This is a genomic window from Demequina sediminicola, assembly GCF_000975055.1.
GTDB lineage: Bacteria > Actinomycetota > Actinomycetes > Actinomycetales > Demequinaceae > Demequina > Demequina sediminicola.
On sequence record NZ_BBRB01000003.1, the window covers coordinates 225,791 to 282,743 of the forward strand.

The 56,953-nt window shown below is 61.8% G+C and carries 57 protein-coding genes (1 of these 57 only partly in view); 17 read left to right on the forward strand and 40 right to left on the reverse strand.

All coding sequences use genetic code 11. The annotated features are described in order from the left end of the window. Positions 1–122: 122 nt before the first annotated feature. The 4 genes from AOP79_RS08170 to rnhA are packed head-to-tail and all read right to left on the reverse strand — an operon-like array spanning position 123 to position 2,655. Positions 123–578, reverse strand: a complete 456-nt coding sequence (locus AOP79_RS08170; protein ID WP_062072430.1) for a hypothetical protein — start codon at positions 576–578, stop codon at positions 123–125. A gap of 47 nt (positions 579–625) precedes the next feature. Next, positions 626–1,570: an EamA family transporter gene (locus AOP79_RS08175; RefSeq protein WP_082093472.1), complete on the reverse strand. Its 945-nt coding sequence runs from the start codon at positions 1,568–1,570 to the stop codon at positions 626–628. Next, positions 1,567–2,220: an IMPACT family protein gene (locus tag AOP79_RS08180; protein ID WP_062072431.1), complete on the reverse strand. Its 654-nt coding sequence runs from the start codon at positions 2,218–2,220 to the stop codon at positions 1,567–1,569. Before AOP79_RS08180 ends, AOP79_RS08175 begins: the two co-directional genes overlap by 4 nt. Positions 2,221–2,229: 9 nt before the next feature. Then, a complete protein-coding gene (rnhA, locus tag AOP79_RS08185) occupies positions 2,230–2,655 on the reverse strand; it encodes a ribonuclease HI (RefSeq protein WP_062072601.1) in 426 nt (141 codons plus the stop codon). A gap of 57 nt (positions 2,656–2,712) precedes the next feature. Here rnhA and ybaK point away from each other — a divergent pair, with 57 nt between their 5' ends. The 6 genes from ybaK to AOP79_RS08215 all read left to right on the forward strand — a co-directional run bounded on the left by ybaK (position 2,713) and on the right by AOP79_RS08215 (position 9,464). Then, a complete protein-coding gene (ybaK, locus tag AOP79_RS08190) occupies positions 2,713–3,216 on the forward strand; it encodes a Cys-tRNA(Pro) deacylase (protein WP_062072432.1) in 504 nt (167 codons plus the stop codon). Further along, positions 3,213–3,941 carry a YggS family pyridoxal phosphate-dependent enzyme gene (locus tag AOP79_RS08195; RefSeq protein WP_062072433.1) on the forward strand — a complete coding sequence of 243 codons (729 nt, stop codon included), beginning with the start codon at positions 3,213–3,215 and terminating at the stop codon, positions 3,939–3,941. The genes ybaK and AOP79_RS08195 overlap by 4 nt, the downstream gene beginning before the upstream one ends. A 125-nt stretch (positions 3,942–4,066) precedes the next feature. After that, positions 4,067–6,805, forward strand: coding sequence for a DEAD/DEAH box helicase (locus AOP79_RS08200; RefSeq protein WP_439644681.1), 2,739 nt, complete (start codon positions 4,067–4,069; stop codon positions 6,803–6,805). Positions 6,806–6,946: 141 nt separating this feature from the next. Then, entirely contained in the window at positions 6,947–7,657 is a 711-nt protein-coding gene (locus tag AOP79_RS08205) for a VIT1/CCC1 transporter family protein (RefSeq protein ID WP_062072435.1), read from the forward strand. Positions 7,658–7,827: 170 nt separating this feature from the next. Next, positions 7,828–8,448: a hypothetical protein gene (locus AOP79_RS08210; RefSeq protein WP_152648069.1), complete on the forward strand. Its 621-nt coding sequence runs from the start codon at positions 7,828–7,830 to the stop codon at positions 8,446–8,448. Next, positions 8,445–9,464 (forward strand): hypothetical protein, encoded by a 1,020-nt coding sequence (locus tag AOP79_RS08215; RefSeq protein WP_062072439.1) that lies wholly within the window; start codon positions 8,445–8,447, stop codon positions 9,462–9,464. Before AOP79_RS08210 ends, AOP79_RS08215 begins: the two co-directional genes overlap by 4 nt. A 96-nt stretch (positions 9,465–9,560) precedes the next feature. Here the strand turns inward: AOP79_RS08215 and lplAB are convergent, their stop codons facing one another. The 7 genes from lplAB to AOP79_RS08250 form a co-directional block, all read right to left on the reverse strand. Then, positions 9,561–10,610, reverse strand: a complete 1,050-nt coding sequence (gene lplAB / locus AOP79_RS08220) for a lipoate-protein ligase LplAB (protein ID WP_062072603.1) — start codon at positions 10,608–10,610, stop codon at positions 9,561–9,563. Positions 10,611–10,667: 57 nt separating this feature from the next. Beyond that, on the reverse strand, positions 10,668–11,306 hold the full coding sequence (locus tag AOP79_RS08225; RefSeq protein ID WP_062072441.1) for a KpsF/GutQ family sugar-phosphate isomerase: 639 nt from the start codon (positions 11,304–11,306) through the stop codon (positions 10,668–10,670). Beyond that, on the reverse strand, positions 11,303–12,400 hold the full coding sequence (locus AOP79_RS08230) for an ABC transporter permease (RefSeq protein ID WP_062072443.1): 1,098 nt from the start codon (positions 12,398–12,400) through the stop codon (positions 11,303–11,305). The genes AOP79_RS08225 and AOP79_RS08230 overlap by 4 nt, the downstream gene beginning before the upstream one ends. Next, positions 12,397–13,326, reverse strand: coding sequence for an ABC transporter permease (locus AOP79_RS08235; protein WP_161794247.1), 930 nt, complete (start codon positions 13,324–13,326; stop codon positions 12,397–12,399). The genes AOP79_RS08230 and AOP79_RS08235 overlap by 4 nt, the downstream gene beginning before the upstream one ends. A 119-nt stretch (positions 13,327–13,445) precedes the next feature. Beyond that, positions 13,446–14,936, reverse strand: coding sequence for a sugar ABC transporter ATP-binding protein (locus AOP79_RS08240; protein ID WP_062072448.1), 1,491 nt, complete (start codon positions 14,934–14,936; stop codon positions 13,446–13,448). 66 nt (positions 14,937–15,002) lie between these two features. Continuing rightward, positions 15,003–16,034 (reverse strand): substrate-binding domain-containing protein, encoded by a 1,032-nt coding sequence (locus tag AOP79_RS08245; protein WP_062072451.1) that lies wholly within the window; start codon positions 16,032–16,034, stop codon positions 15,003–15,005. Between the two features lie 33 nt (positions 16,035–16,067). Then, complete coding sequence (locus AOP79_RS08250) at positions 16,068–17,720, reverse strand: ribulokinase (RefSeq protein ID WP_062072452.1); 1,653 nt, start codon at positions 17,718–17,720, stop codon at positions 16,068–16,070. A gap of 113 nt (positions 17,721–17,833) precedes the next feature. On the opposite strand from AOP79_RS08250, the gene AOP79_RS08255 reads away from it, so the two are divergent. Together AOP79_RS08255 and AOP79_RS08260 are read left to right on the forward strand one after the other, a co-directional pair. Then, positions 17,834–18,805, forward strand: a complete 972-nt coding sequence (locus AOP79_RS08255) for a sugar-binding transcriptional regulator (RefSeq protein WP_161794248.1) — start codon at positions 17,834–17,836, stop codon at positions 18,803–18,805. Positions 18,806–18,984: 179 nt separating this feature from the next. Further along, positions 18,985–19,656, forward strand: coding sequence for a transaldolase family protein (locus tag AOP79_RS08260; RefSeq protein ID WP_062072453.1), 672 nt, complete (start codon positions 18,985–18,987; stop codon positions 19,654–19,656). 79 nt (positions 19,657–19,735) lie between these two features. Here the strand turns inward: AOP79_RS08260 and cimA are convergent, their stop codons facing one another. The 5 genes from cimA to AOP79_RS08285 form a co-directional block, all read right to left on the reverse strand. Beyond that, entirely contained in the window at positions 19,736–21,331 is a 1,596-nt protein-coding gene (cimA, locus tag AOP79_RS08265; RefSeq protein WP_062072455.1) for a citramalate synthase, read from the reverse strand. A 226-nt stretch (positions 21,332–21,557) separates the two neighbouring features. After that, on the reverse strand, positions 21,558–22,187 hold the full coding sequence (locus AOP79_RS08270) for a hypothetical protein (RefSeq protein WP_062072457.1): 630 nt from the start codon (positions 22,185–22,187) through the stop codon (positions 21,558–21,560). A gap of 55 nt (positions 22,188–22,242) precedes the next feature. Next, complete coding sequence (locus tag AOP79_RS08275) at positions 22,243–22,791, reverse strand: M48 family metallopeptidase (protein ID WP_062072459.1); 549 nt, start codon at positions 22,789–22,791, stop codon at positions 22,243–22,245. Then, on the reverse strand, positions 22,788–24,590 hold the full coding sequence (locus AOP79_RS08280; RefSeq protein WP_236683338.1) for a glycoside hydrolase family 9 protein: 1,803 nt from the start codon (positions 24,588–24,590) through the stop codon (positions 22,788–22,790). Before AOP79_RS08280 ends, AOP79_RS08275 begins: the two co-directional genes overlap by 4 nt. Positions 24,591–24,641: 51 nt before the next feature. Further along, a complete protein-coding gene (locus AOP79_RS08285; RefSeq protein ID WP_062072463.1) occupies positions 24,642–25,748 on the reverse strand; it encodes a branched-chain amino acid aminotransferase in 1,107 nt (368 codons plus the stop codon). A 168-nt stretch (positions 25,749–25,916) separates the two neighbouring features. Between AOP79_RS08285 and ulaA the strand changes: the two genes are divergently transcribed. The 5 genes from ulaA to AOP79_RS08310 are packed head-to-tail and all read left to right on the forward strand — an operon-like array spanning position 25,917 to position 29,635. Then, complete coding sequence (gene ulaA, locus AOP79_RS08290; protein WP_062072466.1) at positions 25,917–27,338, forward strand: PTS ascorbate transporter subunit IIC; 1,422 nt, start codon at positions 25,917–25,919, stop codon at positions 27,336–27,338. A 19-nt stretch (positions 27,339–27,357) separates the two neighbouring features. Further along, the gene (locus AOP79_RS08295; protein ID WP_062072468.1) at positions 27,358–27,660 is read left to right on the forward strand and encodes a PTS sugar transporter subunit IIB; all 303 of its coding nucleotides are present in this window, start codon (positions 27,358–27,360) and stop codon (positions 27,658–27,660) included. Then, a complete protein-coding gene (locus AOP79_RS08300; protein ID WP_082093476.1) occupies positions 27,660–28,118 on the forward strand; it encodes a PTS sugar transporter subunit IIA in 459 nt (152 codons plus the stop codon). The genes AOP79_RS08295 and AOP79_RS08300 overlap by 1 nt, the downstream gene beginning before the upstream one ends. Then, a complete protein-coding gene (locus AOP79_RS08305) occupies positions 28,108–28,872 on the forward strand; it encodes a sugar isomerase domain-containing protein (protein ID WP_062072470.1) in 765 nt (254 codons plus the stop codon). Before AOP79_RS08300 ends, AOP79_RS08305 begins: the two co-directional genes overlap by 11 nt. 28 nt (positions 28,873–28,900) lie before the next feature. After that, the gene (locus tag AOP79_RS08310) at positions 28,901–29,635 is read left to right on the forward strand and encodes a GntR family transcriptional regulator (protein ID WP_062072472.1); all 735 of its coding nucleotides are present in this window, start codon (positions 28,901–28,903) and stop codon (positions 29,633–29,635) included. 96 nt (positions 29,636–29,731) lie between these two features. Here AOP79_RS08310 and AOP79_RS08315 read toward each other — a convergent pair whose 3' ends face one another. From AOP79_RS08315 to AOP79_RS08335, 5 genes are all read right to left on the reverse strand, one after another. Next, positions 29,732–31,552, reverse strand: a complete 1,821-nt coding sequence (locus AOP79_RS08315; protein ID WP_062072475.1) for an AMP-dependent synthetase/ligase — start codon at positions 31,550–31,552, stop codon at positions 29,732–29,734. Between the two features lie 73 nt (positions 31,553–31,625). Next, the gene (locus AOP79_RS08320) at positions 31,626–32,165 is read right to left on the reverse strand and encodes a hypothetical protein (protein WP_062072478.1); all 540 of its coding nucleotides are present in this window, start codon (positions 32,163–32,165) and stop codon (positions 31,626–31,628) included. Positions 32,166–32,248: 83 nt separating this feature from the next. Then, the gene (locus AOP79_RS08325) at positions 32,249–33,079 is read right to left on the reverse strand and encodes an ABC transporter permease (protein ID WP_062072480.1); all 831 of its coding nucleotides are present in this window, start codon (positions 33,077–33,079) and stop codon (positions 32,249–32,251) included. Continuing rightward, complete coding sequence (locus AOP79_RS08330; protein WP_062072481.1) at positions 33,076–34,047, reverse strand: ATP-binding cassette domain-containing protein; 972 nt, start codon at positions 34,045–34,047, stop codon at positions 33,076–33,078. The genes AOP79_RS08325 and AOP79_RS08330 overlap by 4 nt, the downstream gene beginning before the upstream one ends. 107 nt (positions 34,048–34,154) lie before the next feature. Next, positions 34,155–34,805: an NADPH-dependent F420 reductase gene (locus AOP79_RS08335; protein WP_062072483.1), complete on the reverse strand. Its 651-nt coding sequence runs from the start codon at positions 34,803–34,805 to the stop codon at positions 34,155–34,157. A gap of 74 nt (positions 34,806–34,879) precedes the next feature. Between AOP79_RS08335 and dcm the strand changes: the two genes are divergently transcribed. After that, complete coding sequence (gene dcm / locus AOP79_RS08340) at positions 34,880–36,376, forward strand: DNA (cytosine-5-)-methyltransferase (protein ID WP_236683333.1); 1,497 nt, start codon at positions 34,880–34,882, stop codon at positions 36,374–36,376. Here dcm and AOP79_RS08345 read toward each other — a convergent pair. From AOP79_RS08345 to AOP79_RS08385, 9 genes are all read right to left on the reverse strand, one after another. Then, positions 36,351–37,442 carry a PD-(D/E)XK motif protein gene (locus tag AOP79_RS08345; protein WP_062072485.1) on the reverse strand — a complete coding sequence of 364 codons (1,092 nt, stop codon included), beginning with the start codon at positions 37,440–37,442 and terminating at the stop codon, positions 36,351–36,353. The genes dcm and AOP79_RS08345 overlap by 26 nt on opposite strands. Beyond that, a complete protein-coding gene (locus AOP79_RS08350) occupies positions 37,435–39,960 on the reverse strand; it encodes a Z1 domain-containing protein (RefSeq protein WP_152648070.1) in 2,526 nt (841 codons plus the stop codon). The genes AOP79_RS08345 and AOP79_RS08350 overlap by 8 nt, the downstream gene beginning before the upstream one ends. 209 nt (positions 39,961–40,169) lie before the next feature. Next, positions 40,170–42,149: a DUF262 domain-containing protein gene (locus AOP79_RS08355; protein WP_161794249.1), complete on the reverse strand. Its 1,980-nt coding sequence runs from the start codon at positions 42,147–42,149 to the stop codon at positions 40,170–40,172. Between the two features lie 674 nt (positions 42,150–42,823). Further along, on the reverse strand, positions 42,824–43,381 hold the full coding sequence (locus AOP79_RS08360) for a PIN domain-containing protein (protein ID WP_062072492.1): 558 nt from the start codon (positions 43,379–43,381) through the stop codon (positions 42,824–42,826). Between the two features lie 8 nt (positions 43,382–43,389). Beyond that, complete coding sequence (locus AOP79_RS08365; protein WP_062072494.1) at positions 43,390–43,845, reverse strand: helix-turn-helix domain-containing protein; 456 nt, start codon at positions 43,843–43,845, stop codon at positions 43,390–43,392. A gap of 126 nt (positions 43,846–43,971) precedes the next feature. Continuing rightward, positions 43,972–44,196 (reverse strand): PLD nuclease N-terminal domain-containing protein, encoded by a 225-nt coding sequence (locus AOP79_RS08370; protein ID WP_062072497.1) that lies wholly within the window; start codon positions 44,194–44,196, stop codon positions 43,972–43,974. A 72-nt stretch (positions 44,197–44,268) separates the two neighbouring features. After that, positions 44,269–45,069: an amino acid ABC transporter ATP-binding protein gene (locus AOP79_RS08375; protein WP_062072499.1), complete on the reverse strand. Its 801-nt coding sequence runs from the start codon at positions 45,067–45,069 to the stop codon at positions 44,269–44,271. After that, the gene (locus tag AOP79_RS08380) at positions 45,053–45,721 is read right to left on the reverse strand and encodes an amino acid ABC transporter permease (protein WP_062072501.1); all 669 of its coding nucleotides are present in this window, start codon (positions 45,719–45,721) and stop codon (positions 45,053–45,055) included. The genes AOP79_RS08375 and AOP79_RS08380 overlap by 17 nt, the downstream gene beginning before the upstream one ends. Positions 45,722–45,726: 5 nt before the next feature. Beyond that, the gene (locus tag AOP79_RS08385) at positions 45,727–46,554 is read right to left on the reverse strand and encodes a transporter substrate-binding domain-containing protein (RefSeq protein WP_062072503.1); all 828 of its coding nucleotides are present in this window, start codon (positions 46,552–46,554) and stop codon (positions 45,727–45,729) included. A gap of 509 nt (positions 46,555–47,063) precedes the next feature. Here AOP79_RS08385 and AOP79_RS08390 point away from each other — a divergent pair. Next, positions 47,064–47,462 (forward strand): hypothetical protein, encoded by a 399-nt coding sequence (locus AOP79_RS08390; protein ID WP_152648072.1) that lies wholly within the window; start codon positions 47,064–47,066, stop codon positions 47,460–47,462. A gap of 94 nt (positions 47,463–47,556) precedes the next feature. On the opposite strand, the gene AOP79_RS08395 is transcribed toward AOP79_RS08390, so the two are convergent. From AOP79_RS08395 to AOP79_RS08405, 3 genes are read right to left on the reverse strand one after another with little or no spacing between them, the layout of a single operon-like run. Further along, the gene (locus AOP79_RS08395; protein WP_062072508.1) at positions 47,557–48,000 is read right to left on the reverse strand and encodes a VOC family protein; all 444 of its coding nucleotides are present in this window, start codon (positions 47,998–48,000) and stop codon (positions 47,557–47,559) included. Positions 48,001–48,010: 10 nt separating this feature from the next. After that, positions 48,011–48,490 (reverse strand): hypothetical protein, encoded by a 480-nt coding sequence (locus AOP79_RS08400; protein ID WP_062072510.1) that lies wholly within the window; start codon positions 48,488–48,490, stop codon positions 48,011–48,013. Between the two features lie 46 nt (positions 48,491–48,536). After that, positions 48,537–49,487, reverse strand: a complete 951-nt coding sequence (locus tag AOP79_RS08405; protein WP_062072513.1) for an alpha/beta fold hydrolase — start codon at positions 49,485–49,487, stop codon at positions 48,537–48,539. 24 nt (positions 49,488–49,511) lie between these two features. Between AOP79_RS08405 and AOP79_RS08410 the strand changes: the two genes are divergently transcribed. Next, positions 49,512–50,165 (forward strand): dihydrofolate reductase family protein, encoded by a 654-nt coding sequence (locus AOP79_RS08410; protein WP_062072515.1) that lies wholly within the window; start codon positions 49,512–49,514, stop codon positions 50,163–50,165. A gap of 52 nt (positions 50,166–50,217) precedes the next feature. On the opposite strand, the gene AOP79_RS08415 is transcribed toward AOP79_RS08410, so the two are convergent. The 3 genes from AOP79_RS08415 to AOP79_RS08425 all read right to left on the reverse strand — a co-directional run bounded on the left by AOP79_RS08415 (position 50,218) and on the right by AOP79_RS08425 (position 53,112). Continuing rightward, a complete protein-coding gene (locus AOP79_RS08415) occupies positions 50,218–50,706 on the reverse strand; it encodes a small multi-drug export protein (protein ID WP_062072517.1) in 489 nt (162 codons plus the stop codon). Positions 50,707–50,770: 64 nt separating this feature from the next. Then, positions 50,771–52,315, reverse strand: coding sequence for an MDR family MFS transporter (locus AOP79_RS08420; protein ID WP_062072519.1), 1,545 nt, complete (start codon positions 52,313–52,315; stop codon positions 50,771–50,773). A gap of 185 nt (positions 52,316–52,500) precedes the next feature. Further along, entirely contained in the window at positions 52,501–53,112 is a 612-nt protein-coding gene (locus AOP79_RS08425) for a TetR/AcrR family transcriptional regulator (protein WP_062072521.1), read from the reverse strand. A 96-nt stretch (positions 53,113–53,208) separates the two neighbouring features. Between AOP79_RS08425 and AOP79_RS08430 the strand changes: the two genes are divergently transcribed. Then, positions 53,209–53,835, forward strand: coding sequence for a vWA domain-containing protein (locus AOP79_RS08430; RefSeq protein ID WP_062072522.1), 627 nt, complete (start codon positions 53,209–53,211; stop codon positions 53,833–53,835). Positions 53,836–53,877: 42 nt separating this feature from the next. Here AOP79_RS08430 and AOP79_RS08435 read toward each other — a convergent pair whose 3' ends face one another. The 4 genes from AOP79_RS08435 to ilvC all read right to left on the reverse strand — a co-directional run. After that, positions 53,878–54,618 (reverse strand): M50 family metallopeptidase, encoded by a 741-nt coding sequence (locus tag AOP79_RS08435; RefSeq protein ID WP_062072523.1) that lies wholly within the window; start codon positions 54,616–54,618, stop codon positions 53,878–53,880. Beyond that, the gene (locus AOP79_RS08440) at positions 54,615–55,727 is read right to left on the reverse strand and encodes a branched-chain amino acid aminotransferase (RefSeq protein ID WP_062072524.1); all 1,113 of its coding nucleotides are present in this window, start codon (positions 55,725–55,727) and stop codon (positions 54,615–54,617) included. Before AOP79_RS08440 ends, AOP79_RS08435 begins: the two co-directional genes overlap by 4 nt. A 162-nt stretch (positions 55,728–55,889) precedes the next feature. Then, positions 55,890–56,927, reverse strand: coding sequence for a 3-isopropylmalate dehydrogenase (locus AOP79_RS08445; protein ID WP_062072525.1), 1,038 nt, complete (start codon positions 56,925–56,927; stop codon positions 55,890–55,892). Continuing rightward, a protein-coding gene (gene ilvC / locus AOP79_RS08450) for a ketol-acid reductoisomerase (protein WP_062072527.1) crosses the window boundary here: on the reverse strand, positions 56,924–56,953 show its 3' end. 999 nt of this gene lie beyond the right edge of the window; the window shows 30 of its 1,029 coding nt (coding positions 1,000–1,029); its start codon lies off the right edge, out of view; it ends in the stop codon at positions 56,924–56,926. The genes AOP79_RS08445 and ilvC overlap by 4 nt, the downstream gene beginning before the upstream one ends.

The following is a 56,953-nucleotide window of genomic DNA, read 5'->3' on the forward strand; positions in this document are numbered from 1 at the left end:
TCTAACGTCAGCGTCTCACGTCAACGTCTCACGTCAACGTTTCAGTCGTGAATGATCAGCCGCGCAGTGGCGGCGTCGCCGGTACGTGCCGGCGAAAGGACGGCGCGCTGGCGCGCCCTCTCTCACGTCCGACTGATTCCTAACGCGTCAAGGTTGGGAGCAGCGGTGGGCACCCATGTCCCGCCGAGTACCTTGCGGGTCCGGACGATCGGTTGCCACGACTGCCACGTGATGCGCTGGCGCGGCAGCAGGAACGTGAGGAGCACGGCGATGACTGTGACCAACATGCACGTGAGCATTTCACCGGGCGCGTGTGGGGCGCAGGTGGCGCAGTCCCCAGCTCCTGCGTCAGTGATGCCGGCGGTGTGGTGAAGCACCGTTGCACCCGTCTCCCCAGCATCGGCTGTGTGACCGGAGAGTGCGGCCTGAGCGGGCATCGTCTCGGTGTGTGAATACGAGGAGAGCGCAGCGTGTGCGATGCCCATCACCAGGATCGCGGCCGCCGCGAGCACGCCAAGCCACGCGAATGTACGCACCATGCGGTGCCGTCCATCCATGGCCTGCGCGGGGTCACTCATGCCACAGAGGGTACCTGGCGATCGCCAATGGCCCCAAGGGACGAATGTCACGGGTTCTCGGGTACGCCAGGGAGTTCCTCGACAGTCTCGATGGACGCTTCTTCCGTGGCCGGAACAGCTTTGCGACCGGCCGATGCCACGGCTCCCACTCCGGCGACTGTCACCAAAGCGATGCCTGCCGAGACGGCCCACGTCAGTTGCTGGTCAAGCAGGATGAGGCCCGCGAGCGCGGCGATGGCGGGCGCGAGGGCCAGCAAGATGGCGAACGTCTCTGCCTTCATACGGCGTAGGGCGGTGAGCTCGATGCCGTAGGGAATTGCGGAAGACAGCACCGCGACAGCGAAGCCAAGCGCGAGCACCTCAGGTTCTATCAGTGCGGCACCTGCGAGCACTCCGGCAACCGGCAGTGTCACCACGGAGCCGACGACCATCGCGAGCGCCAGCCCCACCACGCCCGGCATTGCAGCACCGGCGGCGCGGGCGGTGAGGATGTAGGCCACCCACATCACTGCCGCTCCGAGCGCGTAGAGCATGCCCAAGGGGTCCAAGCTCATGTCGGATCCTGGCAGCAGCCCCGATCCACCCAGCAATGCCACACCGGTGGCCGCCATGAGGGCCCACATCAAGCCGCGCCAACTGCGGCTCGCGACAACACTGAGCACGAGCGGCCCCATGACTTCAATGGTCACGGCAGGGCCTAGCGGGATGCGTTCGAGTGCCAGGTAGAAGAACACGTTCATCGCGGCCAGCGAGAGTCCAAACAGGATGGCGTGCTTCCACGAGATCGTTGCACCGCGCCGGATCGACACCAAGGCCAGCGGTAGCAACACCACGGCGGAGAACACCAGTCGCATCGCGACCACGCCCCACGGACCCACCGTGGGAATGAGGTTGACGGCGACGGCCGCCCCGACCTCCTGGCACACCAAACCGATGATCACCAGTAGCGGCATCACCACAGCACTCGACGATGCCGTGCGGGCGGTGCTCATGCGCGCTTCCGGTCCACGATTCGAGTCTCCCCCACGACGGCGTCAATGGCACCGGCAGTGATGGACGCAACCTCCGCCCCAACCGCTTCCACCCCGTCAGGAGCCACCCAGACGCCCAGTCGAGCTCGCGCCCCATAGACCGGCTCGTCCACCACTGCGCCGTGGGAGTCCGCCCATGTGTGCAGTGACGCGAGCACTCTGCCCGCATCCGAGTGCGGCACGTCGAGTGTCACGGAGGTCAGGGGCACTCGATCCAGCCAGGTGGCGTCATCAAGCGCACCTGAGACCGCCGCCCCGTAGGCACGCACCAGACCTCCCGCGCCCAGTTTCACTCCGCCAAACCATCGGCTCACCACGGCCACCACATCGGTGACATTGCGGTGCCGGAGCACCTCAAGCATCGGCACGCCAGCCGTTCCCGAGGGCTCGCCGTCGTCGCTTGAACGCTGCCGGTCGGCGTCGGTTCCCACGACCATTGCGGTGCAATGGTGACGCGCGTCCCAGTCACGTTTGCGGATTGCGGCCACCACGGCATCGGCCTGTTCTACGGAGTCAACGGGCGTGATCCGTGTCAGAAAAACGGACTTCTTGATGACCAGCCGATGCTCGATGGGCGCCGCGATGGTTGCCGGGAGCGTGGAGGTGGTCACGGGGCCAGATTAACCGCGCCGGACTTGGTCAACACCTTTATTGGCGAGCGCATCTGCGGCCTCATTACCGGGATCGCCCGCGTGACCCTTCACCCACACCCACTCGATCTGGTGGCGTGCCACCTGCTCGTCGAGCGCCATCCATAGGTCCTTGTTCTTGACGGGCTTCTTGTCGCCGGTCTTCCAACCGTTGCGCTTCCAGCCCTTGATCCACTTGGTCACGCCGTTCATGACGTACTGCGAGTCCACGTGCAAGGTGATGTCGCATTCACGTTTCAGTGCGGTGAGCCCCTCGATCACGGCCTGCAGTTCCATGCGGTTGTTGGTGGTGTCTTTCTCTCCGCCAAAGAGTTCCTTCTCACGTCCCTCGGAACGCATGAGGGTCCCCCAGCCACCCACGCCAGGGTTGCCTTTGCAGGCGCCGTCGGTCCACATGTCTACGTGCGTCAAGTCTTCGGAGGTCACGCGGCCACGATAGGGCACACTGGGGCTATGTCCCGTAAGCCTGGCTCGGCGACCTCTGGCACGCCGGCGATTCAGATCCTTGAACGCGAGGGTGTGCCGCACGGTGTTCACCCGTATGAGCATGATCCCGCCACCACCAAGTCCTTTGGACAAGAGGCTGCCGACGCCTTGGGCGTGGAGCCCGAAGAGGTGTTCAAAACCTTGTGCGTCGAGGCGGACGGCGTTCTGACTTTAGCCATTGTGCCGGTCAACGGATCGCTGGACCTCAAGGGGTTGGCTCGGGCAGTGCGCGCCAAAAAGGCACACATGGCCACACCGGCCGATGCTGAACGTGCCACGGGCTACGTCGTGGGCGGCATTTCACCACTGGGTGGGCGCCGACACATGCCGGCCGTGATTGACTCGTCCCTGTTTGACCACGATCTGATTTATGTTTCCGGTGGCCGCCGGGGACTCGATGTTTCTGTTTCACCGGCTGACTTAGTGCGCCTCACAGGTGCAAAGACAGCCCCGATTGCGAAGGTGTCATGACCCTCCACCACACTCCCGACAACCACGACTATGCCGCCGAGTTGGCTGATGTGAAGGCTCGTGTCCACGTTGCAGAAGCATCCTGTGGTCGCGCTGGCGCTGGCGTCCAGATTCTGGTGGCCACCAAGGCGTGGACGGCCGATGCCGCGGTCAGTTCTGTGCGGGCTGGCGCCCGGCTCGTGGGCGAGTCGCGCATGCAGGAGCTCGCGGAGAAGGGCGAGGCACTACGTGACGCCGGTGCCGTGATTCATGTGATCGGCCAGTTGCAACGCAACAAGGCCGCCATCGCTGTTGAGTATGCGGCGTGTGTGCAGACTGTTGACACACTTAAACTCGCGGAGCGCCTGTCACGGCTGTGCGTGGAGGCCCAGCGCGATCTGCAAGTGATGATTCAGGTCAATGTCTCTGGCGAGGAATCCAAGGCCGGTTGCGCTCCTGATGAGGCGCTGGTATTTGCCGCTGCCGTCCAGGCTCTCCCCGCACTCGAGGTCGTGGGGTTCATGACGATTGGACTCAACTCGCCTGAGGAAGCTGACGTGCGTGCCGGCTATGCGCGCCTGCGAGCCATCCGCGATGAGGCACTCATCTCATCGGAGCGCGGCAGCATTGACCTCTCGAGCGCGTGGCACCTGTCCATGGGCATGTCGAACGACCTTGAATGGGCCATCGCCGAAGGGGCCACGATGGTCCGCGTCGGTACCGCCGTGATGGGGATGCGCGACTAACTCCCACCCAGCGTCTGCAGAACTGGACCCAAGCATCGGCTTGAGGCAGCAGCGGCAGGTTCGACGGCATCGTCCTGTCTCACTGCGCGGGCCAGTTGAACTCAGCGGGCGCCACGCACGGCAGAATGGCAGTGATGACTGACGCCGAGCTCTCCCTCCTGGACCGACTTCCCGCCACCGAGACGGGCGTTGCACCCGACCCCGATACGCTCTACGAAGCGTTCGCGGGGTGGGCGGATGATCAGCACTTGCCGCTGTATCCGCACCAAGACGAGGCCCTCATCGAGATTGTCTCGGGCTCCCACGTGATCCTGGCGACACCCACAGGCTCAGGAAAGTCCCTGGTAGCTGCGGGTGCACACTTCGCGGCGCTGGCAGCCAAGCGTGCCGGCACCGGGGGTCGCACGTTTTACACGGCACCGCTCAAAGCGCTGGTGAGCGAGAAGTTCTTTGACCTCATCGCCCTGTTTGGCACGGAGAACGTGGGGCTGATGACGGGAGATTCAGCAGTTAATCCTGATGCCCCCATCATGTGCTGCACCGCGGAAATCCTCGCCAACATTGCCTTGCGCGACGGCTCGCGCACCGATGCGTCGCTCGTGGTCATGGACGAGTTCCACTTCTATGCGGACCCACAACGCGGCTGGGCATGGCAGGTGCCGCTCCTTGAATTGCCCGACACGCAGTTTGTCCTCATGAGTGCGACTCTGGGTGACACCGACTGGCTGGTGGAGGACCTGGAGCGCCGCACCGGCAAGGCCGTGGCCGAAGTCACCACTGCCGAGCGTCCCGTGCCGCTGAGCTTTGACTACTGCGTTGAGCCGCTACCTGAGGTGGTGGAGCGCCTGATGCAGACGGGGCATGCGCCGGTGTACATCGTGCACTTCACACAGAAGGACGCTGTCGCGCGCGCCCAAGCTCTGCTGAGTATGAAGGTAGCAAGCAAAGAGGAACGCGCCACCATCGCCGATGCCCTCTCCGGCGTAAGGTTCGGCACCGGGTTTGGCAAGACACTCAGCAAGTTCCTCCGCGCAGGAATCGGTGTCCACCATGCCGGAATGCTGCCCAAGTATCGGCGCGTCGTGGAGCGGCTGACTCAGAAGGGACTCCTCAAGGTTGTGTGCGGCACCGACACTTTGGGTGTGGGTATCAACGTCCCGATCCGCACCGTGCTGTTCACGTCACTGGTGAAGTACGACGGCGAGCGCATGCGGCACCTCTCCGCGCGCGAGTTCCATCAGATCGCAGGGCGCGCCGGACGGGCCGGATTCGACACCGAGGGCGACGTCCTGGTGATGGCTCCCGAACACGTCATCGAGAACCGCAAGGCCCTCGCCAAGGCTGGCGACGACCCCAAGAAGCGCAAAAAGTTGGTGCGCAAGAGCGCTCCTGCAGGCTCGGTGAACTGGACCGATGCCACCTTCGAGCGCCTCCGCGACGCAGACCCTGAGCCGCTCACCAGCCGCTTCTCCGTCAACCATGCGATGGTGCTCAACGTGCTTGCGCGCGCCACCGAAACCGACGCAGAGACGGCGAACGACCGTGACCGCGACCCCGTGCTCGCGATGAAGTCGCTCCTGGAATCAGTGCATGAGACGGACGCACAAAAATCTGCGCACATGCGCCAGGCGCTGCGCATCTATCGGTCGCTACGTGTTGCGGGCGTGGTCGAACGCATTCGGGTGCCCGACGACACGCACCCGCGCGGCGAGCGACCATCGGTGCGGCTCACCGTCGACGTGCCGCGCAACTTCGCACTCAACCAGCCGCTCTCGCCCTTTGCGCTCGCAGCGATGGACCTGGTCAACGTGGAATCCCCCAACCACGCGGTTGACGTCGTGTCCGTCATCGAGTCAACGCTCTCAGACCCTCGCCAGATCCTCATCGCGCAGCAGCATGCCGCCCGCGGCGAGGCTGTCGCGGCCATGAAAGCCGACGGCATCGAATACGACGAGCGCATGGAGCTGCTCGAAGAAATCACGTGGCCCAAGCCGCTCGCAGACCTCCTCGAGCCCGCCTTCATCGCCTACCGGGGCACCAATCCCTGGATCCTTGATGCCGAACTGTCCCCCAAATCCGTGGTGCGCGACATGCTGGAAAAGGCGATGTCCTTTGGCGATCTCATCTCCGTGTACGGATTGGAGCGCACCGAAGGCGTCGTGCTGCGCTACCTTGCCGAGGCCTACCGTGCGATGCGTCAGACCGTGCCCGACGAGCATCGGACCGATGACGTCGTTGCCATCACCGAATGGCTCGGAGAACTCGTGCGGTCCACCGACTCGTCACTGTTGGACGAGTGGGAGCACTTGAGCAATCCCGATGCCCTCGTGGGCGACGACGCGGCCCTCGGCCACGGCGGCGGCGCGTTGGACGAAGACCCGCTCGCACCTCCAGCGGTGGGCCCCTCACGACCGATGACGGGCAACCCTCGCATGTTCCGTCGCTTGGTGCGCAACGCCATGTTCCGCCGGGTGGAGCTCGCGGCGCGCGAGGACTACGCGGCGTTGGGCACCCTGGATGGGGCATCGGGGTGGACAGCGGATGCTTGGCGCGATGCGCTGGATCCGCTCTTCGAGGCACAGGGCGATGACGCGATTCAGATTGGGGCCGATGCTCGCTCGGCAGGGTTGCTGACTTTCGTTGAAGGCGACGGGGACTCGGGAGATGGCGCCGATGCGGGGGCGCAGGCCGCCTTGGCCGCGACGGCCGACGCTTCGGTGCCCGAGGGTGCTTGGCTGGTGCGCCAGGTGATCGACGACCTGGACCGCGACCATGACTGGGCGATCGTTGCGGCTGTGGACCTGGAGGCCTCGGACGAGGCTGGCTCCCCCGTGGTGACGGTGCTCGCTGTGGGGCCGCAGTAGGTTCCCGCGGGGCGTAGTCAGACTGCACCATTTCGCTGCACCGAAACTTCACTTTCGGCCCGACTACCAGGCATTTCGGGTGCGCTTAAGAGAGGCTTACCTTCCTAGCGCGCGAGCCAGCAGCGGCGTAATCTGCGCATTATGACCTCGATTGATCCGCACCACATTGATGAAGAATCCGTCTCTCGGCGCCTCAACGCGCTCCGCGCCGGCGTGCTGGGAGCCAACGACGGCATCGTCTCTGTGGCAGGTCTGGTGATCGGTGTCGCTGCAGCGACGCCCGAAAATCACGGCGCCATTCTGACCGCTGGAGTCGCGGGGCTTGTCGCAGGCGCGCTCTCCATGGGCGTGGGTGAATATGTGTCGGTGTCGTCCCAGTCGGATGCCGAGAAGTCGCAGCTCCGTCGCGAACGCCGGTGGCACCAGGTGCGCCCGGACTATGAACTCGAGCAACTCGTGGAACTCAACATGGAGACCGGAATGAGCGAGGCGACCGCGCGGGTCGCTGCCGAGGAACAAACCAACCACGATCCGGTCGCAATTCACGCCCGCATGCACCTCGGGATCGACCCGGATGAGGTCGTCAGCCCGTGGCATGCGGCATACGCGTCGCTCGGGGCCTTCACGCTGGGCGGGCTGCTGCCGTTGCTCACCATCCTGCTGGTGCCAGCCAGCGCTCAGGTGCCAGCAACCTACTCGGCAGTGATCATTGCGCTGGCCCTCACCGGCTACGTGTCGGCCAAGTGGGCACACTCACCGCGACGTCGTGCCGTGCTGCGCAATGTGGTCGGTGGCTCGCTGGCGATGGCCATCACCTACGCCATCGGCGCGCTGGTAGGAACGGCCCTCTAACCCCGCTCCTCTCCTCCCCACTCCCCTCCTCGCCACTCCCCTCCCCGCCAAATGGCTCCATTTCGCTGTTTTGAGCCGCCAAAACAGTCAGAATCAGCCACTTCGCATTTCTCCACAGATGCAGTTGGACCCTCGCGGCGCGAACGCCGGCAACGCTATTGTCAACTGTAATGGGGCTAGACAATCTTGCGGGGCGGGCGGCCGCTGTGACCACAGCAATCTTCATTCTCGCGGGGTGCACCGGCGACATCGAAAACCCGGCCGATGCTTCACCAACGGCTAGCGCGACGACCTCGCCCACCACGGTGGCACCAGGAGACGCGTCACCTTCTCCCAGCGCTACCGCGCTGACCGCCGACGAGGTAGCTGCGCTGCTTCCTGACAGCACGTCGCCACAAGATTTTCCATCTGCAGACGCATTCGCGTCCTATTTTCTCGACAACTACCAAGCACTTGCGCGCGAGCAGCCTGAACTCTTCGCTGCCCTATCCTCGCCAAACTGCAAGTTCTGCGCCTCCGTCATGGCCGGCTACGAACAAGCACGCGCAGATCAGGTGACGATTGCGGGCGGCGACCTGGTGATCCTGAGCGCGCACGGGTACGGCGGAATCCAAGAGGATGGCACCTTTGGTATCGAGTACGACTTTGAGACGACTCCCCTGATCGAGACCGACGCCGATGGAACTGTCACAAGAGAAGTTGCAGAAAGCTCCGGAGTCGCGAGCATCATTGTGCGCTATGAGGATCACTGGGTGGTCGAAGAGGTTGGTTCGGAACAATCCGGTTCATGAAGGCAATCCTTGCGGCCCTAGTCCCCACGGCACTCGCAATCTCAGCCGTGCACTCAGGTACTGGTGAAGCAGGTGACATGGAGTTCATCGGCGCCACATCGGACACCTCCGTTGACGTCCGTGTAGACGAACCCAGCGTTGCGGAACAACTTTCTAGGCAAGAGTCCGGCAAAGCGGTGGTGAATCCGCCACGTTGGCAGCGCGCCCCCATGTGTACAGGCTGGGGAATGACAGGCGAGGACCCTCACGGCGCGAGCATCGAGTTCTTTGGCGCGGTGCCAACGTGTAGTGACGCCGGAGCCATCGAACCAGGTGTGGAGTGCGGCGACGGCGAAGCACTTCAAGAGCCGCTGTGGCGCTCTGACCCTGACGAAAACGGCACCTACGGTTCCTGGATACGCGTCTCCGGGTATACATGTACTGCGGATCCACTGCACGCCGCCGCAATCAACGCGTGGGATGCCATGGTGATCACGCCAAGTAGCTACCAGCTCCAACCTGACACCGGATGGGCCACCACACAGGACGGCTTCTACGCGGTTCCCGACACCACTCCCCAGGTATCGACGGTCAACCTCGCTGGCACCGACGTCACATTGCGCGCCACTCCCGTCACGTGGACGTGGTCCGATAGCGACGGCGATACCCACGTCGAGCACCGACCCAACAGGGGCTACGAGTCAGGCGCGGAACCGTTCACCTTCACTGCAGGCGAGCGTCGCCTCCAGTGGAACCTGACCACCACGTGGAGCGGCACCTACAGTCTCGACGGCGGCGTTACCTGGGTTGACGCTCCGGGTACCGCGACCACCACGAGTGAACCTCGCTCGATCCACCTCTATAGTCCGCGCGCCAGGCTCGTCGACTGTGACACGTACGGCCGGTGCACGTCAGGAAATGCAGCCCCTCGCGGCCCGGTACCAACTGTGACCGACCCAGACGCCGATGGGATCGATAACTTCACAGTCCCCGACGATCAAATCTCCGCATACCTTGCCCGCCACAACGCGGACTGAATCAGCAACCCCAAGTGGCACTTTTTGGCCGTTATGACCCCTCAAAACAGCGAAATGGAGCCATTTGGCGAGGAAGGTGCGTCGGTTGGGGGTGGGTTAGGGGACGAGGCCGATCCAGTCCTCCGTCGAGAACTTGGAGTCCACCAATGCATGCGCGGCGTTGAGTTCATCGGGGCTCACAGAGCCTGCGGTGGTGCTGTAGCGTCCAGCGAAGTGCGCGAGGAACGCGTTGATCACCTCAGCGCGAGCCATTCCCGTCTGACTACGCAAGGGGTCCACACGCTTGTTGGCGCTCTTAGTGCCCTTATCCGACATCTTCTCCCGGCCGATGCGCAGTGTCTCAAGCATCGCGTTGGCATCGATGTCGTAAGCCATCGTGACGTGGTGCAGCACTGCGCCGGATGAGTACCGCTTCTGCGCCGCACCCGCGATCTTGCCAGCGTCTGAAGCAATATCGTTCAACGGAATGTAGCGAGCGTTGATCCCCACATCAGCGAGCGCACCGAGGACCCAGTCGTCCAGGAACGCGTAGGACTGTTCAAAAGACAGGCCCTCAACGAGCGACGATGGCACTGACAGGGAATACGTGATGGTGTTGCCTGGCTGGATGAACATTGCACCGCCGCCCGATACCCGCCGAGTCACGGTGATGTCGTGTTTCGCGGCACCTTCGGGGTCTACTTCGTTGCGCAACGACTGGAACGACCCGATCACCACTGCGGACGACGCCCACTCCCAAATGCGAAGCGTGGGACCGCGCCTGCCCTCGGCCACCTCGCGTGTGATGACGTCGTCGAGAGCCATTTGCAGGTGCGGTTCACGGGGCTCGTCATGCAACATCTCAAAGGTGTGGTCGTGCCACCCGGTGGCGTGGCCCAGTGCGCGCCGCACAGCGATAGCGACAGCCTCTGGGCTGAATCCCACAAACTGGGCGTCTGGCCCAGCGGCTCGTTCAATGGCAGCGGTTAGTGTCGCGACCGGTGCTGCCGCGGGCATCCCGGTCAGGCCAAGGCGGATATCGAGCAGCGCCTCCGCGGGTTCGAGGAAGAAGTCTCCAGAGATCACCACCTGTGACAGTGATTCGCCGGATACTTCAACATCGGCGACGACGAGCTTGCCCCCAGGGACTTTGTATTCTCCGTGCATGCTCACCATTGTCCCCTCGTTTCACGCCCAATGACGCACCCACCTCACGACGGCGCCCTATTGTGGGCGGTCCTCGCGGCCGGTCACAACCTCCAATAGCTCCTTTGCGCCCTTACCGACTGCACCACCAGGGTGACTGTGCAACACGCGATCCCATGTGTAGCCGCGACGAGACATCAGGACAACGGCGAGTGCATCACCCCAGGCGGCGGTCGCCAAGGTGCTGCCCATCGCAATGATGCCGCCCAAATCTGCAGTATCGCTGCTGACTCGGACCACGAGGTCGCAACTACTTGCCAACGGACTGGCCGGTTGTCCTGTCAGCGCGACAGCGAATGTCCCACGGTCCTTAACCCTCGAGACGAACTCGACGAGTTCAGTTGAGTCACCACCTTTAGAGAGCGCAATGAGGAGATCGTTCTCGTTCGCAACTGCGAGGCTGCCGTGCAACGCATCTGAAGGGTTTTGATAGAACGCGGGCGTGCCCGAAACGTTGAGGAGGTGCGCGAGCCGCCTTGCGATCGTTCCAGAGGTGCCCGCACCGGACACAATGACTTTTCCAGGGGTCGCCATGATCTGATCTACCAGGGCGAAGAAATCGTCGCCTACCTGATCCGCAACATATGCGACCGCTTCCGCTTCCGACCGAATGAACCGTTGCGCCTCATCGCGCTCACTTGTGCTGTCGACCTTCACTTCTGGTGCTCCTTCTGCTGGTTCATCTGAGTTGCCTGGACATTGGGTTGACGGCGCCTCCTGCTCATCGCTTCAGAGACTCGCTTTCTTTCAAATGCCACGACGAACACGCCCACCAGGATCAGACCTTGAACGATCTGATAGATGTAGGTGCTCACGCCCATCATGTTGAGACCCGAGGCGATAAGTTGGAGAACGATCGCAGCAAGCGCAGCGCCAACTACCGCGACTCGCCCGCCAAACGGGTTCGCGCCACCGAGTACGGCAATAGTGATCGCGAGCATCAAGTAGGACGATCCATAACCTGCTGAAGCGGAAGCCGTACGCGAGACGAGAACCAAGCCCGCGACAGCCGAGATCAGCCCGGCTAACACATAGGTCCTAGTCACGACCCACGTGTAGGCGATACCGCTGTACTCAGCCGCAGTTCTTGAGGCGCCCATCATCGTCGAGCTCACGCCGTACTTGGTCTTGGTCATGAGAAGCCACACAGCAACCACTACGGCGCCGAACAGCCAGAAGACGATCGGCACACCCAGCAACGAGTTGTAACCGAACGATGAGAGTGGATCTGTCACCCCGTACGCGGCCTCACCACGAGTGATTGCCACGGCGACACCCGTGAATATCTGCATCGTCGCAAGAGTTGTCAAAATTGGCGCTACCTTAAGCTTCGCGATAACCAGGCCGTTGAGAAGTCCGCACAGCACACCGATCAGCAACCCACCTGCTACTGCGATCAATGTTGTGGTGAGTTGCCCTTGGCCTTGCTCAACCCCAACACGGGAATACCAAGCAATAAATATCGCAGTGAGATTCGCCACGGCGACGGTAGAAAGGTCAATCCCGGCTATCGTCATTGCTACCGAAATTGCCAGCGCCATCAGTCCAACCTCGGGGATGGAGAATGCGATGGACTCGACGTTCAGTAGGGTTGCATATGAGCCAGGATTGATAGCAGAGAAAACCACTGCAATAACTAATGCGAGAGCAAGTAGTCCCAGCGTGTTCCCATTGCGCTTGACCGCCAGCGTCCAACGCGGAGTTACTTGTTCCGGAGCCGGTGGAGCCTGTTGTCCCGTATCAATACTCATGCCGACGCCTCCATTGATTCAAGAATCCTTGTCGTTCTCGCCTCACGTGACGAGGCCTGCGCCTGAATTGCGACACCCACAAGAACCACCACACCGACAACAAGTACGTGCCAATAGCTCGAGACCCCGAGTCGCACTAGGGAGTTTTGAACAAGCGAAATGAGCAGTACGCCATACACGGTGCCCTTCACCGAGCCACGGCCGCCGGAATCCAACGCTCCACCAATGACCACCGCTGCAATAACATTGAGCTCGGTGCCGACCAGCTCAAAGGGCGAGGCGTGGCGGGACAGGACGACATGCACCATGCCCGCAAACCCTGCGAGCGCACCGGCGATCAGGTAGATCCGGACCTGAACGCTCGGCACGCGGATACCTACCCGCCGTGCTGATTCCCGATCGCCGCCAATTGCGTAGATCGAGCGACCAAACATTGTCTTCCGAAGCATCCACGAGACCAGAAAGGCGAGCGCGATCACAGGAAGGACAAGGATGTTTACGGGACTGTTGCCGAGCCTCATGATCGATGAGGCGCCAATCGTGTCGAGCTGCGCCGGAAGCGTCGATATATAGACACTTCCGATGAACGCAAGCAGTACACCTCGGATGATGACTTGTGTCCCAAGCGATGCAATGAGCGTTTCCATACGATAGCGCGCCACGAACAGGGCGTTCAGCGAGCCGAGGGCGAGTCCCATTATCGAAGCCAACAGGAAAGGCCAGAGCACTCCGTCGACCCCAAAGAAATTCATCACGGTTATAGTGGCGTAACCGCTAAAAATAGCGATAGCAGGAAATGACACGTCCATGCCGCCGGAAATAATTACCAAGAGCAACCCGAGCGCAAGAGCAAGGGTCACGATCCCGGAGCGGATAATGTCTCCTACAAATGTCATAGTGAGCGCTGAAGGCTCGACGATAGCCATGACCCCGAGGAGAGCAAGGATGAGCAGCAACAGCGCAGTCTCGTGATTTTCGCCCTTATAGCGATCCCAGAGCTCGTGCACTCTCATTCGTCTGCCGCGGGCTCTGCGCACATACGCCTTCATCGGTCCAACCTTTCGCGAATACGTTCGGGCGACACTGCGTCCATCTCTAGTTCGCCATCCATTCGGCCGCGTCTCACAAACAAGACTCGATGGCATACGCTCACTAGTTCCGGAACGTCATCGGAGATCATGAGGATGCCTGTGCCTTGTTCCGCGGTGCGTCGCAGGATGTCGAGAATCACGGCCTTGGATCCGGCGTCAACCCCAACTGTGGGTCCGTTGAGGATGAGAACGCTAGGCTCCGTCTCCATCCATTTGCCGAGTACAACTCGCTGCTGGTTTCCCCCTGAAAGCGAACTCACGGGGTTTGCGGGATTATCTGTCTTAATACCAAGCGTCTCGACCGCGTGTTGCGAGGCGTGAGCCATGCGTGCACTATCGAGGAAGCCTGCACGGCGACTCACTTTGTCGAGTGACGCAGCAACAAGATTTGACTCAATGCTCTGCTCAAGAATCACGCCTTGAGTGAGCCTGTCTTCCGGCACGTAGCCGATACCCGCTTCAATTCCCGCTTGCACCGAGCCGATGGGTTTGGCCTGGCCTGCTACGCGAATCTCGCCGGTATCGATCGGCAAGATGCCAAAGATCGCTTCTGCGATTTCTGAACGACCTGATCCGAGAAGTCCCGTCAATCCAACGATCTCACCGGCGCCGACTTCGAAGGAGACTCCTTCAAAGAGTTCGTGTCGGCCGATATCGTGCACTTCCAGCGCTGGCGTCGTCGCGTCGGCGGGAAGTGCCGAAAGCTGACGTTCTTCTGACGGCAGGTAGCCAAGAAGCGACTCAATCAACGAGTCGGGGGTGAACTCGGAGGCAGCCCCGCTCTTGGCGACCACACCATTGCGTAGAACCGTGATCCTGTCCGACATCATGAACACCTCTTCGGTCTTGTGCGACACGAAGACGATGGCAACGCCGTCTGCTTTGAGTTGTTCGACGACACGACTGAGGGAATCGATCTCCCTCCAGGTGAGAGCGGTGGTCGGCTCGTCCATAAACAAGACCTTGACGTCGAGGGCGAGGGCTCGGCAGATCGCGACGAGTTGCCGGTCCGCGACTGAAATGTTCTCGACCTTTTCATCAAGGCTCAGTTGAAGGTCTAGCCGCTCGACGACCCTTTCCGCGGTAGCCCGAGCGTCCTGGACGCGAACGACCTTCCTTCCAGCCTTCACTCGTGCAGACATCGCGATGTTTTCCGCTACCGTGAGGTTCGGGAACAACGACATGTCCTGGTAGATGACCTGGATACCCAGATCGATCGAGTCCGTCACGGAGGGCCGACCTACATCCACGCCGTCCATTTCGATGTGACCAGCATCCGCGGTTTCTACACCGGAGATGATCTTGATCAAAGTCGATTTGCCTGATCCGTTAGCGCCGGCAAGGCACAGCACCTCGCCGGCGCGTACGTCTATGTCCACCTCGGTCAACGCCTTGACGCCACCGTAGGTTTTGGTTACTCCCTTTGCCTGCAATGCAAGCGGCATGATGTCTCTCCTCAAAGGGGCGCGGGGGCCGGCCGAGGGGGATGACCGACCCCCGCTGAAAATCACTTAGAACGGGTAGTCTTCGAGGTTGTCCAAGCGGATCTCGATCCACGCGTCACCGTAGAAATTGTTAGCAATCTCCGGGTCCTGAGTGATCGACTCGTACCCAGGCACGCCGAGGTCGATGCCATCAACGATCTCTTCACCGTCCATCACTAGCTGTGCGGCCTGCAGCATTGCCTGACCCGCCAGCGCGGGGTCCCAACCAGTGATCACATCGACTGAGCCATCGTCAAGAAGGCTGCCTGCCGTGGAAGGCGTGGACGTTCCGACCACACAAGTGTCGTCCTGCAGACCTGCTTCTTGGACAGCACGCCCAATACCTGCGATGTCAGTTGATGCGGCGCCGATAAAGCCCTTGATGTCTGGGTAGGTGGCGAGGATTTCCTTGGTTCGCTGGTACGCGGTCTCTTGATCCTCTTCCGAAGAAATGGGATCGGCGACACGCGAAATGTCCGGATAGTCAGCGGCGGCCTTTTCTAGTGCACCTTCTGCCCACACATTGTGGCTTGCGACAGTGAGCGACCCAACCATGTGGACGTACTCGCCGGAATCTCCCATGCACGCAGCGAGCGTGTCCATCTGGAAGCCTCCGTACGCGTTGTTGTCGAACGCCTCAATGTTTGCAACGGCATTCTCAATGCCCGGTGCTTCGTGAGTGATCACTACGATCCCAGATTCCTCAGCGCGCTTGAGCACGGACTCGAGCGATTCCGGCGAGTTAGGCACAACCGTCAACGCGGCTGGCTGCTGCGGGATCAGATCATTAATCACGGCGATCTGCTTCTCTTCGGAAGCATCGTCTCCGGCGGTTTGGGTGACGACGGTACCGGGGTGTTCAGCTGCCCACTCCTGGTTGCCGACCTCCATCCGGTTAAACCAATCTCCGCCAGCCAGCTTGACAACGTTCACCATCGTCACTTCGCCTTGATCGCCGCCTTCGGCTTCTGTGGAGTCCGCACTAGCGCTGCAGGCTGCGAGCGCAACACCTGCCACCGCCGTGAACGCGAGGACTTTGACACGACTTTGTGTAACCATCTTTTCTTCCTTTTGTGTGTTGTGTGTTGAGTCTTAGGAGGAGTGAGCTCGCAGGGAGTGCATCACTTCCCGATCAGCGTTGCCAAAGTGCTCGTACAACCGGCGATAGAGGTCGTAGAGCTCATCGAATTTCTTGGCCCTGCGGGCGTTGGGGAAGTATCTGGTCGCAATCGGACTGGCGAACTGGGCCGCCTCGTCGAATGAACTGAAGCCTCCAAGGTCCGGCCCGGCTGCGATAGCTGCGTGAAGTGCAGCACCTACGGCTGGTGTGTGAGCAGAATTGCTCACTTCGATCTCGATGTTGAGGACATCGGCGAGCGTTTGCATCAGTAGCGGAGCCTTTTGGGGCAGACCCCCGCACGCAACAATGCGCCGGACCGGAAGGTTCGCGTCTTGGAAGGCCTCAATGATTCGTCGCTGTCCGAACGCCGAGCTCTCGATCAATGCTCTATACACGTGCTCAGGCTTCGACTGTAGGGTCAGGCCGACGAGGAGCCCGCTGAGGTGTGAGTCCATCAATGTGGATCGGTTTCCGTTGAACCAGTCGAGCGCAACAATGCCACTCTCGCCTGGCTCCATCGCAGCGGACTTTTCTTCAAGCAGTTCAAACACCGTGCGAGAGTGTGTTGCGGCTTCCTTTTCGTACTCCGTGGGGACAAAATTGCGTACGAACCAGCCGAACGTGTCGCCTACACCGGCTTGACCCGCCTCATATGCCCAGTAGCCAGGAATCAAGCCGTTGAACACCACACCCGCGACACCCGGCACAAACTGCTTCTCTTCTGAGAGCATGAGGTTGCAGACTGAAGTGCCCATAACAAGGAGCATTTCTCCCGGTTCCGAGACACCAGCCCCAAGCACAGCGACGTGTGCATCGAGGTTGCTTGTGCTCACGACGGTTTCGGGCGACAGTCCGAGAGACTCCGCCCACGTTGGCGTCAGGGTGCCGGCGCGTTCACCAGGCTCCATGAACTCGTGGCCGTACTTTCCCAGCATGCTCGAGAATCCTGGAGCGAGCGCCTCGAGAAACTCTATGGAGGGATAGCCGATGTCACGCTGGTATGCGGCCTTGTATCCGGCGACCGCCACTCCGCGGGATTCCGTTCCCACTAGCGTTGAGACGAGCCAGTCACCGCACTCGTAGATCCGCTGCGCGGCATCGAAAACTGTGGGGGCTTCCTCGTACCATTTGAGTGTCTTGGCGAGCACCCATTCGGCAGAAACCTTGCCTCCGTAGTAGTTGAGGAAGGCCTCTTGTCTGCGCTCGGCAAGGTCGTTAACGCGGTCTGCCTGTGGCTGCGCGGAGTGGTCCTTCCACAGCTTCGCATAAGCGTGGGGCTCTGACTTAAACGCATCGAGGTCCGCTAGGGGAACGTCATTGGCGTCCACCGGGATGAGAGTGCAGGCAGTGGTGTCGATGCCCAGTCCCACCACCGCGTCGGGGTCAATCTCGTCGTGAGCGAGGACTCCCTTGACAGACGCGCGAAGTGCTTCGAGGTAGTCCGCAGGGTATTGAAGCGCCCAGTCGTTCGGCAGCTTCTTGCCGCTTTCGGGAAAGATCTCATCAACCACGCCATGGCGGTACGCGGACGATGCGATCGCGACTTCCCGGCCGTCGGACAAATCGATTGCCACTGCGCGACAGGTTTCAGTGCCAAAGTCGACACCGATTGCGTACGTGGTCACGCGTGTTCCTCTCCGTTGAGCGCCAGACACGTGGTCCGGCCTTCGTTCTTTTGGGGCTTCGGTGTTGCACTCTATGTTGGGCGATCCAACGATCTCAACGTTATTGTGCTCATATGAGCAAAGAATCTGATGAGCTGCAGGCAACTGATGGCTCGATGGCACACGACGACCTCCTCATGGAGGTCGCGAGAAGCCACTACTTTCACGGCCTCTCGAAGGTTGAGATTGCGACGGAGCTCGGATTGTCCCGGTTCAAAGTCGCACGACTCCTTGACGAAGCGCTCGAACGCGGGGCCGTCAGAGTGACATTGCACCGACCACGTGAGCGTTGGACCGGATTAGCTATGCGCCTCAAGGAACGCTTCTCACTTCAACATGCCGTGGTCGTGAATGCCGGCAACGGGAACCCGCTTCACATCAGGCAAGCGCTCGGACGCGAAGGTGCACTGCTTTTGCAGCAACACCTCTCGCACGAAGACGTGCTTGGGGTGGGATGGGGCCGTACAGTGAAAGCTACCGCGGACTACGTGACATCTCTCCCCAAATGCACTGTAGTCCAGTTGGGAGGAATCGCAGGCAATCCCGGCGAGAACCTCATGGACCTCGTTCGAATCTTCTCCGGCATCACGGGGAGCGAGGCATACCCGCTCTACACGCCGCTCGTGGTGCCCAGTATTGAGACTGCGGAGAGCCTCAAACAGGCGCCGGAGATCAGTGCCACAATCGACCGCTTCCGAGACGTATCGGTCGCTATCGCCTCGGTCGGCAGCTGGAACCCACCCAACTCACAGTTGCGAATGTTCTGCTCCCCTGAGGTGCGAGAGGACCTCGACAACAGAGGCGTCCGCGCGGAGATCTGCGGGGTGCTTCTCGACAGCGAGGGCAATGAGATCGAAACGGCACTCAACGGCAGAATCATCTCGGCGACCTCGAGTGATCTGCGCCGAATACCAACTGTCATCGCTATCGCTGGCCACCCCTCAAAAGCCGGCGCGATTCGCGCGGTTCTGAAAGGCGGATACGCCAACATGTTGGTCACCGACACACAAGTTGCACGCCTTTTACTTGCTGACGACGCGGACTGACGGATCACTCTCCAACGGAGCCGACGACCCATCAGCCGAACCGCACGGGATTCGGACGTGGGCGGCCCGCGCAAACAGTAACGCCAAGCTTGCGCTCAAACGAGCGCAAGCATCAGTGGCAGGGACGTCTGCAGATGTTACGTTTCGTAACCATCCCCGCCAAGACTTCGAGAGGTCTCATGACACACCCACACCCTCGCTTCTTCCTTGACTCCGCCGATCGAGCACGCAGCACCGATCTGTTTAGCTCAGGGTTGTTCTACGGCCTCACGACGAATCCGACGATCCTTGACAGGGACGGTTGCAGCGTTCGAGACATCGGCGCCATCTACGAGTGGGCGCACGACGCGGGCGCACAAGAAATCTGTTTCCAGGCATGGGGCCCAGATGCGCCCACGCTGCTGTCCAATGCCCAGCAGATCCTAAACATTGACCCGAATGTCATCATCAAGTTGCCCGCAACTCGTGCAGGCTTCATTGCGGCACGGCGCCTCGAAGACCAAGGAACGACGATACTCATCACTGCGGTCTACCGCGCTTCTCAAATGGCCCTCGCGCAGGCAGTCGGCGCTCACTATGTCGCGCCTTACTTCGGCCGGATCAACGACAGCGGCAGGGATGCCCTCAAGGAAATCGCGACCATGCAGGAGATATCGGAACGTGGCCACGGTCACACTCAGGTTCTTGCAGCAAGCCTGAGGACAATCGACGACGTCGCCGCGCTGTGCTCACGAGGCGTTCCTGCGATGACACTCAACGTCAACTTGGCGGAAGAGATGCTGTCTGACTCCGATACCGTCGCCGCAGCCCTAGAGTTCGAGCGGGTCATCGCCGCTTCGCGTGAGTCGTAACGTGTGTACAACAGGTCGACACGGCCATGCCGTACAGAGCTGAGGGAGAAACCGCAAGAACCGCAAAGACGGGAGCGCCTTAGCGGCGTGCGACACCTTCCTTGATCAGACCATAGACGAGCGAGTCCACGAGGGCCTCCCAGGACGCTTCGATGATGTTGGGGCCGACCCCCACGGTGCGCCAGGTTTCCCCAGTCTCGCTATGCACAGTGGTGATGAGGACCCGTGTGACGGCATCGGTGCCGTGGGACGCTTCCATGATGCGGACTTTGAAGTCGGAGAGTTCAAAGTGCGCGATCTCGGGGTATGCCCCACGCAATGCGATCCGTAGTGCGTGGTCGATGGCGTTGACGGGGCCGTTGCCCTCGCCGACGGACACCTCTCGCTGTCCCCCGGCTGTCAGTTTCACGATTGCTTCGGCATCCGCATCCGTGGGGTCGCCGGGCTTGGATGAGACGCGCACGCGCCACGTTTCGACGTCCCAGAACGCGTTGTCTTCACCCAGTTCGTCGCGCAAGAGCAACTCGAATGAGGCATCGGCCGCGTCGAAGGTGTAGCCGGCAGCCTCGGCGTGCTTCACGCGGTCGGTGACGCGGCCCAGGAGTTCGCCCTGGCCTTCGAGGTCGAAGCCGAGCTCTTTGCCCTTGAGTTCGATCGATGCGCGCCCGGCCATATCGGACACCAGCATGCGTAGTCCGTTACCGACTTTCTCCGGCTGAGTGTGCTGGTAGAGGTCGGGGTCGACGCGGATGGCCGATGCGTGGAGGCCCGCTTTGTGGGCAAAAGCTGAGGCACCCACGTATGGCTGGCGTGCGAAGGGTGCGATGTTGGTGATCTCTGAGATGGCGTGCGCGATGCGTGTGGCTTCGGTGAGCCCATCGCCCTTGAGGACGCTGAGGCCCTTCTTGATCTCGAGGTTCGCCACTACGGAGACGATGTCCGCGTTGCCGGTGCGTTCCCCGTAGCCGTTGATGCATCCCTGAACGTGGGTGGCGCCTGCACCGACGGCGGCCATGGAGTTCGCGACGGCACAGCCGGAGTCGTTATGCGCGTGCATTCCCAACTGAGTGTCCACTTGTCCTGACACGCCGCGAACGATCTCGCTCACATCGTCGGGAAGCATGCCGCCGTTGGTGTCGCACAGGCACAGCGTGTCGGCACCGCCATTGACTGCGGCCTGAAGGGTGCGTACCGAGTATTCGGGGTCAAAGCGGTAGCCGTCGAAGAAGTGCTCGGCGTCCATGATGACTCGGCGGCCTTCGCCGGTGAGGAACGCGAAGGTTTCCTCGATCATGGCGAGGTTCTCGTCGGGACTGACGCGCAGGGCACGCTCGGCGTGGCGGATGTCTGCCTTGCATACCAGCGTGATGATGGGTGCTTCAGAGTCGAGCAGTGCTCGGACCTGGGGGTCGGAAGCGGCGGTGGTGCCGGCCTTGCGCGTCATGCCAAACGCCGCGAACTGGGCGTTCTTGAACGACATCTCTTTGGCGACCAGACCAAAGAACTCGGTGTCCTTGGGAACCGCACCAGGCCAACCGCCCTCAATAATGCCCACACCAAGCTCGTCCAGCAGCGGCGCAATCGCCATCTTGTCCGCAACGGACAAGTTCATGCCTTCTTGCTGTGCGCCGTCGCGCAGCGTGGTGTCATAGACCTCGACTGTGAGATCTGTCATGGTGCAGGCTCCTTGAGTGAGTCATCATTCCGAGCGGTCGGTCGACGGCGGTGCTTGTGGCGGTGCCGGAGCCCTTTCCCAACAAAAAAGCCTCCCATGGGTGCGGGAGGCTGCGCGTCGGGAGGTTTCTCGCCGACGCGCTACGGAATGATGAGTGCGGTGAACATCGGGTTCAGTATGGCACAGGGCCGATGCTCGCGGTAGTCCCGGCGTGCCGCCGCCGGCGTCACGAATCGGCAGTGAACGTTGTGGTCCAGATGTCGCTGCCGTCAGCATTGAGGTAGATGTATGTGACCTGTGGGTCCATGACCCCCGCGGCCTCAAGTTCCGGGATGGCAATGTCTTGGGCATCGGCCTTCAACTGCGCTTCCTGCTCTTCAGCCCCATGGTCGAAGATGGTCTCTGGTACTTGCTCATAAAACTGGAAAGTGAATACCAGGGCGTTGTGTCCCTCGGATGACACGGCCATGGCACCGTTGGGGTCGGGACTCTCTGCCTCGAGCGCCTGAAAATCCGTGTTCAGTTGGATTGCGTACAAGCTGAGCGCGATGCTCGACAGGCTTTCGAGGTGCTCTTGGTCGGTGATCTCATCCTGCGTCTGCGACGGTGTGGGATCCGGTTCGGGGCGAAGAGTTTCTTCAACGGGATCCGGCTCCGTGGTCTCTTCGACTGGTTCGGGCTCTGGCTCGGCGAGGTGCGGGATGTGGGCCGCGAAGGAGACCGATGAGCCCGCTGCTGCCGTAGTGGAGCCGTCAACGATGGCGGCCGTGCACCCTGTGAGAGCGATACCGAACGCCGCTACGGCAATGGCACAGGCAGCGGCATTGGCAAGAGTTTTTGAACTGGCGCGAATCATTCTTCCCCCTGTAGGACGCTGCGTATTCCACTGCGTCCGCCCACAGGCTAGCAGGTCATCTACCAGCGGGAGGAATCTGCTTCAACGCTGCCCTGCGGGCTCGCCAGTCAGGTAAGTGGGCGTCCATGATCGCGTAGAACGCGGGGCCGTGGGAGCTTTCGAACAGGTGCGCCAATTCGTGGACGAGGACGTACTCCAATGCGGCGCGCCCGTAACGCGCCAGCTCAACGTTGAGCGAGATACGGACGAGTTGCGGGTTGCAACTCCCCCATCGCGTTCGCATGATCCTCAACGTCACGCGGGGCGCCGCAGTGACGCCCATGCGTGCACACCACGCGGGCATAAGGTCGTCGAGTTGTTCACGTATCCATGCTTTGTGCTGCTCAGCCTCGGGTCCCGGTTCAAGGCGCTGCGGCTTGAGGGCGTTCTGTGCTCGTCGTTTCGCGATCCATTCCGTTTGCGATTCAACGAAGCGAGTGAGCTGTGCGCGCCGAGTCCCACGAGGCCCTGTGACCAGCAAGGTGTTGTCGTCGCGGACGTGCAGGATGATCCGGCGTTGTCCACGTCGAAGCTGCACGGAGTAGTCGAGGGTGGTGTCCGTCATCGGGTTTCTGGGCAGGCCAGGAAGAATGCCGCCGCCGCGAGTGCAGAGTTCCAGTTGATGGTGATCTCGTTGGTGGCCCATGAGTTGATGTCGTCGATGTACGCGACTTGTGGCGCGCAGTCCGCGGCGGGGTAGATGCCCCGGATGGTCTCGTCCCACGTGGGTGTGTCGGCGTTCGGCCCGCCCGCCACGGATCCGCGTGGCGGATGCGGAAGTGAAGCATCGGCTTGGTGACCAAACCAGCGTGAGTGCTGGTTCTTGACGTCTGCCGTGCCGTACCCGGTGATGTACGACAGCCCGAGCGCGTTGCGTCCCAGCAGGTAATCCATACTTTCGCGTGCCGCAGCCAGGAGCGCGGGTTCGCCGGAGAGGTCGTAGCCTGCACCCAGAACCACGATGTTGTTGAGGATCTGGCTGTTGGATCCCCACACGAAGCCGTCATGGGGCAGTGCCATGCCGAAGGGTTGCGCGGCTTGGACCTCTGCAATGGCGCGGGCTCCGGCCATCACCTGCTGGGCGATTGCGTGGCGGTGCGCGAAGGTGCTGTCGACGGTGGCGAGATTGATTTTGGCAATGGCGTCGAGTTTGTCCCAGCTGAACCCTGTGGTGGGGAAGGAATCTGCGGCGTGGACTGGGGACGCGAGGAGGAAGTCTGCGTATTCGTCTTCACCTGTGGTGAGGAACAGTTCTGCCGCAGCCCAGTAGAACTCGTCGGCCACGTCATCATCGTCATAGGGGCCGCCACCAAAGGCGCCGTCTGCTTGGGGTGCGTAGATCTCCGGGTGCGCCAAGGCCGCTCGCCATGAGGTCATGGCTGCACTCAAGAGTGTCTGGGCGTAGTCGGAATCGTAGGGCGCCCACAGGCGCGATCCCTGGGCCGCCGCCGCAGCGACATTCAGTGTCGCGGCGGTAGAGGGCCTGTGGAGGTAGCGCGTGTGGCTGCCGTCAACGGGAAGGAGTGGCAGCCCGGTCCACCCATAGTCGTGAACCTTGTGGTGCGCCATTCCGGCGAGTTCGTGGCCTTCGGGAACCATCATCGACATCAGAAAGTCGAGCTCCCAGCGCGCCTCACTGAGGACGTCAGGAACTCCGTCGCCGTGCTCGGGAACTGCCAGTGAGCCATCACCAAGCAGTCGTGCCGCACTCCCACCCAGCCGTTGCGCGCGTTCCCAGATTCCGAGGAGTTGAGCCACCGCAATACCGCCGTTGACCACATACTTGCCGTGGTCACCCGCGTCGTACCAGCCACCGACCACGTCGAGCCGGTAGTCGCCAGTCCAGGGCGTGCCGTAGACCTTCTCCGAGTCCTCCGCTGGCTGGCAGGGCACGTTGTAGTCGCCTTGATTCACGTCGTCGCCGCCAGCGCGTGAGACATGGCCTGCTGCACGCGCGTATTCAACGCCCGCAATCTGCGCGTCAATGTCGATGCCTGAGCGCGCAAGGTAGAAGAAGTTGAGAGCGTCAATGGCAAGTGGCGCGTAGATGCCCTCGCCAATCGCGAAGGGATCGCTCTCCTCGCCCCCGACCTCAAGAACATAGGTGCCGCGCTCGGCGACAGTGGAGAAATCAAGCACATGGACGTCCATGCCCGCGGTCGGATCATGGCCTGCAACGGTGGTGTGCCCCGTGGTGACCACAGCGCCGCCCGAGGTACGCAGAGTCCACGCCAGAGCATCGGCGCTGTCGCTGATCAGAGTCGCTCGCTTGGGCCCTTCCGGGGTGAACCCGTATTGATTGGCGCGTATGCGCGGCCCACCTTCTCCAACGAACTCGCTCGCGGCGTGACCAGCGGATTTCATGTTCACAGGAGGATCCTTTCTCTGTCCTTCACAGTGAGCGGGCGTGCTCCGCTAGTTAACGCGACGCATCCATCCGTGAACGTCGTCGGCGCGGCCGTACTGGATGTCAGTGAGCCGGCCACGCAGGTGCATGGTGAGCGCTCCGGGGCCGCCGTCCGCCACCAGTTCATCGAAGTCCGGCGATACCAATCGGGCAATCGGTGTAATCACTGCCGCAGTGCCGCAGGCAAACAGTTCCACGACGGAACCATCAGCGATGCCGGCACGGAGTTCTTCGAGTGAGATGTCGCGCTCAATCACCTCGCGGCCCTCGGTGCGTAGCAGTTCAATGACCGATGCGCGAGTCACGCCTTCGAGGATGGTTCCGGTCACGCGCGGGGTCCAGATGGTTCCGTCTCGGCGCACAGCAAACACATTCATGCCACCGAGCTCTTCGATGTACTTGTCCTTGCGCGCGTCGAGGAACAGCACTTGGTCGCAGCCGTTGTCCTGCGCCTGCTGCTGGGGCATTAGTGATCCGGCATAGTTGCCGCCGGTCTTGGCCTGACCTGTGCCGCCTTCGCCTGCGCGGTGGAAACCCTGGGCCACCCAGATGGAGACCGGCCTCACTCCCCCGCTGAAATAGGCACCGACGGGGCAGGCCATCAGCAGGTATTCGACCTCTTGTGACGGGCGGACACCCAGGCAAGCTTCCGTTCCCATGATGACCGGACGCAGGTACAGGCTCGATTCACCCTCAGACGGCACCCAATCGCCGTCAACACTCAGGAGCGCTTCGACGGAGGCAAGGAAGTCCTCCTCCGTGATGGCGGGTAGGCCGAGGCGGGCGGCCGATGCTGCCATGCGTCGCGCGTTTCCCTCAGGTCGGAACAGGCGTGTGGAGCCGTCGGCCCAGCGGTATGCCTTGAGGCCTTCAAAGACTTGCTGCGAGTAGTGCAGCACGGTGGCACCTGGGTGCAGGGACAGGTTCTCGAAAGGTACGATGCGGCGGTCAGCCCAGCCGCCGTCGAGAGTCCACGTGGCGCGTGCCATGTGGTCGGTAAAGACCATGCCGAACGCGGGAGCTTCCATGGCAGCGGTGCGTTGAGTCGGCGATGCTGCGTCTGGGTTGCGTATCAGCGCATAATCGGCCGCGGTCACAGTCGGCGAAACGTCCATGTCGCCAGCCTATCCGCGGACCTTCGGCCATCGCCGTACATACACGGCACAGCACGTAGTGAAGCCGGAAGCCACTGCATCCTCATCGAATCCTTGACAAGACCCATGCACGCGATCCATCATGGTTCACACCGACATAGAGTGGCCTATACCGCAAGGAGAACGAGGATGTTCCAAGAAGTAATGACGTGGATCGCGGAGAACTTGCTGAGCCAGGTTCCGATCCTCATTGCACTGATCGCTCTCATCGGCCTTCTGCTGCAACGCAAGCCGTTTGGCGACGTGGTTGGCGGCACCCTCCGTGCCGCGATCGGGATCGTGATCATGACGCTCGGTATCAACGTATTCGTTGGAGGACTATCAAGCTTTCAGACCATTGTGGCGAGCGCCGTGGGGCTCGATGCTCCCAGTTCGACTTCCACCTTGGACGACTTCTTGGCAGGCGCTGGATCCGTGGCCCCGTTGATCATCGCGGGAGGCTTTGCGATCCACCTTCTCCTGGTCGCGGTGTTCAAGGCCGCCCGATACGTCTACCTCACTGGACACCTGATGCTGTGGATGAGCATCGTGATTGCCGCCACATTTGTCGAGGTCTTTGCGGACGTAGACCGTCTGGCACTCATCACCGTGGGTTCGCTGGTTCTCGCTTGCTACATGACACTCCAGCCGCTGTGGATTGACCCACTCATGCGCCGCGCAATGGGCCACTCGAAGTTTGGCCTCGCTCACACCACTTCGACCCTTGCTGTACTCACAGGCTACGGTGCCAAAGCATTGAAGTTGGGCGACCCGAAGAAGCACGACACCGAACGACTCAACTTGCCTAAGTCGATCTCGTTCCTCAAAGACATGAACGTCGCCACTGCGGTCATTGTTGGAGCCATCTTGCTGACGGCGCTGGGCTTTGCCGACCCGGAGACTGTTGCATCCGTGACCGATGGCGACCCTGCAGTCGTATGGGGCGTCATGCAGGCCCTGGCATTCGCAGGTGGTATTGCGATCCTGCTCTTCGGTGTGCGCATGTTCCTGGCCGAGATCGTTCCGTCATTCAAGGGCATCTCCGACAAGCTCCTCAAGGGGTCCAAGCCAGCGCTCGACATTCCCGTTGTCTTTCCTGTAGCGCCAACCGCCGTTATCGTCGGCTTCATCACATCAGTGTTGATGTTCCTACTTCTCATGGGTGTCTTTGCATGGACTGGCTGGTTCGTGCTCGTCCCTCCCATGATCATGCTCTTCTTTGGCGGCGGCGCAGCAGGTGTGTTCGGAAACGCGGTCGCGGGATGGCGTGGAGCAGTGTTCGGCGGCGTGATCAACGGGCTGATCCTGGCGTTTGGCCAGTGGATCTTCTGGGGCCTGTGGTCAGACACCGCCCCCGAGCTAGCGACGCTCGCCGATCCAGATTGGTACTTCGTCGGCGGAGCCCTGACCGGCCTCAGCGAACTCCTGTCCCCCCTGGGCACCGGAGCGATCTGGGCCGTGGGCGGCATCGTGGCCGTCATCAGCGTCGCGATTCTCCTTGCACTTGGTCGACGCACGGCGCACAACTCAGACACTCAGGACCACGAAGCAACAACACAAACCCCGGCATAGCCGGATGCGAGAGGAAAACATGTCAACCAGACCAGAAGAGCTCAACGTACTAGCCGTTTGTGGTCTAGGAATGGGCACCAGCCTCATTCTCCGCATGACTTGCGAGACCGCCCTCGACCGACTCGGGCTCAAGGCGACTGTAAGCCACACAGATCTCTCATCTGCAGTAAGCCAGAACCCAGACGTCCTGGTGGGTCAAGGAATGCACGTGGCAGACCTCGCAGGGATCGGTACGATCCAAATCGTCGTCGAGGACTTCGTCGACGACGTAGCACTTGAGAGTCAATTGCGCCAGGCGCTCTCTGACGAAGGGTGGCTGTAATGGAGCGCCAGGTAGCGGCCATCGCGACCACTGCTCAGGTGGCTCACCGCGTCGACAACTGGGAGGACGCAGTCCGGGGCGCCAGCCGACTCCTGGAGGACCTGCGGGTGGCGAGCGCAGATTACACCGACGCATGTGTGCAATCCGTGAAGGACAACGGGCCATACATTGTTCTCTCGCCTGGGATCGCGATTGCGCACGCACGCCCGGAACAAGGGGCTCAGGGCTTGGGCATCACAGTACTCTTGCTGCGCGAGGCGGTACGGTTCGGCCACGAGACAAACGACCCAGTCGACGTGGTCTTTGCACTGGCTACACCGGACAGCGACGCGCACGTCGGCGCACTAGGTGTCCTAGCCAAAGCACTGCGAGATGGACTGGCGAACCAGTTGCGTGACTCGCTCACCGCGGCCGAAGTTGCCACGGTTTTGTCAAGGGCGGTTGAGAATGACATCTGAGACCCGCTCGGACACATACCTGCAGACCGTGCACCATCTCATCGACCGCATTGCTGAGCGAAATGGCGTGGCACTCTCCACCGCGGCCGGAATACTCGCGAAGATCGCGGACGACGGCAGAATCGTCCATACGTATGGAGCGGGGCACTCGCTCGCGGCTGTCCTCGAGACGTTCTACCGCGCCGGGGGCCCAGCGTTCGTGAGGCCGTTGTGGCACGAACACCTACTGCCATTGGTTGACGCGCGAGGCTCCACCGTCGCTGAGCGTGAACCAGGGTTCGGCACAAGCCTCTTTGATCGAGTTCCTTGGCAGAGCGGCGATGCTGTCCTCATCTTTTCCACCAGTGGAGTAAATCCAGCGGTCGTCGAAGTCGCCCAACGGGCACAGGAGGCAGGCCTTCCAGTCATCGCTGTCACGTCGAAGAGCGCCTCGATGGAAGCGCCGAGGCGGGCAAACAGAAAGTTGTACGAGATCGCCGACGTGGTCCTCGACACCTGTGTGCCGCCCGGTGACGCGATGTGGCCCCTTGACAGCGCGCGTACAGCGCCGGGATCATCCATGGCAAACGTGTTGTGCTGGAACCTCCTCGAGGTTGAACTGCTTGCGAGAAATCCCAATGTGCCCCTATGGCGCAGCGCGAACACATCAGAGACCTCCGACACCAACGACGATTACATGGAACGGTACGGACATCTCGTCGAGACACTAGACTCTGGGCACTCAACGCAGCAGCGCCCCGGGAATGATTCTTGAACAGAATGCGAGGCTGAACACTAGCGCCATGGAAGATCTCAACGTGCCGTCGCCAGGATCGCCACCACCGCGAGTGGCAAAGTACCGATGGCTCGCCTCCGTGCTAACAGACGCGATCCCCTCCCAATACAAACCCGGTGATCAGATCCCATCTGAGCGTGAGCTCGCAGAGCAGTTTGGCGTGTCGCGCATGACTGCCCGACACGCGATTACCTACCTTGCCGAGACCGGCCAGATTGACCGTGTCGCCGGACTGGGTTCATTCGTCAGCAGCCCTGCATTAGAAATGCCGCTACAACTGTCCTCATTCACAAAGGACATGGAGCAGAGGGCGATGTCCGCTGGCGCCCGCACGTTGAGTCAAGGCGTTGTTTCCGCAGACGATGAGATCGCCGCGCGCTTGGATGTGCCTTGGGGTTCCCCTGTGACTCACTTTGAGCGGCTCAGAAGTGCGAACGGTGTTCCTATCGCAATCGAGAACGTGCACCTTCCCGCCGATCTAGCGAGCGGACTAGTGGAGATCGATGTTTCTGAACGATCGCTCTATGAGATCTTGCGATCGCAGTTCGGAATCGTATTTAGCGCAGGGCGGCAGGTGATCTCCGCAAGAACCGCCTCAGCGGAAGACGCAGAACTGCTCGGGATTCGCGCAGGTGCCCCGGTACTCCACAATGTGCGGACGTCTCATTGGCAAGGACGCACTGCCGAATACACACGGTCCGTGTACCGAGGTGATCGCTACCAGTTCGTCATGGACTTCTAGCTCCGCGTCTCGCGGGCGCGGGTGTCCGTGGCACCCACCAAGCCGTGCATGGGTCTTTGGAGTGCCCGGTTCGCGCTGGTGGGCGAGTGCGTCTCATTATGCCTTGCTCGCGGGCGGGGTGCTCTTGCCCGGCTTCTTCGCGTAGATCGAGTCCACCACATCGGCAAAGTGCTCCATCACCACGTTGCGGCGCACCTTGAGCGATGCAGTGATCTCCTCACGAGCCTCGGTGAACTCGCGGGGAAGAATTCGGTACTCCTTGATCGCTTCGGCCTTCGACACCTGCTCGTTGGCGGCCGCAACCGCGCGACCCACGGCCTCGCGCACCTTCTCGTTCATTGAGGCGGTCTCGAGGTCCATCTCGGGAAGGTCGTGAGCGGCAAGCCAATCCGGCAGGAGGACGGGGTCGAGCGTGACGATGGCAGAGACGAAGTGACGACCGTCACCCACGACTACTGAGTCTTGAATGGCGGGGTGCGAGCGAATGAAATCCTCAAGCATTGCGGGCTGAATGTTCTTGCCCGAGGACAGAACGAGCAGCTCCTTCTTGCGGCCGGTGATCACCAGGCTGCCATCGACGATCTCGCCAAGGTCACCTGTGGCGAACCATCCGTCGCGCATGACCTGGGAGGTAGCCTCTGGGGCGTTCCAGTAGCCGGGGAATGTGCCGACGCCCCTTACCAGGACTTCTCCGTCGTCATCGACCTTGATCGAGCATCCAGCGATCGGGATCCCCACGGTGCCCATGACTCCACCCTCCAGAGGCGTGCCACCGACGGCCGCGGAAGTCTCTGTGAGGCCATAGCCCTGCAGCATCTTGATGCCGAGTCCGCGGAAGAAGTGCCCAAATTCGGGAGTCAACTTGGCACCGCCAGCGAGGACATAACCCAGCTGCCCACCAAGCAAGCTGCGGATCTTGTCGAGCACCAACACATCGGCGATCTTGTAACGCGCCTTGAGAGCAGCGGACGGGCCGCCGTGTTCTTCCGCGATCGACATTTCGCGCGAGACCTTGGCGGACCAACGGAACAGCGTCTTCTTGATGCCAGTCATCGAGGTATCGGCACGGTTGTAGACCGTCTCGAGGACACGCGGGACCAACGGCATCCACGTGGGCTGGAACGCGGCAAGGTCTGCGACAAGCGTCTTGTGGTTGGGAGTGAATCCAATGACCGAACCTGTGTAGAGGCCCAGGATCACCGCGAAGCGCGCAAAGACGTGTGCCAGCGGAAGGAACACCAGCACGCGGTTCTGCCCGCTGACCAACGAACCAAAGTTCGGGTCGGCGTAGACATTGGCGGAGTGCTCCACGAGGTTGCGGTGTGTCAGCATCGCGCCCTTGGGCCGGCCTGTGGTGCCGGACGTGTAAATGATGGTCGCGATGTCGTCGATGGTGACATCTGCGGTGCGAGCGTCAAGGTCGGCGTCAGAAATATCCACGCCGAGTTCGGCGAGTGCATCAAGGCCCTCCCCTGTGAGCTCGACTACTGCCGGCGGGTTCTCTAGCCCCGTGAGCATCGTCTGGTTTTCGAGGTCTTCAGCGCCCACAACGGAGATGCCGCCGTCCTCGATGATCCATGCGCACTGGGAGGCGGAGGACGAGGGATAGATCGGCACTGTGATGGCACCGGCAGCAAGAATCGCGAAGTCGAGCTCCGACCATTCGATGCGCGTGTTGCCCATGACGCCCACACGGTCGCCGGGGGCGACGCCTGAGGCCATCAAGCCTTTGGCGATTGCACGGACTCGGTCCCGGAACTGCACGAGGGATACCGACGACCATTCGCCCTCAGCATCCTTGATCTCAGCGAACACTGCTGCGGAATCCTCGGCGGCGCGCTCATTGAGCAGCGCAGTGAGGTGCAGCGACGGGTCTACATCGACCAGCCCGGGCGAGGTGAGCACAGTTTCAGCCATGCACTCAGCCTAACCTACGGGCGCGTAGGTTACGGAGACGTAGGTCCCTAGTGTGGGATGTCCCTCACTGGGCTTAGCCGCAGTAGTCGCACACTCCGGTTGCCGGGAGGTTGGTGAAGCAGCTCGCGCAGGTCGCGACGACGGGCTCCTCGGTCTTCTTGCGCTTCTTCCCGCTCACCGTCGTGGCACCCACCGCACGTGCGGCCGATGCCGGGGCCGGGTTGGGTTCGGCAGCGAGAGTCTCGGCGAGGTCGAACACGTCGGTACCCTCGCCCATCGGGAGGTCGAGTGCCCAGTCGCCCGAGGCATCGGCGCCATCGCCTTCGCCCTGGCCCTCTTTGTCGACTGCACGGATCTCAATCCACTCGCTTTGACCGTTCTGGGGGTGCAGGGCGATGTACTGATCGGTGATGTACGCAACGGGCTTGTCAGCGCCGAGGGCTTCGAGCGCGATGTGGTCGCGGCCCTGTGAAATGTAGACATGCTCGAACGCCAGGTCACGGGTTACATGGCGAACCTTGTCGACGGCGCCAAGCGGCAAGGCGAGGTCACCCATCGCGGCGTCAAGGGTGCGGAAGTAGGTGCGGTTGTCCAGATCTGCTGCGGAAGTCACCGGAGAATCTTGCCGCACTTTTGGACCCGCGAATGACACCTACCACGACAATTTTTTGTTCCTGGCAACGACGTTCGGCGCGTCTACTGCGGGTCGCGGTACTTCCACATCGTGAGGGAGCCAAACACTGCGACCAGGGCAACCGACCACACGAGTGTCAAAGTCAGATCGGCGCCGGGCGACATACCGTCCATGAGTGCGCGCACGGCGGTCACCAGGTGCGAAACCGGGTTGACGTTGACCCACGCTTGGAGCCATCCGGGCATGGTCGAGGGGTCCACAAAGATGTTGGACGCAAACACCAGCGGCATCATCACCATCATCGCGACGCCCATGACGGCGTTGGGGCTCCTCAGCAGCATGGACAAGAACGTCCACACCCATCCCAAGGAGAACGCGAACACGAGCAGGAGCAGCACTCCCAAGACCACACCGGCAAAGCCGCCCGCGGGACGCCAGCCAATCAAGAGACAGACTACTGACGTCACGATGGCGGCAACGGTGAACCGGACTGCATCGCCGAGTAGCATGCCCACGAGCGCGCTAGGACGCCAGATCGGAAGGGATCGGAAGCGGTCAAACACGCCTTTGTCGAGGTCGGTGCGCAGGGTCGTGCCGGTGTACATCGTGATCATCAGCACCGACTGAACGAGGATGCCGGGCGCCAAATAGGCGATGTAGTTGTCAACCGACCCAGCGATGGCACCGCCAAAGAGATAGGTAAACAGCAGCGTCATCACAACGGGGAACACGGTGACGTCAAAGAGCTGCTCGGGGACGTGTTTGATCTTCAGGAGGGCGCGCCATCCGAAGGTGATCGACGTCGACAGTGCGCTCGGACGTTCGGGGCGCTCGGTGTTCGCGAGCGCCGAGGTGATCCGCTGCGCCTGAGCCTCGGAGGTTTCGGTACTCATGCTGCTTCATCCTGCTCGCTCGCAGAGTCCTCAGCCGGCGAGCCCGTGAGGGCAAGGAACACTTCATCGAGCGTGGGCTGTCCAAGAGAGAATTGCGCGAGCCCCACCCCTTCCGCGTCGAGCGCGCTCAGCGCACGGGTGACGCGTCCACGGTCATCAATGGCGGCTGTCAGCGCTTGTGGGTCGCTAGTGGTCTCGACGTTGACGCCCAAATCACGCATGAGGATGCTTTGCGCCCGGTCACGCTCATCGCGGTCCATCACGCGGACGTGCAGCGTGCCGGATCCCACGGACGCTTTGAGCTCGGTCGCACTGCCCTCGGCAATGATCTTGCCCGCGTCAATCACCGAGATGCGGTCCGCCAAAGCATCGGCCTCATCGAGGTACTGCGTGGTCAACATCACGGTGGTGCCGAAGTCCACCATGGCCCGGACAATGTCCCAGACTTCATTGCGGCTGCGCGGGTCGAGCCCGGTGGTCGGTTCATCCAGAAAGAGCAGTTCTGGCGTGACGACAATCGATGCGGCGATGTCGATGCGGCGCCTCATTCCACCGGAGTACTTCTTCACCTGCCGGTCCCCCGCGTCGGACAGGCTGAAGGCTTCTAGAAGCTCATCCACTCGGCGAGTCGCAGCCTTGCTCGAGTAGCCATAGAGGCGCGCGATCAAACGGAGGTTTTCACGGCCCGAGAGGTCCTCGTCAACAGACGCGAACTGGCCCGTCAGCGATACCCGCGACCGGACCTCGTCTGCCTGCGACGCAATGTCGTACCCCAATACGGTGCCCGTCCCGGCATCGGCCCGCACCAATGTCGACAACATACGAATAACGGTAGTTTTACCCGCGCCGTTGGGTCCAAGAAACCCGTGCACGCCCCCGCGCGCGATCGCGAGGTCGACGCCGTCAACAGCGCGCGTCTCCCCATACGTTTTAACGAGACCGTGCGTCTCGATGGCCAACTCCGCCATGGCACCTCCCAGTAGCCAGCACCACTAACCCCGGTGCATGCCTCCAGGGTAGGACTACGGTGCGACATTCGGTAGGTGCGGCTCTGCATTCCGGTGCTTAGCGACCGCTACACCTGGTGGACGCGCTCCGTCCCAGCGAGTGTCTCACTCAACTCGTCGGCGTTGAGCCTTGCCCCATAACCAGGGGTATCGCGCTCGATGCGCCAACTCTCGGAGAGGTCACCCATATCAACAGCGTCGTAACCCAGGGTGTCAAGGAATGCCGTGGCAACCGCCTTAGCACCGGGATCGGCACCAGCAATGGCCAGAGCCCTGCGGTCCTCCGTACCTGCCGGCTGTCCGTCTCGCGGAATGTCCTTCGCGTTGATGTGATTGAACGCCTTCACCACATGCGAATGCGGCAAGTGCTTTTGCAAGAGTTCCGAAGTGGTTGCCAAGTTTGCGTCGAGCACCGCGATACGCCCGTCGCGCTGCGGGTAATAGTTGTTCGCGTCTAGAACTACCTTGTCCTCAAGCGGCTCCTTGGGAAGGTCCTCAATGCTCTTGAGAGGGATCGCGACCACGACGAAGTCACCCGCACGCGCCGCATCCTCCACTGTTACCGCCTTGGCGCGACCGCTACCAAGCTCCTCGACGAGGTCTGACAACGTCTCCGGACCCCGCGAGTTCGCGATCACCACGTCGTGGCCCGCAGCGATAGCCGCCTTGGCCACATTTGTGCCGATGTTGCCTGCTCCGATGATGCCTACTGTGCTCATGCACGGGGAACGTGCGGGACGGGGTCAGGTATTCCTGTGCGGCAGTGTCAGAGGCCGGTGGTGGAATCCAACCCATGCGTAACTCAGATCAAGCTATGAGTGCCGCCGCTCGGCGCAACTACGGCAGCCGCAAGGCGGCAACTTCAACTAAGCTGTACGGCATGCCTACCCCTGCCGCCCAAGGATTCGAATACATCGACCTCTTTGCTGGCATCGGAGGGTTCCACGCAATGCTGAATCACGCAGGCGGGACGTGTGTCTACGTGTCAGAAATCGACAAAGAAGCGAGCGCCACCTACTTCAGTAACTGGGTTGAGCCTCTGCCACCAGTGGATCGCCCTGTCCTCAACTCGGATATCACAACCGCTGCCCCTGACGACGAGGCGATGCCTATCGAGGTCCCTTCGCACGATGTGCTCGCTGCCGGTTTCCCGTGCCAGCCATTCTCCAAGTCAGGTGCACAACGAGGCATGGACGAGACGCGCGGAACACTGTTCTTTAACATCGCTCGCGTCATCAAGGAACGCCGGCCAGCAGTCGTCATGCTCGAGAATGTCCGGAATATTGCAGGCCCCCGACACCGGTACGAGTGGCTCACCATCGTTCGCACGCTCCGAGAACTCGGCTACCGGGTGTCGGACCGCCCTACCGTGTTCTCACCGCACTTACTTCCACCTACACGCGGTGGTACACCACAGATCCGGGATCGCGTATTCATCCTTGGGACTTACATCGGAGCGGACCGAGTCGAGCGGGAGATTGCCGCGGGCATCACACCCGATCCAGTAGTGAAACGGGCCCCCGTCGATGACTGGACACCGGACATGTGGAAAGCCGAGTGGATTTTGGACTCCGATGACTCGATTGCCAATCTTCGCGATTACCAGCTCACTGAGGCAGAGAAGACGTGGGTCAATACCTGGGATGACCTAGTCCGTCGGTTCCGTGCTATTAACGGCACCAAGTTGCCAGGCTTCCCGCTTTGGAGCGCCGAATGGCGGAGAGAGTCCGAAGTTAGCCCCGGGGAACTCGATGCGCTCCCGGCTTGGAAGCAACAAATCGTCCTCAAGAACATCAAGTTCTACGAGCACCATCATGACCTTATCGACTCGTGGCTTGCTGACCACCCTGAGTTTGCCGACTTCCCAACCTCCCGCAAGAAGTTGGAGTGGCAAGCTCGCGACTTGGGGTCGCTTTGGGCAACGGTGATGCATTTCCGTCCGTCCGGCATCCGAGCTAAGCCTCCTACTTACCTACCGGCACTAGTTGCAATTACCCAGACGTCAATATACGGACCACGTCAACGACGTTTGACGCCGCACGAAGCCGCTCGACTTCAGGGACTGCCCCCATCTTTCAGTTTCGGGAGTCAACGCGATGCTGCGTCATACAAACAGGCTGGCAACGGCGTTGCGGTCGGGGCGGCTTGGCACGTCTTTCGAGAGCACGTAATCCGGGAGAGGGAGGACCTGCCTTCGTCGCTAGTTGCAGCAGTTGAGCGTGCCAAACTTGCACCGCCTGTGGCACTGTCGGTTCCGCGCTCGCTCAGCCCGACGTCCAACTCTTCCTGAGCAGTACCAGGACCTTGCTCGCAGCTGACTCGAGGGAGCCAAGCGGATTGAGGTCGCCGTCGATCTGATCCGGCAGCGAGATCCTGAAACGGAGCGAGTCAATGTCGAGGTGAACATAGTCCACCAGATCCTGCGAACTCGGCAAGTGAATCTTGCCATCGGCGAGGTCATAGAGCCGTTCAAAGGTCGTGTGAAATGGGCGCTTCCAGTCCGGCGAGCCCACACCTGGCGCCCCTGGTTCTTGCAGATCGCCGTACTCAGCCACAGCGGTCTCGAAGGCTTGCCTGTCCGAGGCATCGTCCAACATCGCCAGAATGCTCTCGACTAGCCCGGGGAGGGACTCCCCATAAGACACGTCAAGGTCAAGCCACTTGAGGCCAACGCTGAGAAGGAAAAGGTCAGTTTCCGGTACCTCATCGACGGAGATGCCGCACTCGATCTGTGCGATGCCGTTGATGTGGTGTCTGCTCGCGGCGGCCGTTGTCGTCTTAACTTCTACACCAACGGAGCCCATCTGGAAGTCACGGGTCGTACGACCCGGTCCCTTCCAAGCGGCAACTATGTACGAGCGCTCGCCCGGCCTCGCCGCTAGCAGCATCGCGCGCAGGAAGAGGAGTTCGCCGGCGAGCCCAAGCAAGAAAGGACTACCGGTCCGCGACCGCTCAAACGCCAGCGCAATGAGCGCTTCCGTATCCGAGTATGCCTGCTGAACATTGTCGTTGATCCCCGCCGCGAGCAGCTCTGCTGAGATGAAGGCCGCGACGCGGTCGAAGTGTGGAGCGTTGGGAAGCCGTACGCGGCTTGCCCGTACGACTCCACCCGCACTGGATGACCAGTTATCGTGGTCGGTCGCTTTTTGCACAATTGGACTCCGTGCATGCAGCGGCGGGCCGGCCAAGAAAATCTCAACACGTCCACCCGAGTCACGGGAAAGGCCGAGTTTGTGTCCGCTGTCGACCCACTGGACAACGCGCGCGTGGCCATCCTTCGCAAGGGTGAGCCGTTCGACCTTTTCACGAAGCCATTCGTACTGAGGATCAAGCGTGTAGTCTCGGGCTTCAGCCATGGGAGGCTCCTCGTGTCGCTTGGACAAAGTCCGGCCCTCCCCGAGGTATTGAGTAGCCGACCGCGATCGTCGGCTCGTCGGGAGACCGATCGATGACGTGGAACAAAATGAGTCCGTTCTCGCCCACGAGTCGGGTTCGATCGGCAGCAGCGCGCGGCTGCTGTCCGAGCGCCTCGTAATCGAAGAAGTCGTCACCGCGAGTCGGACCATTCTGCGAGCCCCACGCAGGATCAATTGTCCGGTCAGCATGGACAGTGCGTGCCATCGTGCCGACGGAAACAGGGAGACCACCCAAAGTGCCGGTGGTGACCGGCTCCCCCGGGCCGAAACGGACCGCGACGTTGAACCGTGCAGTGCGCAACGAACGAGCGCTAGCGTCGAGAGTGCCCCATTTCAGGGTCCTGAGATCTGTAGTGTAGAGGCCGGGCACCTTTCGGTTGAGGACCTCTTCCCAGAAGCGGAGGTACGCTGCGACTGTGTATGGCGATGCGTTCGTCTGAAAGGAAGGCCCGTCAACCGTAGGCGCTCGGTATAACTCCGGCGTCGTCGAATTCAAACCCGCAGCACGCGCCGCGGACTGCCATCGCGATGCTTCCACGCCGGCGCGGTCCGCGCCGTGCTCGGTAAAGCGAAGCTGGTCAAGAAGGTCGGCAGTCTCACCCAGCGATAGGGCCCGAGAACATAGGTAGCCTCGCGGATGGTCCCGCGGCCCCACCATGGTGCCCGGCTCTCTCAATAGACCCGCGACGACGGCACGATTGCCTTCGTCGTCTGGCGGCATGTTCAGTAGTGGAAAGAGGTGGCGATTTCCCGGAGACAGGCTCACGCCTCTAGTGTTTGCGATCTTCCCCGTCGCGAGAAAGTTCCGGCCCTGCAGGATCAGGGGGTCGGAGACCCCCCCGCCTTCCATCGCTGCAAGAATGTCCTTACGCAGGAGTTCGTCGTTGTCATGAAAGTGTGAGAACAGGTCAATCTGCGCTTCCCTCATGAATACGCGACATAGGTCGAGATACGCGCCTCGGTAGCCAAACCACCGCTGCATCTGCATCTGGGTATCTGCTAGCGGATGCTCAGCGCTGCGAGTGAATACCGTGGTCAACAGCCCTTCCAACGTCAGGCCCCGGGACATAACGTTCCCAGACACAAAAATAGTAGAAAGGTTTGCTGGAGCCCGCCACTCACCGTCAATAGACTCGGGCGTAAACTTTGGTCGCTCATCGGCGTTGTCGTCGCTATTGATGACGGCCACGGACGTCGCCGGAACAATCTCCTCAGTGATGACCTTGCTCACAGCAGGCCACTGCTCTCCGGTCGGAACATTACGGTCGCCGGCGCCAGGTAGAGCAGCGACTACGTTAGCGGATCGCCGGTAGTTCTCAAGCCAGTGAATCCAACGTGCAGCGTTCTTAGCCATGTCGGCTCGAATTCCATCGACACCGAGGCCACGGCTGGGACGCTCCCACAAGGGCATTTTGGCCTCCTCGGCATCCATTGCCATCGACCACGCATGGATCTGCCCGGCGACGTCAAAGTGGTCGCCGAGACCCGAGGACGGGTTCACCAGCATGCTCACCACAGCTGGCAGCTCGCGCTTCGCCGCTTCCAACGAGGCGAATGAAGCCCGTTTCGCCTCCGCGGGCGATATTCTCTCAGGCGTACGCATTCGACGAATCGCGGAAGCGACCAAAAATGCTCGTACCCCGTCAATGAGTTCTTCATCGCTGTCGGTGCTCGCGACACACAGTGGAACCTGGTCAAGCATCCTGTAGAACATGTCGCCGCCTGTGTACCAGGCGTTGACGCCCTCAGGTGCCTTGTATGTGCTAGTACGCACATCAAGGAGCCCCTGAGATCCGGGCGTGCGTAGCGCAACTATGAAGTCACGTGGCGCCAGCGCATTGTCCTGCTCTTGGAGGAAATTGGCCTGAGGTGTAGCCGTGTACGCCATGTATGTGGCATACAAATTCTCGTCAAGCGTTTGGTCATTCTGTTTCCGCGACTGCCACAGGTCAAGAATTCGACGAGGGATCTGTTTAGTCTCCACAGTTGCTGCGTCGCCACCAGGAACGTCAATCAGATTATTGATTGAAGAATCATCCGCCTCATCGTCGATCACCAGCATGTGGAACGGACGCCCAGCGGCAGCCACTTCAGGGCCCACAACCCGTGACATGAGCTTCGAAAGACGCTCAAGGTGTGCCGTGTTCTTCATGGTGACGGCGATGACGGGCCGCCTCGCCGCGATCGACTGTCTCATTGCTGGCCGAGGCAGTGTGTACAGATCGGCCGGTCCGGGCATTGACTCCGTATCGTTGATCAACGCCGGAAGTGGCATCAATGTGCGACGCCGCAACTTGTCTGGGTGTGAATCCACCTGCGCAGTAAAGCGTTCAAGAGTCTGCAACCAAAGAGAGCGGCGCGTGCCAGCCAAGATCACGACTAAGTCGACTCCCTTGTCCAACGCGAGCGCTGTCACGGCCATCATCGAAGCGGTCTTGCCAGACTGGACCGCACCCATGACGACGCCGGTCCGCTGGCGTGTAGAGTTCCACGCCTCGGACCCTGCATCCGCAATACACTGGTCGACTATCAGCCGCGAGTCATGTTCTATGACGGCCCGACTCGTTTCGCCGATTCCACTCCTTGCAAGTTCACCGGCGTACGCACCCCACCAACTCGACGGCGCAGGCGTGAGGATCTCGCGATCCGAAGAGGTGGGCAACACCGTCACTGCTGGTCGTCTGCCGAAGTCGCCATGAGAACGAGTCGATTGAGGCCCGATGACCCAAAACGGGAAGCGATTTTGTGCTGCGCTTCACTAGCCTCCACGTCCAGAATCTTCAATATTGATGCGACGACGCGCCCCGTGTGCTTCCACTGCTCCTTCGACTGGGTCTTTCGCGGTCGCCGCCATGCTTCCGAAGCACTGGCCTCAGCGAGAGCGGCGAGGCGTGTGTCCACGACAGAGCGAGTCTCCTCGCCATACATCGCACACGCCGCCGCGAGCCCGACAAGGGTTCCTACCAGTTGGAGTTCCTGCCACTTGCCGTGCTTAAACCCTGGAGCCCAAGTCTCCTCGGGGATGACAGCCAGGGCGTCCACCGCGTGATCCAGCAACAACATCGCATCCAGCACTGTCGCTTCGTCGCGGAACTGTGACCGCTTGTTGTCAGCGACTTGCTTGAGCAGCAGATTGATGTGTGCGGCAGTAGAACGAGTGATTTCCTCAGAGTCGTCTTCGACGACGAGCGCGGCCAGCACCCAAGACAGCACCTTTGTGCGCTTGTACCCGGCCTTACCGAAGCCATAGCCGTCGAGAACCTCCGGGGTTGACTGGAGATCATCCCATTCGTCAACCAAGAATGGCGCGACCAATTCGATGTTCTCGCTATCCCCTGCCGTGACGAGGAGCCCGCGCATGAGAGCCAAGTGATGGTACAGAGCGTTGCGAATCTCCTCTGCATTGAGGTGCTTGCCTTGCTTGTTGTAGAGGCTGAAAACCTCGTGAACCTGTGCTGGAGTAGCCGACTCATACACGATGACTGGAATTTTGTACTTCGACACCTGCTCGAATAGCGAGTACAGCTTTCTCTTCTCGCCGACGATGGTGATTGCGTCTTTGCGGATCTCTGAGTAATAACGCCCTCGAAGGCTCTGCAGATCACCGCCAAGCGCGTTCACATTGCCTTTGCGCAACGCGAACGGGAAGTAGTTGCGCCGCTCGACCTGCGCAGTCAAACTCTCGGGTTCATGTTGCTTCCAGAGTTTGCGAAACTTCGGATAGTCCTCATGGAAGATGTCCTCCAGGTTCTCAACACCCCACTCTGCCGCTTTTGCTCGGACAGTCGCCAACGCGACTGGGTGCTTCCCCGTGAAACGGAGAAGTGACGTCAGACGCTGCTTCCCGTCAACCACGTCGTACCGGGTGCCGTCGTCAGTCAGTTCCTTGAGCAAGATGATTGAGGGCAGCGGAATGCCACGGAGAACTGACTCAATGAGCTGCTGCGCGTCGGCAGTAGGCCACACGTCGGCACGTTGGTATGAGGGACTCAGTTCAAGGTCGTCATCGGAAGCGAGCTGCACAAACTCAGAGATCGGCCACGTGTCAGCGGAAGCGACGATCGGACCTACACTGTCGCTCTCGTCCTCTTCTTCGAGATCCTCCCAAGCCTCATTCCACTGTTGGGTGGCGGACCCGACCGTGGCCCCGCCCTCAGACGCCGCTTCCAGGGCATCCTCGAAGGCCGTGCGCAGCGTGGCGGCCATCTCAAGGCGCTCGACCAATCGCGCGGCCACAGTTTCCGTGTCGATTGTGTTCGCGGCGAAGCCAAGCGCCCGCGCCAGACTTTGATCAAACTGCTCGGCAGACGCCTGATCTAGATCTTCGGGGAGTGCTAGCCAACCTTGCACGCTCGCCAAGTGCGCTCGCCAACTGCCGTCCGAGAACTTGACTTCATCAGCCAAGAGGTTCGCCGCGACAAACTCACGCCCCGTCGGGGTGTCGCCCTCCTGGCTAAGTTCCGCGATGAACTCTGCAATGCTGTTCTGGGTGTCCACAGCAATCGTGTCCATGTGAAGTCCCTTTCCTCTCCCGTCGCCCGAGCGCGGAACTGGCGCGAGGGTCATGAGTTCGTACACCAAACGCTCTTCTACGCCTGGCGCGGCAGCGACGATGTGCTCGACCACTCCATCAACCAAACGATTCATGCCTGTCAATGTGATGGTGTCCCCGGCACTGAAGCACGTGGCATCCCAGTTAACACGAAGACGTGTGGCCAGGACACGCCCGCACTCGGCCTTTGTCGCGACTTCACTAAGGTCGAGCAAGATCGCCCGAGCCAAGGACTCGAGTGCGGACCGTTTTTCCTTACTACCCGGACCAAGCGTCTCCGGGTCGCGTCCACCCAAGTGATACATCCGCGCCACTGCGTCCGCTTTACTGGCGGCAGTCTCGTACCTCGTCACCCTTTTCCCCTCAGAATGGCGTCCGCGGCACGCCGCTCGGTGTGCCGACTCGAATACGAGGCTACATGTTGTTACTGACGCCAGTCGATCTGATGCGCGGCGCGGCCGCAGCACCTGGTGCCTTAATGTCAACTTTGTACTGTTCAGCCTCTAAGAAGAGCCGGCCAGCGCCCGACCGACCGGAACCTGCGCTCTAGGCGCAGCCCTGAACCTAAGAAGCGTGTGGTTGCTCGCGCGTGCTTCCGGGAAACTCAAATCCACGCAATGACTGAGAGCCGGGAAAGCCCCCAGCCATGGGGGGACCACTCGACGGGCCTGCGCTACGCAACGTGGGAGCAGGTGGGCCGTCGTCTAGCGCGGAGTCACCACCGGAGAACTCTCAAGATTCTTGCATTTGCATAGCCAAGTTGGCGCTTCTAAGTTCCGGAGGCGGGCCGACTTCGTAGCGGTTGTGTCAGCGGTATCGGCGTCTCGCTGAGCGTCGCAACAAACTCAATCACGTTGGTCGGAGGGTTCGCGTTCTGGGCCAGCATCTCGTGCAATGCTCGGATCATTCCGAGTTCGTTGAGGTCCAATAGGTCGAGGAGAAACTCGTCCGGATGGATCGCCGTGATTCCATACGGCTCAAGATGTTCAGCGCGGAAGTCCTTGATGTTGGCGGTCACGATCAGCCCCGTGTTCGCGCGAACGGCTGCTGCGACCACGTGACGATCCTTGGGGTCATTTGTCATTGCCGCAACGAGACCCGCGTGGCCAGTAACTGTTGCGTCGGGGAACGCCCTACGCATTGTGGCCACCCGCCGTGACGCCTTCTCAGGCTCTATCTCGAGTTGCTCGACGAGATTCCGCTCTGTCTCTCCGAGAATTTCATCGGACCAGAGCGGGCGGTACATACCTTTGTCAGCGCAGCGCAACAGCACGTCGAACAGCGGGTATGGGATCAGCACACAGGCATCGAGTACCGCCGAGTACATCAACGGTCCTACCGCGTCTGAATGAATCCAGTCACGGCGGGCCCTTCCGATGCCTCGCGGGTCAACTCGTCGAGGGCCTCACGACGCTCGACAGCCTGACGGTGCTGGAAGGCGTCGAGGTCTGCGAGACGCACCCGGCGGTGGCGGCCCGGCTTTGTGTACTCAATTTGACCGTCCTCAAGAAGTCCTACGAGGGTCGGGCGCGAGATACCAAGAAAGTCCGCAGCCTGCTGGGTTGTCATGATCATGTCGCGCGGCACCACCGAGATGCCTTTGCCCTGTTGCATTGCATCCACGACGTCCCTGAGAATCTCAAAGACATTCAACGGGAGAGCAGTTTGCTCACCGTTTGGGCCCACGAGCGCGGGCAAATCGTGCCCGTGCAGGATGCGCGAGACCGACGCAAGAGCCTCAGACTCTTCTGGGGTTGCGAACGTCACGGGAACAGGTTCAGATGCGACCATGCCCCTCACTCTAATCGAAAAAATCGAAAACCAGTAGAGCGCACTCGGGCCCGGAACCAAGCACCATCGCCCGCGGCCGAGATGGACAATCCACTCAGCGCCGCTTGCCTCGCTTGCTACGGCTTGCTACCACACACGGGCCGCGCGCCGGCGCACCCTCCCGAATACCAGGTAGGCCAAGGCGCCAAGAGGAAAGAGCAGAACAACGGCGACCGCCCACGCCCACTTGGGCAGGACCTTCACGTCGCCGCGCGCAATGTCAACGAGCGCGAGCAGCATGAGCGCGCAAAGAATCAGCCCCATGCCGGACAAGCCAAATGTTTGAACGCTTCCGACGATCTCGGCCTTCATCTATCCCCCCGTACCTCAATTCGCACACGCGCCTGCAATAGCCCCAAGGTAGCCGAGTTGCGAACCGCTTCGCTACAACGGATGCGTGAGCCGCCGCACGAACTGCCGGGTCCGCTCCTCGCGGGGCGCGCCGAGCACCTGGGCGGGTGGGCCCACTTCGAGCACGCGCCCGGCGTCCACGAATGCCACCTTGGCGGCCACCTCGCGGGCGAACTGCAGCTCGTGAGTGACGACCACCATCGTCCAGCCCTCGGCTGCAAGGTCGCGCATGAGCAACAGCACGTCGCCCACCAGTTCGGGGTCAAGTGCGGAGGTGGGCTCGTCGAACAGCAGTAGCGAAGGCTTGAGGGCGAGCGCGCGCACGATCCCAACACGCTGTTGCTGCCCACCGGAGAGCTGGTGCGGGTAGGAGTCGGCCTTGTCAGCCAGACCCACACGCTCAAGCAGCGCGCGGGCATCCTCCAATGCCTCGGACCGCGAGCGGCCCTGCACCACGACCGGGCCTTCGATGACGTTCTCGATCACGGTGCGGTGTGGGAACAGGTTGTAGTGCTGGAACACCATCGCGGACTGGTCGCGCAGCGAGCCGCGTGCCCGCTCCAGTTCCCTGGCCCCTGCGCTCCCCACCTCAGCGAAGTCCACGCGGGTGCCGGCTACGGACACCACGCCAGCATCGGGTGTTTCCAAGCCGTTGAGGCATCGCAGCAGCGTGGTCTTTCCGGAGCCGGAGGCTCCGATCACGGCAACTACGTCACCGCGTTCCACGGTGAGGTCCACCGATCGCAGGACCTGGTTGTCCCCAAACGCTTTGGAGACGTCCTCAACAGTGAGTAGCGGGGCATCGGCCCGCTCGGCATTAGGCGATTGCGACATGGCGGTCCAGCCTCCTTTCGAGCCTCATTTGTCCCGATGACAGCACGAGGCAGATCACCCAGTACACCAGGCCCGCCTCGACGTACAGCAGCATGAACTCCTGTGTGAAGGCGGCGATCTCTTGTGCCTTGCGGAACAGTTCGGACATGAGGATCAGCGATGTGAGCGACGTGTCCTTCACGAGCGAGATAAACGTATTGGACAGCGGCGGTACTGCGACGCGCGCGGCCTGGGGCAGGATCACACGCCGGAGTGCGGTGTGGCGGCTCATGCCCACCATGTACGCCGCTTCCCACTGCCCTTTGTCGACGGACAGGATGGCGGCGCGCACCACCTCGGCCGCGTAGCCGCCCACGTTGAGCGACAGCGCGATGATCGCGCTGGGCCAGGGATTGATGACGATCCCGATCGACGGCAGCCCGTAGAACACGACGAACAGCTGCACGAGCAGCGGCGTGCCGCGGATCACCGAGATATACAGACGAGCCAGTCCGGACACAAAGCGGTTCTTCGAGAGCCGCATGAGCGCCGCCGCGACGGCGAGCACCATTCCCAGCACAAAAGAAACGAGTGCCAAAGGAATGGTGCCCACCACCGCGGCTAGCGACAGTGGTCCCAGCGATTCCCAAAACAGGGACCAGTCAATATCCATGGGTTTTAGGATTCCACGGACACGTCGTCACCGAAGAACTGCGCGGACAGTTCGGTTAGCGTGCCGTCCTCGGCGAGAGTTTCTAGGGCCTCGGTCACGGCCTCAGCCAGGGCTGAGTCGCCACCCGCGAACGCGAAGGCGCTGCGCGACCCGTCCTCGGTCTCGAGTGCGACCTTGAGTCCCTCGCCGCCCTTGTCGACCTTGTAGTCCAGCCAGGTGAGCTTGTCGTTGATGGTGGCGTCAACGCGGCCCTGGTTGAGCAGCTCGACTGACTGCGCCCAGCCCTCGACGGCCTCAATGTTGGCACCGGACTCCTTGGCGAGCGTGCCGTAGGACGAGGTGAGGGACTGCGCCAGGGTCTGGCCCTCGATGTCGTCCCAGGTGACGATCTCGTCAAAGTCGTCACGGACCACGACCACACCGTTGGAGTAGGTGTACGGAGCGGAGAATTCGTACACCTCTTCGCGCTCGGGCGTAATACCGACCTGGTTGGCGACTGCGTCAAAGCGCCCGGCCTCGAGACCGGTCAGCAGCGCGTCCCACTGGGTCTCTTCGAACTGGATCTCAACGCCCAGCTCGTCGGCGACGGCGCGCGCCACCTCAACGTCGTAGCCGGTCAGGTCGCCGGTGCCGTCAGCGTGGAAGGTGAAGGGGCGGTACGTGCCTTCAGTGCCGACGACGATCACGCCGGCCTCCTGGACGTCGGTGAGCGACGTGTCGGCGCCTGCCGCGGCGGACGAGGTGGACTCGGCACTGTCACCCTCAGCAGAGCAAGCGGTCAGCGCGAGCGCGGAGGCGGCTACAACAGCGGGAACAATGGCGCGGATCTTCATGGGAGTTGCCTTTCGTGGGGCGTGTCAGGGTGCATCGGGAGGCCCGGGGTACGGGCCGATGCTGGGGTGCGGCCGGCGTTCACCGGCACGTGCCGTTGGGCACAGGGAAGACTCGGTCGAGTCGGGATGCGAGCGCGGCCTCAGCGGCGCTTGCGGGGCTATCTGCAACGGCGGCGCATAGCGCGCCGCTTCAGCGTCAGCCGGTCGTGACTAGCGACAGTGGGTGGTTAGCAACAACCCAGTCGTTAGTGACAACACATTCGAGCAGTGCGACAGCACATCATGCCGAGCGCGGGTAGCGCAGGCATGGACATGGGGCTGTTGCGGGTGATGCTCATGAAGGGATTTAACCACGGTGTGAGCCGTCCTATTCCCCATCAGTCGAATTCACGGGCAATCCGGTGCGCGGAACCTGGTGACCTCTCGAACCATCGGCAGTACCTACTGACGGTCAGGCGCGGTAACCCTTCCCTGCCAAAGCCCACCTTGAACCGCTACTAGGAGCACAAGTGACTCAACAACGCTCTCGCCGCAGGTGGGCGCGATGGATGGTGGCCGCTATTTCAGCGATCGCCGTCCTCGGCCTGTTCATGTGGCTCTTCGCAGGTATCCCCGGTTCCCGCAGCCTCGCCGTTGCTGACCTTCTCGAGCCGCGACCTCCGATCAACCCGACCGAGGCAACAGCAGAGCTGTACCCAGATGACCTGGGATGCATAGAAGGCTGGCGTACTGACGTGGGCGACTACGTGAGATTTGCGTCCACCGGCCAGGCCGAGCACTGGGCGATTGTGCTTGGGGACGATGGCCGTATCTACGACGACATCGTCCTCGACTTTCGCGCCGCAGAACCGGACTTTGAGGGCCGCAGGCTCGCGATTGACGTTCTCTACTCGACGCACTCCTGGTGACCCGAAAGCCCGGTGGATGTCGTGGGATCACCGCGCATCGACCTGCGCGACCGGGCGTGGTGTCGCCAGACACCTAGGCGAGCAACGCGCCGTCCTAGCGACCGCTGGGACGCAAATCCTGCGCGAGCATCACGATGATCCCGCTGGGCCCCCGCACGTAGGTGAGCTTGTAGACGTCCTCGTAGTTCGCGACGCCTCGCAGTGGATGGCAATCATGCCGAGCGCAGATCGCGAGCGCCTCGTCGATGTCGTCGACGGAGAATGCGACACGGTGCATGCCGATCTGGTGTGGCACGGTGGGCTCGGTCTCGATCGCTGCGGGATTCAGGTATTCGAAGAGTTCGATCTGCCCGTTTCCATCGGGTGTGGAGAGCATCGCGATCTTGGCATGGTTCCCGTCGAGCCCCACGGCCGTGTCGGCCCACGTGCCACTGATGGTGTCCCGCCCTACGACGCTCAGCCCCAGGTCGGTGAAGAACTCGATCGCAGCATCGATGTCGCGTACAGCGATGCCCACGTTTTCCAACGAGATAGCCATGCGTACGACCCTACGCCGGGCAGTACGGCTGCGGTGAAGCCTCATAGCCAGCTGCATCGAATGCTGCCAGCAAGACATCGGCCTGGCTGCTGTCGTTGGGAGCGGCGTACCAGGTGGCTCCATCACCTACGACCATGTAGTCGGCGTCGACGAAGCCCTCCTCGCAGGCGAACTCCCGCTCGGCGACGTCTTCGTCCCATTCTTCGGGGGTAACGATGGGCATGGGGACGTCGTCGATGTAGCAGTTGTAGCTGGAGCGGTCACCGTCACAGTCCATGCCCGAGTCCGCGAGGGCCTCCCGGACGTTGTCCGCAGTCACGACGACGGGGCCGGTGGGCTCTGAGCTGGCACTTGGGGTGGTGGCTTCTGCCTCGGGTGGAGCCGATGCGTCGGTTGATGGAGCGTCGTCGGCGTCGGAGCCGCCGCTACAGGAAGCGAGGAGCAGTGCAGCCGTCCCGGTCACGATGAGGCGCATCACAGAAGCAGTCATGCGGCCCTATTTTGTCACGAGGCGTGATTGTCACCCTGCGGCTGAGTCACGAGGCGCCGTGCTCGTCCACGCCCCAGAATTCTTGCAGTAGTGAGGCGTGCGCAATCGGATCGTCGATCCATGGCTGGTGACCTTCGCCTGGACGCTCCACAAAGCGCGAACCGGGGGCCCGTGCTGCCCAGGTGCGGACGGCATCGGCTGTAGCAAAGGGGTCCCTGTCCCCCACCACCCACAACGAGGGCGGCTTTAGCGCGGCCACGGTCTCCAGGCTGGGCGCCCACCCGGGTTTGAGCCCCTTGAGCCCCGCACCAAGCGACAACGCGGCAAGGTCATGGCGGTAGGTGTCGGTGTGCCGGGCCAGCGCAACACGCCACGCCAACTGTTCGTGCGTGAGGCCACCACGATCGAGCAGGTCGCCGTGTCCCATTTGCCTCATGGAGCGCACAAAATCGCGCTCACTCACTGGCCACCGGGACACCACTGCAGCGACCGGCTTAAGGGTCGCGGCGCGCATCGTCAGCGGCAGCGTCATGCCTTGAACGGCGGGGACACCCTCAAGTGTCAACGACCTCACTGCATCGGGCCGATGCGCGGTGAAAGCAATCGCTGCCATGCCACCTGCGGAGTTTCCGACAACGTGAACGGGGCCGTCGCCGAGGTCGTCGGCTATTGCGCCCATCGTCGCTGCGATGGCCTCGGATGCTCCTGTCGGTGTCAGCGCCGATGTATCGAGTGGCTCGCTCAGCGCGCACCCCGGGCGGTCCACCACAATGCTGCGAACGCCGTTAAGCGCGGCCACCAGCGGCGCGAAGGCACCTCCGGCCGTGGGGGTACCGTGCAGGAACATCACTGCGGAGCCAGAGCCAACCTCCATGGCACGCACCCGGATACTAAGTCCCGGCACCGTCACCCATCGCTCGTGCGGTTCCAGTCCGCAGGCAGCCCAGAGGGCGCGCTCCGCCTCCCGGTATCGAGCTTCGTCGAGTCGTGTACGCACGCAACCTCCACTCTCCAGCCTGCCATGAGCTCCACACCCCTGTCGCGGCTCCTCCAACGCGCATCACCAGTCCTCGCCGCGCGCAACGTGACGCACCGTCGTAGCCTCGAACGCATGGGACGAATCATCGTGGAACAACACGTCACAGCGGACGGATTCGCAGCGGGCCCAGATGGAGAACTCGATTGGGTCGACGGATCCATCACAGACTCCGAGCCTATGGTCCAGCGCATGCTGGCCGAGTTTGAGAACACGAGCGCCATCCTCCTCGGGCGCGTCACCTACGAGATGTTCATCACTTATTGGCCCACTGCGGACCAGGACCCGCTCGCAGGCTCCATCAACGCTCTGCCCCGGCACGTGGTGAGCACCACACTCGCCGGCACGCCATGGGGCGACCACAAGCCCGCCGTGCTGGAACCCGGTGACGCGTGCGAGACCGCGGACCGCCTCACGGCGATGTACGACCGCGACATCATCGTGTGGGGCAGCCTGACCCTCGCATCGGCCCTGCTCGCTGGCGGATGTGTTGACCAGGTGCGCTTGCGCGTCACCCCCGTCGTCATTGGCGCGGGGCGCCCGGTGTGGTCGTCAACATTTGAGCACCGCCGAGCACAGTTGGTCGAGAACACTCGCCTCGACACCGGGCAAGTGCTGCTGACGTATGACCTGGACTGAGCGACAACCAGGTACGAAAACGAGCCGCGAGGACGTTCGGAGACGGACCGCGCTACGCGACCGAGCCAGCCACCCACACGCCCAGAACGCCGGACAGCACGCCCCACGCAATGATGGACACTCCCATCCACAGGTATACCCGCCCTGCAGACGCGCCCAAGGCCACCATCGTCGGCCCGGTGAACTGGCTGGGCAACGCGAGTGGGCCGAGTAGGGAGACTCCCGGCACCCCGTACCGCTCGAGGTATCCGGCGACCTTCTGATTGCGCTTCGACGGCTCATCGTCGCTCTTGGCCTTCCGTCCCGCGAGCACAGCCCTGCGGGTACGGTCGGCAATGAAGATCAACAGAAACGTGCAGATCGCGTTACCGATCACGGCGGCGGTGATCGCCACGACCGGATTCATCCCCAGGACCACTCCCAGGAAACTTCCCAGGTACGACTCCACAAAGGGGATCGCGCTCACCAAGACGAGTGCGCCCACCTGTTGCCACGACTCAAACCCGGCAACAAAGTCGGAAAGGTTCGCGAAGATGTCCATACGTGAATGAGTCCTTTGTTCGGGGCCGAGCGCCACCGTATCAGCGCCCGCCCCACCATCGGCCCTATTCCACAGTGGTCGAGAGCGTGGTCTCCCTCACGAACAAGAGCGACACGAACGCGACCACGGCCAGCGGAATCATGAACGCGAAGATCGGCAGTAGCGCCTCGTTGTACGACTCAATGATGGGGATCCGGATTGCATCCGGAAGCGAACTCACCATCCCTGGCGTGAAGGACGCCGACGAGTTGCCGGCATCCGCTGCCGCCTCCCCAAGTCCGTCCAGGTGCGCATGGAGGCCCTCGGTGAGACGAGTAGCGAACACCGATCCCACAATGGCGGAACCCACGGTCGCGCCCACCTGCCGGAAGTAGTTGGTGGAGGCGGTCGCTGTCCCCACGATCGAGTTGGGGAACGAGTTCTGCACAATCAGGACAATGATCTGCATCGCCAAACCGATACCCACGCCAAACACCGCCAGGTACGTGCACAGCACCCATGTGGGCGAGTCGACTTGCAGAGTAGACAACAGATACAGGCCGATGCCCATCACGAGTGCGCCTGCTAAGGGGAACGCCTTGTACTTGCCAGTGCGAGAGACGATCTGGCCGGATCCGATGGACGCCACCAGCAGGCTTCCCATCATGGGAACCATGAGCAGGCCTGCGGTAGTGGCCGAGACGCCGGTCACCATCTGGATGTAGGTGGGCATGTAGCCGATGGCACCGAACATCGCGATACCGATCATGAGTCCCGCAAAGGTGGCGGCGTTGAAGTTACGGTCACGGAACAGGGCGAGTGGAATCACGGGTGACGCTGCCCGGGATTCCACCCACATGAACATGGCGGCCAAGGCTACGGTGCTCACGGCCAATCCGATGATGAGGGCGCTGTCCCAGGCGTACGTGCCGCCACCCCAGGTGCACACGAGAACGAGTGTGGTGGTGGCGGCTGAGAGCAACGCCATGCCGAGGTAGTCGATGGGCGGGCGTGGTTCGTCCCTACGTGGCGGCAGCTTCAAGAACGCCACCGTCGTCGCAATCGCAACGAGGCCCAACGGCACAGACAGCCAGAACGCCCAGCGCCATCCAGGCCCTTCGGTCAACCAACCGCCGAGGAGTGGTCCCGCGACCGAGGAGACGGCGAACACTGACCCCATGATGCCCATGTAGCGCCCGCGCTCACGTGCTGGCACGACGTCAGCGATCGCGGCTTGCGACAGGATAATGAGGCCACCGCCCCCGAGGCCCTGCACCACGCGTGCCGCGATCAGCATCTCGATGTTGGGGGCCAGACCACCCACGATTGAGCCAACAATGAACACTGTGATCGCTGTCAGGATCGCGGGCTTGCGCCCCACAATGTCGCTCACGCGCCCGTAGATCGGCATCATGATGGTCGCCGCAAGGATGTACGACGTGATCACCCAGGTCATGTGATTCACACCGTCGAGTTCTCCCACGATGGTGGGAAGCGCGGTGGACAGCACTGTCTGATTGAGGGAAGCCAACAGCATCGTGACCATGAGTCCGATGAACAGCAGGGTCAGGTGGCGCTGGGCACTTGGCGTGCGCTGTGTTCCGGTTTTCTCGACAGTGGTGGTCGTCACTCAATCTCCTCAATACGTCTGGGGCGCGCCACGTGGACGCGTCAGCAGTGCAGGGCGTTGCGCGTCACGGGGTCTACAACGCCGGCATCGTCTGCCTTGGTGCAGTTTATGCACTAGTGCAAGAATTTCCAAGTTGGGCAACGTCAGATCGCGCGGGATCATTCCCGCGCAAGGATCGGGGGGCCTTAGAGGTCGTTCGCGAGGATGCGCTGGAACAGCGCAATGGTCTCGTGAAGATCATCCTCGGGCCGGGCCGATGCCCCGGTTCCGATGGGACCATCGGTCACCTTGAGGGCGGCGCTGGCAAGGAGCACCATGGAGCGCAGCATTCGCGGATTGCGTGAAATCTCGACCGCCCAAGGCTCATCCGCCTCAGAGATCATCGGCGCGATCAGCTCCTCAACCACGGCAGTGTGCTCAGCTACCCGCACCCGCAAACCAGGAAACTCCGCCACCAACGCCCGTCGCGCCGGCTTGCCGATATCGACCACAATGCCCGCACGCCACACCACCGAGATGAGGTGGATCACCGCCTCGAAGACATTCGAGGCAGCCTCCTCACGGAAACGGTCAAGAACCACATCGGCCACGACCGGCTCATTGAGACCCAGAATCGCGTCCTCTTTGGACGGATAGTAGTTAAAGAAAGTCCTACGAGATACGCCAGCGCGCTCAGCGATCGCGTCGATCGTCGCGCCTTCGAGGCCGTGCTTGCGAGCCAATTCCACAGCCGCCATATGCAGGTCTTGCCACGTCTGTTCACGTTGGCGCTGCCGCAGTCCGGGCGTGGTGCTCATGCCTTCATTCTTGCACCTTGACGCTCATGTCAGACCTCCGTGTGACAGTGAATGCCAAGCGCGGGAACGCCGCGGCACCAACTGAGGGAGTGCACCATGACTGATTCGACCTACACCGCACTGTTGCTCATCATCGACCGCTCGGGGTCAATGATGGGTATACGCGACGACATGCTGGGCGGACTCACCCGCCTCGTCGATGCCCAGGCCGCAGAGCCCGGACGTCTCACCATCGATGTTGTGCAGTTCGACGATGAGATTGAGCACACCCATCACTTCTGCTCGCCCGAGGACCTGGCACTGACCCTGGAACCCCGTGGCACCACGGCACTGTGGGATGCGGTCGGCCGCGGCATGGCGGACTTTGGTCAGGCACTCGCAGCCCTATCTGAGGACCACCGCCCACAAAACGTCCAGGTGGTCGTCATCACCGACGGCATGGAAAACGCCTCCGTGGAGTACACGGGCGCCGCGTTGAACAAAGCAATCACGCGCCAGCGTGAGGACTACAGCTGGAACTTCACGTTCCTGGGGGCGAATCAAGATGCGATCGCGACCGCGCGCGACATGGGAATCTCTGCCGAACACGCTCTGACCTACGCGACCACCGATGGCGCTGTAGCGGCGGCAAGTGATGCCCTCAGCCACCACATCAGCGCAGTGCGTGCTGGCGACGTCGGGGGTTTCAGTCAGGGCGACCGCGACGCTGCGTTGAACCGCTAGAAAGCCGTCACGCTCGGTTGCGTCAGGCGGGTGGGGTCAGGCTTACCCCTGAACACGAACGGCGGAGGTCAGCTCGGCCAGCATCAACCAACCGCCGAACAGTGCACACGCAACCGTCACCAGCCAGAACAGCACAATCCACACCGATGCTGGCACTTTGGTAATCCGCGACAGCGCATCCGCGTCTGAACCCTGGCCACTAGATGCTCGGTGCGATGACCCCAACTCCACCACTGCTCGGACAGCACCAAGCAACAGAAGCCAACCCACGCCATAGGCAACTCCGACGCGCCACGGGTCCGGGGCCGACCATGACAACCACGCGAACCCACCGATCGCAAAGAGAAGCACAAAGAAGCCGTACACGTTGCGGATCTGCACCAAGACGATCACCAGTATCAGCACCACGACCCACAGCAGGGCGAACGCATAGCCCGCGTGCAACAACGACGCGGCTCCGAGCCCAAGGAGCGCCGGGGCTGGATAGCCCGCGAACGCCGTCAGTGCCAGAGGACACCGCTTCGTTGACCCTGCATGGGTGGTCAGACCCGAGGTATCGGAATGCAGTCGGATTCCTCGGACCTGGCGACCAAGCACCGTAGCCACCAGTGCGTGCCCTACCTCGTGGGCGATGGTGACAACATGCCGGGCTGCATGCCAGAGCTGCGGCACCAGCAACACGACGACAACGACGGCGAGCGGCCACAGCGCCGCCTCCGGGGTCGCGCTCACCTGAGCAGTGACATCACCCCAGAGCGTGTCGAAGACGTCGCCGATACTCAACCGACTCGGTGCATCCAGCCGTAGGTGTCCTCAGCGCGACCATACTGAACGTCGGTGAGCCGCTTGCGAATCGCCATCGTGACGTCACCAGCCTCTCCCCCGTTAATGGTCAGGTCGAACTCGGGGGATGCCAGACGCCCCACTGGTGTCACCACAGCCGCGGTGCCACAGGCAAAGACCTCGGCAATATCGCCGGACTCGACCCCAGCACGCACCTCATCGAGAGTGATGTCCTTCTCCACAACCTTACGGTTGTCGTCTTCCAGCAGCTGGATCACGCTCGAGCGCGTGATGCCCTCGAGAATCGTCCCCGTCAGGCGGGGAGTCTCAACGGTGCCATCGCGGCGCACCACGAAGACATTCATGCCACCGAGCTCTTCAAGGAAGTTACCCTCGCGAGCATCGAGGAACAGCACCTGTTGGCAGCCTGCCTCGAAGGCCTGCTGCTGGGGAAGCAATGAGGCTGCATAGTTGCCGCCGCACTTGGCGTCACCGGTGCCACCAGGGCCTGCACGGTGATACCCCTGCGCGACCCAGATTGAAACGGGCTTCACTCCGCCAGCGAAGTAAGGCCCCACCGGAGATGCGATCAATAGGTAGTCGATGACGTGTGCGGGACGCACTCCGAGGAACGCTTCGGAGGCAAACATGAAGGGGCGCAGATAGAGACTGGACTCTTCTGTACCGGGCACCCAGGGCTCGTCGATCGCGACGAGTGCCTCAATGGACCCGAGGAAGTCGTCGACGGCTACCTCAGGCAACGCGAGGCGGCGTGCGGACTTGTTAAAGCGCTCCGCGTTTGCGACTGGACGGAAGGACCACACTGATCCGTCTTCCCAGCGGTACACCTTGAGGCCTTCAAAGATCTCCTGGGCATAGTGGAGTACTGCGGCAGCGGGATCCAACTGCAGCGGCCCATACGGCTCGACGCGCCGGTCAGCCCACCCCTCGCCCTGACGCCATTGCATGCGGACCATATGGTCCGTGAACTGGGTCCCGAACTTGAGGTCGGACAGCGCCTGAGCACGTGCATCGGCGCTCAGGGGCTGGGGGTGGCGGTGAACCTCAAAGCCCTCAGCTCGCGAGGACGGTGCGGTGGCGGCGGTCACGATGAGCCTTCCTAATGACGACGATCTACGCGTCAGCGGTGTGTGAGTGCCCAAGATCGGTCGATTTGGGCACTCACACACCGCCTCAGCGCAACGGGTGCGGTGTGAACCGCAGGTGCGGTGTACGCCGCAGGTGCGGAGCGAACCCCGCAAGGTGCGGTGTTAGCCGCGAATACGTGCTGCAAGGGCGTCGCCCACCTCAACGGTGGAACGTGAGCCGTCCTTCTCTGCTGCGTCGGCGGCCACGGCCGCCTCGACCCGAGCTGCAAGCTCAGGGTACCCGAGGAAGTCGAGCATCAGCGCAACGGAGAGAACGGTCGCGGACGGGTCCGCGATGCCCTTGCCTGCGATGTCCGGGGCCGAACCGTGGACCGGCTCAAACATCGACGGTGCTGTCTTGTCAGGGTTGACGTTGCCCGATGCGGCCAGGCCAATACCGCCGGAAATGGCAGCAGCTTGGTCGGTCAGGATGTCGCCGAACAAGTTGTCGGTCACAATGACGTCAAACTTTCCTGGGTTGGTCGTCATCACGATGGTCGCTGCGTCGATGTGCAGGTAGTCCCACGACACGTCGGGGAACTCCGGAGCAACCTCTTCGACAGTGCGGCGCCACAAGTGGCCGGCGTGAACCAGAACATTGTGCTTGTGCACCAGTGTGAGTTGCTTGCGCTCACGCTTGGAGGCCACCTCGAAGGCGTAGCGGACGACGCGCTCGACACCGTGACGAGTATTGACCGAAACTTCGGTCGCGATCTCGTGCGGGGTGTTGACGCGCAGTGCGCCACCGTTGCCCACGTAGGGGCCTTCGGTGCCTTCGCGTACGACCACGAAGTCCACCTCGTCGACATCGCGCAGTGGCGAAACTTCTCCGGGGTAGAGCCGTGACGGACGCAGGTTCACGTACTGGTCAAGGGCGAAACGCAGCGGCAAGAGCACGCCGCGCTCGAGGACTCCCGAAGGCACGGATGGATCGCCGATGGCGCCCAGCAAGACGACGTCATGCTGCTTGATGGCAGCGAGGTCGTCGTCGGTGAGCGTCTCACCGGTCGCGTGCCAACGCTCTGCACCCAGGTTGAAGTCGGTGGTTTCGAACTCGATGTCAGTGTCCGCGATGGCCGCGGCGAGGCACTTGAGCCCCTCCGCGACGACCTCCGGACCAATGCCATCTCCGGCGACAACGCCAAGCTTGTACGTGGTCATCGGGCGGTCTGACCATCCACGTAGTC

Bases quoted from the DNA above. Each gene is read 5' to 3' on its own strand.
- AOP79_RS08170 (WP_062072430.1), bottom strand. From the start codon at position 578: ATGAGTGACCCCGCGCAGGCCATGGATGGACGGCACCGCATGGTGCGT.
- AOP79_RS08175 (WP_082093472.1), bottom strand. From the start codon at position 1,570: ATGAGCACCGCCCGCACGGCATCGTCGAGTGCTGTGGTGATGCCGCTA.
- rnhA (WP_062072601.1), bottom strand. From the start codon at position 2,655: ATGTGGACCGACGGCGCCTGCAAAGGCAACCCTGGCGTGGGTGGCTGG.
- ybaK (WP_062072432.1), top strand. From the start codon at position 2,713: ATGTCCCGTAAGCCTGGCTCGGCGACCTCTGGCACGCCGGCGATTCAG.
- AOP79_RS08195 (WP_062072433.1), top strand. From the start codon at position 3,213: ATGACCCTCCACCACACTCCCGACAACCACGACTATGCCGCCGAGTTG.
- AOP79_RS08200 (WP_439644681.1), top strand. From the start codon at position 4,067: ATGGCAGTGATGACTGACGCCGAGCTCTCCCTCCTGGACCGACTTCCC.
- AOP79_RS08205 (WP_062072435.1), top strand. From the start codon at position 6,947: ATGACCTCGATTGATCCGCACCACATTGATGAAGAATCCGTCTCTCGG.
- AOP79_RS08210 (WP_152648069.1), top strand. From the start codon at position 7,828: ATGGGGCTAGACAATCTTGCGGGGCGGGCGGCCGCTGTGACCACAGCA.
- AOP79_RS08215 (WP_062072439.1), top strand. From the start codon at position 8,445: ATGAAGGCAATCCTTGCGGCCCTAGTCCCCACGGCACTCGCAATCTCA.
- lplAB (WP_062072603.1), bottom strand. From the start codon at position 10,610: ATGCACGGAGAATACAAAGTCCCTGGGGGCAAGCTCGTCGTCGCCGAT.
- AOP79_RS08230 (WP_062072443.1), bottom strand. From the start codon at position 12,400: ATGAGTATTGATACGGGACAACAGGCTCCACCGGCTCCGGAACAAGTA.
- AOP79_RS08235 (WP_161794247.1), bottom strand. From the start codon at position 13,326: ATGGCTATCGTCGAGCCTTCAGCGCTCACTATGACATTTGTAGGAGAC.
- AOP79_RS08240 (WP_062072448.1), bottom strand. From the start codon at position 14,936: ATGCCGCTTGCATTGCAGGCAAAGGGAGTAACCAAAACCTACGGTGGC.
- AOP79_RS08245 (WP_062072451.1), bottom strand. From the start codon at position 16,034: ATGGTTACACAAAGTCGTGTCAAAGTCCTCGCGTTCACGGCGGTGGCA.
- AOP79_RS08255 (WP_161794248.1), top strand. From the start codon at position 17,834: ATGAGCAAAGAATCTGATGAGCTGCAGGCAACTGATGGCTCGATGGCA.
- AOP79_RS08260 (WP_062072453.1), top strand. From the start codon at position 18,985: ATGACACACCCACACCCTCGCTTCTTCCTTGACTCCGCCGATCGAGCA.
- cimA (WP_062072455.1), bottom strand. From the start codon at position 21,331: ATGACAGATCTCACAGTCGAGGTCTATGACACCACGCTGCGCGACGGC.
- AOP79_RS08270 (WP_062072457.1), bottom strand. From the start codon at position 22,187: ATGATTCGCGCCAGTTCAAAAACTCTTGCCAATGCCGCTGCCTGTGCC.
- AOP79_RS08275 (WP_062072459.1), bottom strand. From the start codon at position 22,791: ATGACGGACACCACCCTCGACTACTCCGTGCAGCTTCGACGTGGACAA.
- AOP79_RS08280 (WP_236683338.1), bottom strand. From the start codon at position 24,590: ATGAAATCCGCTGGTCACGCCGCGAGCGAGTTCGTTGGAGAAGGTGGG.
- AOP79_RS08285 (WP_062072463.1), bottom strand. From the start codon at position 25,748: ATGGACGTTTCGCCGACTGTGACCGCGGCCGATTATGCGCTGATACGC.
- ulaA (WP_062072466.1), top strand. From the start codon at position 25,917: ATGTTCCAAGAAGTAATGACGTGGATCGCGGAGAACTTGCTGAGCCAG.
- AOP79_RS08295 (WP_062072468.1), top strand. From the start codon at position 27,358: ATGTCAACCAGACCAGAAGAGCTCAACGTACTAGCCGTTTGTGGTCTA.
- AOP79_RS08300 (WP_082093476.1), top strand. From the start codon at position 27,660: ATGGAGCGCCAGGTAGCGGCCATCGCGACCACTGCTCAGGTGGCTCAC.
- AOP79_RS08305 (WP_062072470.1), top strand. From the start codon at position 28,108: ATGACATCTGAGACCCGCTCGGACACATACCTGCAGACCGTGCACCAT.
- AOP79_RS08310 (WP_062072472.1), top strand. From the start codon at position 28,901: ATGGAAGATCTCAACGTGCCGTCGCCAGGATCGCCACCACCGCGAGTG.
- AOP79_RS08315 (WP_062072475.1), bottom strand. From the start codon at position 31,552: ATGGCTGAAACTGTGCTCACCTCGCCCGGGCTGGTCGATGTAGACCCG.
- AOP79_RS08325 (WP_062072480.1), bottom strand. From the start codon at position 33,079: ATGAGTACCGAAACCTCCGAGGCTCAGGCGCAGCGGATCACCTCGGCG.
- AOP79_RS08330 (WP_062072481.1), bottom strand. From the start codon at position 34,047: ATGGCGGAGTTGGCCATCGAGACGCACGGTCTCGTTAAAACGTATGGG.
- AOP79_RS08335 (WP_062072483.1), bottom strand. From the start codon at position 34,805: ATGAGCACAGTAGGCATCATCGGAGCAGGCAACATCGGCACAAATGTG.
- dcm (WP_236683333.1), top strand. From the start codon at position 34,880: ATGCGTAACTCAGATCAAGCTATGAGTGCCGCCGCTCGGCGCAACTAC.
- AOP79_RS08345 (WP_062072485.1), bottom strand. From the start codon at position 37,442: ATGGCTGAAGCCCGAGACTACACGCTTGATCCTCAGTACGAATGGCTT.
- AOP79_RS08350 (WP_152648070.1), bottom strand. From the start codon at position 39,960: ATGGGTGCGGTCCAGTCTGGCAAGACCGCTTCGATGATGGCCGTGACA.
- AOP79_RS08355 (WP_161794249.1), bottom strand. From the start codon at position 42,149: ATGAATCGTTTGGTTGATGGAGTGGTCGAGCACATCGTCGCTGCCGCG.
- AOP79_RS08360 (WP_062072492.1), bottom strand. From the start codon at position 43,381: ATGTACTCGGCGGTACTCGATGCCTGTGTGCTGATCCCATACCCGCTG.
- AOP79_RS08365 (WP_062072494.1), bottom strand. From the start codon at position 43,845: ATGGTCGCATCTGAACCTGTTCCCGTGACGTTCGCAACCCCAGAAGAG.
- AOP79_RS08370 (WP_062072497.1), bottom strand. From the start codon at position 44,196: ATGAAGGCCGAGATCGTCGGAAGCGTTCAAACATTTGGCTTGTCCGGC.
- AOP79_RS08375 (WP_062072499.1), bottom strand. From the start codon at position 45,069: ATGTCGCAATCGCCTAATGCCGAGCGGGCCGATGCCCCGCTACTCACT.
- AOP79_RS08380 (WP_062072501.1), bottom strand. From the start codon at position 45,721: ATGGATATTGACTGGTCCCTGTTTTGGGAATCGCTGGGACCACTGTCG.
- AOP79_RS08385 (WP_062072503.1), bottom strand. From the start codon at position 46,554: ATGAAGATCCGCGCCATTGTTCCCGCTGTTGTAGCCGCCTCCGCGCTC.
- AOP79_RS08395 (WP_062072508.1), bottom strand. From the start codon at position 48,000: ATGGCTATCTCGTTGGAAAACGTGGGCATCGCTGTACGCGACATCGAT.
- AOP79_RS08400 (WP_062072510.1), bottom strand. From the start codon at position 48,490: ATGACTGCTTCTGTGATGCGCCTCATCGTGACCGGGACGGCTGCACTG.
- AOP79_RS08410 (WP_062072515.1), top strand. From the start codon at position 49,512: ATGAGCTCCACACCCCTGTCGCGGCTCCTCCAACGCGCATCACCAGTC.
- AOP79_RS08415 (WP_062072517.1), bottom strand. From the start codon at position 50,706: ATGGACATCTTCGCGAACCTTTCCGACTTTGTTGCCGGGTTTGAGTCG.
- AOP79_RS08425 (WP_062072521.1), bottom strand. From the start codon at position 53,112: ATGAGCACCACGCCCGGACTGCGGCAGCGCCAACGTGAACAGACGTGG.
- AOP79_RS08430 (WP_062072522.1), top strand. From the start codon at position 53,209: ATGACTGATTCGACCTACACCGCACTGTTGCTCATCATCGACCGCTCG.
- AOP79_RS08445 (WP_062072525.1), bottom strand. From the start codon at position 56,927: ATGACCACGTACAAGCTTGGCGTTGTCGCCGGAGATGGCATTGGTCCG.